48 protein-coding genes, 1 other RNA gene and 1 pseudogene (2 of these 50 running past the window's edge) are annotated in these 57671 nt (G+C 42.1%); 17 read left to right on the forward strand and 33 right to left on the reverse strand.

Going from position 1 to position 57671, the window contains the following annotated elements:
- On the reverse strand, positions 1–442 hold the start of the coding sequence (gene nasC / locus ACYH0L_RS09205) for an assimilatory nitrate reductase catalytic subunit NasC (protein ID WP_256498674.1). It extends 1697 nt beyond the left edge of the window; the window shows 442 of its 2139 coding nt (coding positions 1–442); the start codon lies at positions 440–442; its stop codon lies beyond the left edge, outside the window.
- Positions 439–2715 carry a nitrite reductase large subunit NirB gene (gene nirB, locus ACYH0L_RS09210; RefSeq protein WP_482353979.1) on the reverse strand — a complete coding sequence of 759 codons (2277 nt, stop codon included), beginning with the start codon at positions 2713–2715 and terminating at the stop codon, positions 439–441. The genes nasC and nirB overlap by 4 nt, the downstream gene beginning before the upstream one ends.
- 172 nt (positions 2716–2887) lie before the next feature.
- Between nirB and ACYH0L_RS09215 the strand changes: the two genes are divergently transcribed.
- Positions 2888–4090, forward strand: coding sequence for a nitrate/nitrite transporter (locus tag ACYH0L_RS09215; RefSeq protein ID WP_256498676.1), 1203 nt, complete (start codon positions 2888–2890; stop codon positions 4088–4090).
- A 62-nt stretch (positions 4091–4152) separates the two neighbouring features.
- Here ACYH0L_RS09215 and gltD read toward each other — a convergent pair whose 3' ends face one another.
- Entirely contained in the window at positions 4153–5637 is a 1485-nt protein-coding gene (gene gltD / locus ACYH0L_RS09220) for a glutamate synthase small subunit (RefSeq protein WP_099727854.1), read from the reverse strand.
- A 16-nt stretch (positions 5638–5653) separates the two neighbouring features.
- Entirely contained in the window at positions 5654–10225 is a 4572-nt protein-coding gene (gltB, locus tag ACYH0L_RS09225; RefSeq protein WP_482353980.1) for a glutamate synthase large subunit, read from the reverse strand.
- 153 nt (positions 10226–10378) lie between these two features.
- Between gltB and gltC the strand changes: the two genes are divergently transcribed.
- From gltC to ACYH0L_RS09240, 3 genes are all read left to right on the forward strand, one after another.
- The gene (gltC, locus tag ACYH0L_RS09230; protein WP_099727856.1) at positions 10379–11281 is read left to right on the forward strand and encodes a glutamate biosynthesis transcriptional regulator GltC; all 903 of its coding nucleotides are present in this window, start codon (positions 10379–10381) and stop codon (positions 11279–11281) included.
- Between the two features lie 94 nt (positions 11282–11375).
- Positions 11376–13109 carry an ABC transporter ATP-binding protein gene (locus tag ACYH0L_RS09235; RefSeq protein ID WP_367308217.1) on the forward strand — a complete coding sequence of 578 codons (1734 nt, stop codon included), beginning with the start codon at positions 11376–11378 and terminating at the stop codon, positions 13107–13109.
- Positions 13106–14935, forward strand: coding sequence for an ABC transporter ATP-binding protein (locus ACYH0L_RS09240; RefSeq protein ID WP_230030259.1), 1830 nt, complete (start codon positions 13106–13108; stop codon positions 14933–14935). Before ACYH0L_RS09235 ends, ACYH0L_RS09240 begins: the two co-directional genes overlap by 4 nt.
- Positions 14936–14993: 58 nt before the next feature.
- Here the strand turns inward: ACYH0L_RS09240 and ACYH0L_RS09245 are convergent, their stop codons facing one another.
- Positions 14994–15815 carry a MerR family transcriptional regulator gene (locus tag ACYH0L_RS09245; protein WP_482353981.1) on the reverse strand — a complete coding sequence of 274 codons (822 nt, stop codon included), beginning with the start codon at positions 15813–15815 and terminating at the stop codon, positions 14994–14996.
- 88 nt (positions 15816–15903) lie between these two features.
- Here ACYH0L_RS09245 and ACYH0L_RS09250 point away from each other — a divergent pair, with 88 nt between their 5' ends.
- The gene (locus tag ACYH0L_RS09250) at positions 15904–16473 is read left to right on the forward strand and encodes a GNAT family N-acetyltransferase (RefSeq protein ID WP_099727860.1); all 570 of its coding nucleotides are present in this window, start codon (positions 15904–15906) and stop codon (positions 16471–16473) included.
- A gap of 62 nt (positions 16474–16535) precedes the next feature.
- Here ACYH0L_RS09250 and ACYH0L_RS09255 read toward each other — a convergent pair whose 3' ends face one another.
- From ACYH0L_RS09255 to proC, 3 genes are read right to left on the reverse strand one after another with little or no spacing between them, the layout of a single operon-like run.
- Positions 16536–17804, reverse strand: a complete 1269-nt coding sequence (locus ACYH0L_RS09255) for a glutamate-5-semialdehyde dehydrogenase (protein ID WP_482353982.1) — start codon at positions 17802–17804, stop codon at positions 16536–16538.
- Positions 17805–17822: 18 nt separating this feature from the next.
- Positions 17823–18941, reverse strand: coding sequence for a glutamate 5-kinase (gene proB / locus ACYH0L_RS09260; RefSeq protein WP_099727862.1), 1119 nt, complete (start codon positions 18939–18941; stop codon positions 17823–17825).
- 27 nt (positions 18942–18968) lie between these two features.
- Positions 18969–19766: a pyrroline-5-carboxylate reductase gene (gene proC, locus ACYH0L_RS09265; protein ID WP_249705525.1), complete on the reverse strand. Its 798-nt coding sequence runs from the start codon at positions 19764–19766 to the stop codon at positions 18969–18971.
- 471 nt (positions 19767–20237) lie between these two features.
- On the opposite strand from proC, the gene ACYH0L_RS09270 reads away from it, so the two are divergent.
- Positions 20238–21434: a cytochrome P450 gene (locus ACYH0L_RS09270; RefSeq protein ID WP_256498681.1), complete on the forward strand. Its 1197-nt coding sequence runs from the start codon at positions 20238–20240 to the stop codon at positions 21432–21434.
- Positions 21435–21565: 131 nt separating this feature from the next.
- Complete coding sequence (locus tag ACYH0L_RS09275) at positions 21566–23608, forward strand: molybdopterin oxidoreductase family protein (protein WP_099727865.1); 2043 nt, start codon at positions 21566–21568, stop codon at positions 23606–23608.
- A 50-nt stretch (positions 23609–23658) separates the two neighbouring features.
- On the opposite strand, the gene ACYH0L_RS09280 is transcribed toward ACYH0L_RS09275, so the two are convergent.
- The 3 genes from ACYH0L_RS09280 to xylA all read right to left on the reverse strand — a co-directional run bounded on the left by ACYH0L_RS09280 (position 23659) and on the right by xylA (position 27307).
- Complete coding sequence (locus ACYH0L_RS09280; protein ID WP_230030264.1) at positions 23659–24345, reverse strand: glycoside hydrolase family 11 protein; 687 nt, start codon at positions 24343–24345, stop codon at positions 23659–23661.
- 89 nt (positions 24346–24434) lie between these two features.
- Positions 24435–25934: a xylulokinase gene (gene xylB / locus ACYH0L_RS09285; RefSeq protein WP_230030265.1), complete on the reverse strand. Its 1500-nt coding sequence runs from the start codon at positions 25932–25934 to the stop codon at positions 24435–24437.
- A 35-nt stretch (positions 25935–25969) separates the two neighbouring features.
- Positions 25970–27307, reverse strand: coding sequence for a xylose isomerase (gene xylA / locus ACYH0L_RS09290; protein ID WP_249705523.1), 1338 nt, complete (start codon positions 27305–27307; stop codon positions 25970–25972).
- Positions 27308–27519: 212 nt separating this feature from the next.
- On the opposite strand from xylA, the gene xylR reads away from it, so the two are divergent.
- Positions 27520–28680 carry a transcriptional repressor XylR gene (xylR, locus tag ACYH0L_RS09295; RefSeq protein WP_230030267.1) on the forward strand — a complete coding sequence of 387 codons (1161 nt, stop codon included), beginning with the start codon at positions 27520–27522 and terminating at the stop codon, positions 28678–28680.
- Between the two features lie 46 nt (positions 28681–28726).
- On the opposite strand, the gene ACYH0L_RS09300 is transcribed toward xylR, so the two are convergent.
- The 3 genes from ACYH0L_RS09300 to csaA form a co-directional block, all read right to left on the reverse strand.
- Positions 28727–30334 (reverse strand): glycoside hydrolase family 43 protein, encoded by a 1608-nt coding sequence (locus tag ACYH0L_RS09300; RefSeq protein ID WP_482353983.1) that lies wholly within the window; start codon positions 30332–30334, stop codon positions 28727–28729.
- A 24-nt stretch (positions 30335–30358) separates the two neighbouring features.
- Positions 30359–31750, reverse strand: coding sequence for an MFS transporter (locus ACYH0L_RS09305; RefSeq protein ID WP_099727871.1), 1392 nt, complete (start codon positions 31748–31750; stop codon positions 30359–30361).
- A 535-nt stretch (positions 31751–32285) separates the two neighbouring features.
- On the reverse strand, positions 32286–32618 hold the full coding sequence (csaA, locus tag ACYH0L_RS09310) for a chaperone CsaA (protein ID WP_099727872.1): 333 nt from the start codon (positions 32616–32618) through the stop codon (positions 32286–32288).
- 265 nt (positions 32619–32883) lie between these two features.
- On the opposite strand from csaA, the gene ACYH0L_RS09315 reads away from it, so the two are divergent.
- The gene (locus tag ACYH0L_RS09315) at positions 32884–33363 is read left to right on the forward strand and encodes a site-2 protease family protein (protein WP_099727873.1); all 480 of its coding nucleotides are present in this window, start codon (positions 32884–32886) and stop codon (positions 33361–33363) included.
- Here the strand turns inward: ACYH0L_RS09315 and ACYH0L_RS09320 are convergent.
- The 6 genes and pseudogenes from ACYH0L_RS09320 to ACYH0L_RS09345 all read right to left on the reverse strand — a co-directional run bounded on the left by ACYH0L_RS09320 (position 33360) and on the right by ACYH0L_RS09345 (position 38304).
- A pseudogene (locus ACYH0L_RS09320) lies at positions 33360–34983 on the reverse strand (YndJ family protein). The gene ACYH0L_RS09315 and the pseudogene ACYH0L_RS09320 overlap by 4 nt on opposite strands.
- Complete coding sequence (locus ACYH0L_RS09325; protein WP_099727874.1) at positions 34976–35581, reverse strand: DUF4166 domain-containing protein; 606 nt, start codon at positions 35579–35581, stop codon at positions 34976–34978. The pseudogene ACYH0L_RS09320 and the gene ACYH0L_RS09325 overlap by 8 nt, the downstream one beginning before the upstream one ends.
- Positions 35544–36425: a hypothetical protein gene (locus tag ACYH0L_RS09330; protein WP_482353984.1), complete on the reverse strand. Its 882-nt coding sequence runs from the start codon at positions 36423–36425 to the stop codon at positions 35544–35546. The genes ACYH0L_RS09325 and ACYH0L_RS09330 overlap by 38 nt, the downstream gene beginning before the upstream one ends.
- A 156-nt stretch (positions 36426–36581) precedes the next feature.
- Positions 36582–36743 (reverse strand): hypothetical protein, encoded by a 162-nt coding sequence (locus ACYH0L_RS09335; RefSeq protein WP_230030274.1) that lies wholly within the window; start codon positions 36741–36743, stop codon positions 36582–36584.
- A gap of 94 nt (positions 36744–36837) precedes the next feature.
- Positions 36838–37317 (reverse strand): GyrI-like domain-containing protein, encoded by a 480-nt coding sequence (locus tag ACYH0L_RS09340; protein WP_099727876.1) that lies wholly within the window; start codon positions 37315–37317, stop codon positions 36838–36840.
- 54 nt (positions 37318–37371) lie between these two features.
- A complete protein-coding gene (locus ACYH0L_RS09345; protein WP_099727877.1) occupies positions 37372–38304 on the reverse strand; it encodes a helix-turn-helix transcriptional regulator in 933 nt (310 codons plus the stop codon).
- 118 nt (positions 38305–38422) lie between these two features.
- On the opposite strand from ACYH0L_RS09345, the gene ACYH0L_RS09350 reads away from it, so the two are divergent.
- Entirely contained in the window at positions 38423–38947 is a 525-nt protein-coding gene (locus ACYH0L_RS09350; protein WP_099727878.1) for a CcdC protein domain-containing protein, read from the forward strand.
- Positions 38948–38981: 34 nt separating this feature from the next.
- Here the strand turns inward: ACYH0L_RS09350 and czrA are convergent, their stop codons facing one another.
- Positions 38982–39311, reverse strand: coding sequence for a Zn(II)-responsive metalloregulatory transcriptional repressor CzrA (gene czrA / locus ACYH0L_RS09355; RefSeq protein WP_007500691.1), 330 nt, complete (start codon positions 39309–39311; stop codon positions 38982–38984).
- A gap of 187 nt (positions 39312–39498) precedes the next feature.
- Here czrA and ACYH0L_RS09360 point away from each other — a divergent pair, with 187 nt between their 5' ends.
- Positions 39499–40824, forward strand: a complete 1326-nt coding sequence (locus tag ACYH0L_RS09360) for an APC family permease (RefSeq protein ID WP_482353985.1) — start codon at positions 39499–39501, stop codon at positions 40822–40824.
- 97 nt (positions 40825–40921) lie between these two features.
- Positions 40922–41584 carry a lysozyme family protein gene (locus ACYH0L_RS09365; RefSeq protein WP_034319273.1) on the forward strand — a complete coding sequence of 221 codons (663 nt, stop codon included), beginning with the start codon at positions 40922–40924 and terminating at the stop codon, positions 41582–41584.
- Between the two features lie 34 nt (positions 41585–41618).
- Here the strand turns inward: ACYH0L_RS09365 and prpB are convergent, their stop codons facing one another.
- The 4 genes from prpB to ACYH0L_RS09385 form a co-directional block, all read right to left on the reverse strand.
- The gene (gene prpB / locus ACYH0L_RS09370) at positions 41619–42536 is read right to left on the reverse strand and encodes a methylisocitrate lyase (RefSeq protein WP_099727880.1); all 918 of its coding nucleotides are present in this window, start codon (positions 42534–42536) and stop codon (positions 41619–41621) included.
- 12 nt (positions 42537–42548) lie between these two features.
- A complete protein-coding gene (locus tag ACYH0L_RS09375) occupies positions 42549–43985 on the reverse strand; it encodes a bifunctional 2-methylcitrate dehydratase/aconitate hydratase (RefSeq protein WP_099727881.1) in 1437 nt (478 codons plus the stop codon).
- Positions 43986–43987: 2 nt separating this feature from the next.
- The gene (mmgD, locus tag ACYH0L_RS09380) at positions 43988–45130 is read right to left on the reverse strand and encodes a citrate synthase (protein ID WP_099727882.1); all 1143 of its coding nucleotides are present in this window, start codon (positions 45128–45130) and stop codon (positions 43988–43990) included.
- A gap of 168 nt (positions 45131–45298) precedes the next feature.
- Positions 45299–45838, reverse strand: a complete 540-nt coding sequence (locus ACYH0L_RS09385; RefSeq protein ID WP_099727883.1) for a DUF420 domain-containing protein — start codon at positions 45836–45838, stop codon at positions 45299–45301.
- Positions 45839–46042: 204 nt separating this feature from the next.
- Between ACYH0L_RS09385 and ACYH0L_RS09390 the strand changes: the two genes are divergently transcribed.
- Positions 46043–46549 carry a GNAT family protein gene (locus ACYH0L_RS09390; RefSeq protein WP_099727884.1) on the forward strand — a complete coding sequence of 169 codons (507 nt, stop codon included), beginning with the start codon at positions 46043–46045 and terminating at the stop codon, positions 46547–46549.
- 150 nt (positions 46550–46699) lie between these two features.
- Here the strand turns inward: ACYH0L_RS09390 and ACYH0L_RS09395 are convergent, their stop codons facing one another.
- The 8 genes from ACYH0L_RS09395 to ACYH0L_RS09430 form a co-directional block, all read right to left on the reverse strand.
- The gene (locus ACYH0L_RS09395; RefSeq protein WP_327925186.1) at positions 46700–47491 is read right to left on the reverse strand and encodes a LysM peptidoglycan-binding and 3D domain-containing protein; all 792 of its coding nucleotides are present in this window, start codon (positions 47489–47491) and stop codon (positions 46700–46702) included.
- A 256-nt stretch (positions 47492–47747) separates the two neighbouring features.
- Entirely contained in the window at positions 47748–49529 is a 1782-nt protein-coding gene (gene recQ, locus ACYH0L_RS09400) for a DNA helicase RecQ (RefSeq protein WP_482353986.1), read from the reverse strand.
- Between the two features lie 133 nt (positions 49530–49662).
- A non-coding RNA gene (gene ssrS / locus ACYH0L_RS09405) (6S RNA) lies at positions 49663–49848 on the reverse strand.
- Between the two features lie 134 nt (positions 49849–49982).
- Positions 49983–50468 (reverse strand): TraR/DksA family transcriptional regulator, encoded by a 486-nt coding sequence (locus tag ACYH0L_RS09410; protein ID WP_249705112.1) that lies wholly within the window; start codon positions 50466–50468, stop codon positions 49983–49985.
- A 91-nt stretch (positions 50469–50559) separates the two neighbouring features.
- Complete coding sequence (locus ACYH0L_RS09415; protein WP_256498690.1) at positions 50560–51207, reverse strand: SDR family oxidoreductase; 648 nt, start codon at positions 51205–51207, stop codon at positions 50560–50562.
- 178 nt (positions 51208–51385) lie between these two features.
- Positions 51386–51727 (reverse strand): PH domain-containing protein, encoded by a 342-nt coding sequence (locus ACYH0L_RS09420; protein WP_008346505.1) that lies wholly within the window; start codon positions 51725–51727, stop codon positions 51386–51388.
- 278 nt (positions 51728–52005) lie between these two features.
- A complete protein-coding gene (locus tag ACYH0L_RS09425; RefSeq protein WP_099727889.1) occupies positions 52006–52143 on the reverse strand; it encodes a DUF4025 domain-containing protein in 138 nt (45 codons plus the stop codon).
- A gap of 49 nt (positions 52144–52192) precedes the next feature.
- Positions 52193–52405 (reverse strand): DUF6501 family protein, encoded by a 213-nt coding sequence (locus ACYH0L_RS09430; protein WP_024422683.1) that lies wholly within the window; start codon positions 52403–52405, stop codon positions 52193–52195.
- Positions 52406–52618: 213 nt separating this feature from the next.
- Here ACYH0L_RS09430 and ACYH0L_RS09435 point away from each other — a divergent pair, with 213 nt between their 5' ends.
- From ACYH0L_RS09435 to ACYH0L_RS09450, 4 genes are all read left to right on the forward strand, one after another.
- Positions 52619–54103 carry an aldehyde dehydrogenase family protein gene (locus ACYH0L_RS09435; protein ID WP_482353987.1) on the forward strand — a complete coding sequence of 495 codons (1485 nt, stop codon included), beginning with the start codon at positions 52619–52621 and terminating at the stop codon, positions 54101–54103.
- Between the two features lie 104 nt (positions 54104–54207).
- Positions 54208–56082: a terpene cyclase/mutase family protein gene (locus ACYH0L_RS09440; protein ID WP_482353988.1), complete on the forward strand. Its 1875-nt coding sequence runs from the start codon at positions 54208–54210 to the stop codon at positions 56080–56082.
- Positions 56075–56896 carry a superoxide dismutase gene (locus ACYH0L_RS09445; RefSeq protein ID WP_099727892.1) on the forward strand — a complete coding sequence of 274 codons (822 nt, stop codon included), beginning with the start codon at positions 56075–56077 and terminating at the stop codon, positions 56894–56896. Before ACYH0L_RS09440 ends, ACYH0L_RS09445 begins: the two co-directional genes overlap by 8 nt.
- 149 nt (positions 56897–57045) lie before the next feature.
- Positions 57046–57671, forward strand: the 5' portion of a protein-coding gene (locus tag ACYH0L_RS09450) for a bile acid:sodium symporter family protein (RefSeq protein ID WP_099727893.1). 325 nt of this gene lie beyond the right edge of the window; only the first 626 of its 951 coding nucleotides appear in the window; the start codon lies at positions 57046–57048; its stop codon lies beyond the right edge, outside the window.

Below are 57671 nucleotides of genomic sequence, written 5' to 3' on the forward strand. Positions count from 1 at the left end.
CAATGTATTTCGTTTTCAGTGCCACCCTTGCAAACTTTCCAAGTAAGTAAGCCTCCTCATTTGTAATTGATGCGCTTCCGTACACACTGATGGCATCATGGCCATGCGCGAGCTGAAGGGCTCCAATGTTTGTTTTGATTTCGTGAAGTGCCTCCTGCCATGTCGCTTTGACAAATTGTCCGTTTCTTTTGATGAGCGGGTGATTCAATCGTTCCCGGTGCAGTGCGTGCTGGTGTGCATGCTGTCCTTTCATACAAATTCTTCCGAGCGTGGTTGGATTGTGAACGCCAATCGTTTGATAACGTGTTCGACCTTCCATATGCTGCTCGACTAATTGCATTTTGCATTGCATACTGCAAAATGGACATTGGGATGGAAACACTCGCTTTCGCTCTTGCAGTTCTGATTTTTGCTGCGCATATTGTAAAAAAGACTGACTCATACCTTCACATCCTTTTGTCCTACATTCCCTTGTCTGCTTTGGTCAAATTGCTCACAGAGCTCTTCTCTCATGTCCTCATCAAGCAATTTTTCTCGAATGGAAATGTCGCCATACCGGAGAAGCCAATTCCCAATGGATTCCTCAAAGTATGCACTTTTTCTATAATCTTCGAGCAGCGCTTTTAAAAAAGGAATCAGCTCACTTGAATGAGGTAAAGCGTAAAAAAGCTGACCGGCCTTAGGATGACGCACGTCGCCTCCTAAATAAATGTTCCACTCATCCAGCTGTTTCTTGATACAGATGTCATAGATTGGGCCGAGTTTACACGTGCAGGAAGATCCGGTTACATGAATTGATGTGACTGCTGGTAAAAGCGTGTCTTCTAATTGTCTTTCCATCTCCATGACAAGTGTAGTGACAGCTGGCTCGTGACGACAATCACATGAAAGGACATGAGATAGCCTCCTTCTCTCTTTAGGTATGACCCGGTAATGTTCTTTTACGATCTGTGCGGCCTGCTCTGAAACGCCGATGAGCCGAATTCGTTTATGCTCTGTCAGCTCCGCCTGCTGAATCTGATTTTTCTCTAATAAAGAGGTGATGATGTGCAAGAACTTCAGATCAAGACGGCCTCCATATAACTGAGGAATCAATGTATACTCTTGACCGGATGCGCTGTCATTTTTCAGGTGGTCTTGAAACTGCTCGAGATAGTATGGAATGGCTGCTCGACAGGTGTCGCAGCCATTATCTGTTTTCCAATCGAAGTATTTTCTCATTTCCTCTCCATTCACCGGCTGTTGTTTTTTTATAAATGAAAAAATGGTCTGTTCATCTACATCTGTACATGGACAAAAAGAGGTCAGCACTTCCGCTTGTTCATTTGATGATAACTGACAGCAAGCACGGACAAGCTCTTGACAGCCCCCACAGCCGGTTGCTGCCCCTGTCTGTTTTTTGATCTCTTCCAGGCTTGTCAGCTGATGGACCGATATGCTTTTTAAAATGGCTCCTTTTGTAACCGTTTGACATTGGCAGACGAGGTCTTCCATTTGTAATGTATCTAGAGGGGATGGCTGCTCTTCATGAAGAAATTTCATGACCACACTTTTATCACGCCCCACTTTTACATCTTGAAAAAGCTGATCGGCTTTCTCCAGCTGACCAACTAATAAAACGCCTTTTAGGGCATCACGTTCAAACACGAATTTTTTATATACTCCTTGTTCTTCGTCTAAATAGGTCACCACCGAAGTATATGGGGAACGGTTCTCAATACATCCGGCAGAATAGATGGGCATGTCACTTGTTTTTAATGTTGTTGAGTAAATGTGATGAGGTGCATGTGTTATTTGTTCGCCTAATAGATGCTTGGCAAGCACGCTTGCTTGTTCATAAATGGGCTGAACAAGACCGTGCACCATTCCTTTGTGCTCTGCACATTCCCCAATGGCATAAATATTCGGGACATTTGTTTGCATCACGTCATTTACGACAATAGCTTTTCTAGTGTGAATGCCGTGATTTTTTGCAAGCTGTATATTAGGACGGATACCAGTAGTGAAAACAACGAGATCAGCATCCACGATGTCTCCATTTTTCAGTAGAACGCCTTCTACCCTCTCATCTCCTAAGCATGCAATTGTATGGGCATTTGTTTTCACCTGAATGCCTTTACGCGTTAATTGTTGATGTAATAGGCAGGCAGCTGTTTCATCTAATTGGCGCTGCATGAGCCACTCTGTATGATGAATGATGGTTGTCTCAAGTCCGGCAATCTGTATTCCAGCCGCCACTTCCACGCCAAGCACACCGCCTCCGATCACTGCTGCACGTTGATAACGCAAGGAATCAGCGTGAATGGCCTCATAATCATCAATCGTACGAAAAGCGTAAATCCCTTTTTTGGACACGCCCTGAATAGGCAGGAAATAAGGTGATGACCCTGCTGCGATCACCAGCTTGTCATAGGGAATATTCCGGCGCGCATCTGTCATGATGCATTGCCGATTTGTATCGATGTGCACAACTGTTTCCCCTCTGTACATCGTGATGTCATGCCTCGTGTACCATTCTTTTTCCTTTAGTTCAATTTGAGATAATGATTCGCTTTTTTGTAAAATCGACGAAAGTTTTATTCGATTGTAGGCAGGGTGCTTCTCTTTTCCAATGATTGTAATGAAATAGCGTTCTGGTTGCTTTTGAACGATCTGCTCGATACATTTCATACTCGCCATGCCGTTTCCGATAAACACGAGTTTGCGTTTTGCCAAGTGTGATCAACCTTTCTAAGCCTCTTGCTCCAAAACATTAGTATGGCTAGATTATGGCACACAGCTGTAAAAAAGTGTTTATTCATGTCAATTTTTCTAACATAATACTTTCATTACGTTAATGAACCCGCTATCTTTAAGTCAGAAAATTCAAAAATATAGGAGGCGTTTTATGAAACTCTCAGAGTTAAAATCAAGTGGTCATCCTAAGACATTGTTTGGTTCATTTTTATATTTTGATGTGAGCTTTATGATTTGGGTTTTATTAGGGGCGCTGGGGGCTTTTATTGCGCAAGATTTTGCTTTATCGACAATGGAAAAAGGAATGATTGTCGCAATTCCGATTCTATCTGGTTCTTTCTTTCGGATTATGCTGGGCTTATTAACCGATCGAATAGGCCCTAAAAAGACTGCGGTGATGGGAATGCTTTTAACCACCATTCCGCTCATTTGGGGGTTCATCGCTGGTACAACCCTTTCGGAGCTTGTGCTGATTGGTATTTTGCTAGGAGTGGCAGGGGCAAGTTTTGCTGTCGCTTTGCCAATGGCAAGCCGCTGGTATCCTCCTCATTTACAAGGAGTAGCCATGGGGATTGCGGGCGCCGGAAATAGCGGAACACTGATCTCCACGCTATTTGGGCCAAGACTTGCCGAGATTTACGGGTGGCATGCAGTGATGGGGCTCGCCCTTATCCCGTTAAGTCTTGTCTTTTTGTTTTTTATTTTCACGGCAAAGGATGCACCAAATCAGCCTGATCCTCAGCCGCTTCGGTCGTATTTTTCAGTATTTCAAGTGAAATCAACATGGTTTTTCTGTTTACTTTATGCGATTACCTTCGGAGGGTTTGTCGGGCTTTCAAGTTTTCTAAGTATTTTCTTTGTGGATCAATATGGGATCTCGAAAATACATGCCGGTGATTTTGTGACTCTTTGTGTTGCTGCGGGCAGCTTCTTTCGACCTGTTGGCGGTCTCATTGCTGATAAAATAGGTGGAATGAAGGCACTGCTTGGATTATTCGCAGTCATCGGCATTTGCTTAGGAGCAGTGAGCAGTCTTCCAGCTTTACCTGTGGTCATTGCGCTTTTATTTGTCGGGATGATGTGTCTTGGTATGGGGAATGGGGCTGTTTTTCAGCTGGTGCCGCAGGTGTTCCATAAGGAAATTGGCATTGTGACTGGGATTGTTGGTGCGGCGGGCGGCATTGGCGGATTCTTTTTACCAAATGTTCTTGGCAGTTTCAAAGAAATGACTGGCTCGTATACGTTTGGCTTTTTAACCATTTCACTTATTGTGCTTGTCGTCTTTCTTTGTTTAGTCGTATCGCAGCTTAAACGTAAAAAAGTGATCATCAATCACACCATCTCTGAATCATAAAAAGCCATGACCACCCTTTGGTCATGGCTTTTCTCTATATGTGTAAACACCCTTTGTTTGACCTATTTTGGCAGAACCGAACTCCCCATTAAATAACGGTCTACCTCGTGTGCCACTTGTCTGCCTTCGTTAATTGCCCAAACAATCAGACTTTGGCCGCGTCTTGCATCTCCCGCTGCAAATACGCCTTCTACATTTGTTGTATATTCCCCATATTTTGCGTCAATGCGATTGTTTTTGCTGTCCACGCCAAAGTGTTTCACTAGTGGCTGTTCAGTTCCCTCAAAACCAATTGCAATAAAGACAAGCTGAGCAGGCCATACCTTCTCTGTTCCTGGAATCTCATGAAATTCAAACTTCCCATGTTCGTTTTTCACCTTTTCCATTTGAATGGTATGAAGCTCTTTTAATTTCCCATTTTTATCTGCCACAATCTTTGTGGTTTGAATCGAATATTGACGCGGGTCTTCTCCGAATTTTGCTTGTGCTTCTTCATAAGCATAATCGAGCGAGAAGACATAAGGCTGCTCTGGCCACATGTTATCCCCTACACGTGTATCTGGAAGCTTTGGATGCTTTCCGAATTGAACAACACTTTTTGCTTTTTGGCGAAGCGCAGTTGCTACGCAGTCAGCACCTGTATCTCCTCCGCCAATGACAATCACGTCTTTTCCTTTTGCATCAATGAAATTTTTATCTTTAAATCCTGAATCAAGCATGCTTTTTGTTGCGAGTGTTAAATAATCCATCGCCAGGTGTATCCCTTTTGCTTCACGGCCTTCGATTAATAGGTCGCGCTGCTTTTGTGCACCTGTACAAAGGATGACCGCATCAAATTGCTCTTTTAGCTCATCGGCAGTGATATCCACACCAATTTCTGTGTTCGTGACAAAGTCAATGCCTTCTTGTCTTAAAAGTTTCACTCTGCGCTCAACGACTTCTTTGTCCAGCTTCATATTCGGAATGCCATAGGTGAGCAGTCCGCCAAGACGATCAGATCGTTCGAACACTGTTACTGCGTGTCCTGCTTGGTTTAATTGATCAGCACTTGCAAGTCCTGCTGGCCCTGAACCGACAATCGCAATCTTTTTCCCTGAACGGCTTGAAGGAATTCTTGGTGTAATCCATCCATTCTCGAAGCCTTTATCAATGATCGTGCGTTCGATATTCTTAATCGAAACAGCTGGATCATTGATGGCGACTGTACATGAGCCTTCGCAAGGCGCTGGACATACTCTCCCAGTAAATTCAGGGAAATTGTTCGTTTTTTGCAGTCTTTCAAGCGCTTCTTTCCATCTCCCGCGATAGACAAGGTCATTCCACTCTGGAATTAAATTATAGATCGGGCAGCCAGACACGCCGCCCCTGATTTCCATCCCAATTTGACAAAACGGTGTTCCGCAATCCATACATCTAGCACCCTGCTTTTTTAATACCTCATCTGTATAAGGAGCTGAATATTCTTTCCAGTCATTTTGACGAGTGAGAGGGTCACGTTCATTTGGCTTTTCTCTTTTATAATCCATAAAACCTGTTGCTTTGCCCATTGTCCTCTCCCCTTTCTTAATGAGCGAGGGCTGCTTTTTGCCCGTTTGCCGTTTCTTTATTTTTCGGTTTTGTATTTGCTTCAAAAGCGAACATCACTGCTTCTTCATGACTGAGGCCCGCTTGTTTTTGTTCTTCAATGCTTTGAAGCATCATTTTGTAATTTCTCGGAATGATCTTAATGAATTGGTGCTTTTCTTGCGTCCAGTTTTCTAGAAGTGCTGATGCTTTTGAGCTGTTTGTATAATCAAGATGCTCTTTAATCATTTGCTTCACTTCTTGTTCTTCCTCATGATCTGTAAGCTTTTCAAACATGATCATTTCCATGTTACACATTCTTTTAAACTGCTTCGCATCAGATGTATGCACGTAAGCCACACCGCCAGACATGCCTGCACCAAAGTTTTTCCCGACGTTCCCTAAAATCACAACACGTCCGCCAGTCATATACTCACAGCCGTGATCCCCGATTCCTTCAACGACCACATTGACACCTGAATTACGAACAGCAAATCGTTCACCTGCACGCCCGTTAATATAAGCTTTTCCGCTTGTCGCACCATAGAATGCGACGTTTCCGACAATCACGTTTTCATGTCCATTTTGCACAAAGTGATCAGAGGTTTTGACAGCAATTTTGCCTCCGGAGAGTCCTTTGCCGATATAGTCATTTGAGTCACCTGTTAAATATAAGGACATGCCCTTTGGCACAAATGCGCCGAAGCTTTGTCCAGCTGAACCAGTGAAACGCAGTGTAATCGTATCCTCTGGCAATCCTTCTTCCCCGTAGCGCTTAGACACTTCACTGCCAGTAATCGTTCCGGCCACACGGTTGATGTTGCGAATGTTTAGTGATAGATCAACCGGTGTTTGATGATTCAGCGCTTCCTGTACATAAGGGAGGATCTCATTCATATCAAGTGATTCATCAATTTTATGATTTTGCGGTGTTCTGAACGTTCGCGCCCCTTCTGGTTGATAAAGCAGTGTTTCAAGGTTTAGCTGCCCTGCTTTCCAGTGAGCTTTTGCTCGTTCACTGACCGCTAGAACGTCTGTGCGCCCAATTAGTTCATCCATTGATCTAAAGCCAAGTTCAGCTAAGATTTCTCTTACTTCCTCTGCAATAAACATCATGAAGTTCACAATGTGATCAGGATTACCCATGAATTTTTTACGAAGCTCTGGATTTTGTGTCGCAACACCGACCGGGCAAGTATCTAAATGACATGCTCTCATCATCACGCAGCCTAAAACGACTAGTGGAGCTGTCGCAAAGCCGTATTCTTCTGCTCCTAAAATCGCAGCCATGACAACATCGCGGCCTGTCATTAACTTTCCGTCAGTTTCAAGAACCACTCTCTCGCGAAGACCGTTTAAGACAAGGGTTTGATGCGCTTCTGCCAAACCGAGCTCCCAAGGAAGTCCTGTATGTTTAATACTTGTTTTCGGCGAAGCCCCTGTGCCGCCATCGTATCCGCTGATCACAATGACATCCGCAGTACCTTTTGCTACACCTGCTGCAATGGTGCCAACGCCAGCTTTAGACACAAGCTTGACACTAATGCGGGCATCACGGTTCGCGTTTTTCAAATCGTGGATCAGCTGAGCCAAATCCTCGATGGAATAAATATCATGATGCGGTGGTGGTGAAATCAGGCCGACACCTGGAGTAGAACCTCTTACATCTGCGACCCAAGGATATACTTTATTTCCCGGAAGCTGTCCGCCTTCTCCAGGCTTTGCTCCTTGTGCCATTTTAATTTGCAGTTCATCTGCATTGACCAAGTAATGACTCTTAACCCCAAAGCGGCCAGAAGCAATTTGTTTGATCGCACTTCTGCGATCATCGCCGCGTTCATCTACTGTAAAGCGAGCAGGATCTTCGCCGCCTTCCCCGCTGTTACTTTTACCGCCAATTCGGTTCATCGCAATGGCAAGTGCCTCATGCGCTTCCTTACTTAATGAACCAAATGACATCGCACCCGTCTTAAAGCGTCGTACAATCGATTCAGCAGATTCTACCTCTTCAAGAGAAACTCGCTTTTGTTTTGGATGAAAAGCGAATAGATTTCTAAGGAAGCCGATTCTTTCTTCATCCGCTGCCTTTGTATATTGCTTGAATAGGTCATAATCTTCGTTGCGGCATGCCCACTGAAGGGTATGAATCGTTTTTGGATTAAAGGCATGATGCTCTCCATTTTTTCTCCATTGGAATTCACTGCCTGATTCGAGTGTTTGGTCAGTAGCTGCCTGATACCCTGCTTCATGACGAAGCTTTGCCTCACTAGCAATGGTGTCAAGATCGATACCGCCAAGCTGCGAAGCTGTTCCTGTGAAATACGCCTGAATGACGTCTTCACTAATGCCGACGGCTTCAAAGATTTGCGCCCCTCTATAACTTTGCACAGTGGAAATACCCACTTTAGACATGACTTTGACTACACCCTCGGTCACGCTTTTGCCAAACTTTGTGACAGCTTCATCAAAGCTGATGGAGATCGCTTCTTCTTCAATCAGCTGTTTGTACGTTTCATAGACAAGATATGGGTGGATCGCATCTGCTCCATAGCCAATCAGTGCAGCAAAATGATGGACTTCTCTTACTTCTCCAGATTCGACGATCAGACTCACCTTTGTTCGTAAGCCTTGACGCACAAGATGCTGGTGAAGTGCACTTAACGCAAGAAGTGGTGGAATCGGCACTTTTTCTTCCGTCATTTCACGATCTGAAAGAATCAATAAAGATACGCCCGCGCGAATGGCTTTTTCCGCCTCTTCAAACATCGCATCCAGCCCGCGTTTTAGATCATCGGTGAAAAGTGTATGAATCGTTTTGCTTTTAAAGGCATTGTGAACAATCGTTTTCAAGCCGTTAAATTGCCCGCTCGTTAAGACGGGTGTATAAAGTTTAATTCTTCGGCATGAATATTCATTTGGATGTAAAATATCTCCCTCAGCACCTAACCAAGTCATGGTTGATGTAACAAGCTGCTCACGAATCGCATCAATCGGCGGATTCGTCACTTGTGCAAACAGCTGTTTGAAATAGTTAAAAAGAGACTGCGCACGATCTGATAACACAGCAAGCGGTGTGTCACTTCCCATTGAACCAATGGGGTCCTTGCCTTCCTCTAGTAAAGGAATTAAATACTTTTGAATGTCTTCATACGTATAATGGAAAGCACGCTGACGAGTCAATACATCATCCATTATACTAGAATTTTCTGAATTTTCTTCAGAGCGATTGACATGGACCATTTCTTCATCGAGCCACTTTTGATAAGGAAGCTCATTCGCAATCGTCGATTTCACTTCTTCATCAGAAATAATTCGTCCTTCTTCTAAATCGATTAACAGCATTTTGCCCGGCTCAAGACGGTCTTTATATTTGACATCTTCTTCATTGGTGTCGATCACGCCGACTTCAGAAGAGAAAATGATATGATCGTCATTTGTGACATAGTATCTTGCCGGTCTTAATCCGTTTCGGTCTAAGATGGCCCCAATTTGTTTACCGTCAGTAAAGGAAATCGCTGTTGGCCCGTCCCAAGGCTCCATGAGAGAACTATGGTATTCATAAAATGCCCGTTTCTCTTTCGACATGTGCGTATTTTCAGTCCAAGGCTCAGGTATGAGCATCATGGCTGTATGAGCAGGAGTACGGCCTGCAAGTACAAAAAATTCAAAGGCATTGTCTAAAATGGATGAATCACTTCCGTCTGCATTCAGCACTGGCAAAATCTTGTCTAAATCGTCTCCGAAGGCTTCAGACACGAATTGTTGTTCCCTTGCTCTCATCCAATTGATGTTTCCTCTTAATGTGTTGATTTCTCCGTTGTGAATTAAGTAACGGTTTGGATGCGCTCTTTCCCATGTAGGAAATGTATTTGTACTAAATCTTGAATGAACAAGTGAAAATGCAGAAACAAATGTTTCATCCTGTAGATCAAGATAAAAAGCATCGACTTGATCTGATGTTAAAAGCCCCTTGTATACAATGGTTTGACTCGACAGGCTGACAAAGTAAAATTGTTTTTCCTCTGCTGTTCCCCAGTTTTCAGCCTGCTTACGAATGACATATAATTTTCTTTCAAATGACAAACGATCTGTTACGTTGTCGTTTGCCCCGATAAAGACTTGCCTGACAACCGGACAGCTCTTCGCTGCAACAGTACCAATTTTCCCAGCATCGACAGGAACCGTTCTCCAGCCAATTAATGTTTGACCTTCTTGTTTAATGAACCCGTTGATTTTCTGTTCGATGGCTTGACGCGTTTTTTCATCATCATCTTTTGAAAAGAAGACCATCCCTACCCCGTAACGGCCCTTTTCAGGAAGTGCAAATTCTTTGCAATTCTTTCTAAAGAATGCGTCTGGCAGTTGTACCATTAAACCTGCACCATCACCTGTATACGGATCACTGCCTTGCCCGCCGCGGTGATCAAGCTGGCACAGCATTTGTAATCCCTTTTTGACGATGCTATGTGTCGCCTCCCCTTTTAAATGGGCGTACAGTCCGATTCCACATGCATCATGTTCAAATTCAGGACGGTAGAGACCTTGTGGTTGTGGTAGTTGATTATAAGTCATCGTTTCTCTCCCCCGTTTAAAAGATCCGTTTTTTCACAGTAATAAAATCTCACAAACTCTGTAACTTATTTTAAGTTTTCAAATTAATATAAACAATATATAATTTAGATCAAAACAATCTCTTTTTGAGATAGATGGGTGTGAAGTGCAAAAATGGAGCTTCGTCAGTTACGTTATTTTGTAGAAGTTGCGGACCGTGAACACGTGTCAGAAGCGGCTGAAAACTTACATGTTGCCCAATCTGCCATCAGCCGGCAGATTGCCAATTTAGAAGAAGAACTTGGAGTCGCTTTATTCGAACGAGAAGGACGAAATATTAAATTAACGAAGATTGGCAGACAATTTTTAGATCATGTCAGAACTGCACTAAAGGCCATTGATTACGCAAAAGAGCAAATTGATGAATACTTAGACCCGCACAAAGGAACGGTGAATATTGGCTTTCCTACAAGTCTAGCAAGCCAAGTACTTCCTTCTGTCATATCCGCATTTAAGCAGGAATATCCAGAGGTCGATTTTTTACTTCGTCAAGGATCCTATAAATTTCTCATTGAAGCTGTCAAAAATCGAGATATTGATCTCGCTTTTTTAGGACCTGTACCGACAAACGATCCGCAAATAGAAGGAAATATTTTGTTTTCAGAAAGCATTTATGCCCTTTTGCCTATTAGCCACCCCTTTAGCGGGCAAAGGAGTATTCATTTAAGTGATTTGAGAAAGGATCATTTCGTTTTATTTCCTGAAGGGTATGTGCTAAGACAAATTGCGGTAGATGCTTGTAAGCAGGCAGGCTATGAGCCCACCATTTCATCTGAAGGAGAAGATTTGGATGCCATTAAAGGTCTCGTGTCAGCTGATATGGGCGTTACCTTATTACCCGAAAGTGCCTTTTATGAAACAACACCACGATTTACAGTGAAAATTCCGATCGACTTTCCGCAAGTGAGAAGAACCGTTGGTATTATCGCGTCTAAGTCTCGAGAGATGTCTCCATCTGCACATGATTTCTATGTGTTTGTAAAGGATTTCTTTTCAAAAATTGAACAATATAAATAATCCATTAAAACAAGACATTTCATTTGTAGAAATAATCCCTCTTTGTATATGATGGGTTACAGAACAACAGACTATATGGAAGAAAGGTATTCGTATGAAATCAATTTTATCGTTTTTAAAGCCATACCGGCTATCCGTTGTGTTCATTGTCATCCTCACCTTTTTAAGCAGTATGCTCCAGCTGTATTTACCGACTTTAACGGCAGATATCGTAGATGTCGGGATCGTACAAGGAGATATCGCTTACATATGGAAGGTTGGCGGCTGGATGGTTGCCTGTTCTTTACTTGCCATCCTGCTCACGATTTGGAAGTCTTACCTGTCATCAAAGACTGCGCTTGGCTTCGGCCGTGATATGAGAAGACAGCTGTTCGTTCATGTCGAACAATTTTCACTAGAAGAATTTCAAAAGATCGGGACGTCTTCCTTTATTACAAGGTCAACAAATGATGTGAAGCAAGTCCAAGATGTCACGATCATGATTTTACAAATGATGACGAGAGCTCCTCTCATGCTTGTAGGCGGAATTATTTTAGCAGTCTCTCGAGATGCTGTCCTGTCTCTTATTTTTTTAGCAGCCCTTCCCCTGCTTGGCGGGTTTATCTATTTGGTTTCAAGAAAAGCCATACCGCTATTCGGACAGCTTCAGAAAAAAACGGACCGTCTGAATTTAATTATGAGAGAATCTCTTTCAGGCATCCGGGTCATTCGAGCTTTTAACCGGGTCGATGATGAAAAGGCACGTTTTCAAGAAGCCAACACATCCTATAAGGATACTGGGCTCAAGGTCAACAGATTAATGGCATACTTGTTTCCATTTATGCTCATCATTATGAACTTCACGAATATTGGCATTGTCTGGCTTGGTGCAAACCGGATTGATGCCGGAGAGATGGAAGTCGGGAATCTCATTGCCTTCATTCAATATGCCATGATGATTTTAATGGCACTCATTATGCTGTCAATGAGCTTTATTATGGTCCCAAGAGCACAGGCATCAGCTAAACGCATGAACGAAGTGTTAAACATGGAACCGAAGATTAAAGACAAAGAACAGTCTGTTACCAAGCTTCATCAACCCGCACAATCCATTCGCTTTGAGGATGTCTCATTTTATTACTCAAATGCTGAAAAACCGGTCGTTCAAAACATTACGTTTGAAGCCAAAACTGGCGAAACGACTGCCATAATCGGCAGTACGGGTTCCGGGAAAACGACTCTCCTACAGCTGATGACGCGCTTTTACGAAGCGACAGAAGGACGGATAACACTAGATGGTGTAGATATCAGAGAGCTGCCCCAAGAGAAACTGAGAAGTCAGATGGGCTATGTCGCTCAAAAAGCTGTTTTATTCAGCGGAAGTATTGCCGATAATGTGCGCTTTGGCCGGCAGGATGCAAGCGATGAAGACATTTGGAAAGCGCTGCGAACCGCACAGGCTGAGGAATTTGTTTTGCAGAAAGATGGCGGAATCGATGCTGAGATAGACCAAGGTGGATCAAATCTTTCTGGTGGTCAAAAGCAGCGGCTTTCCATTGCAAGAGCACTTGTCAGAAAGCCCTCATTCTATCTGTTTGACGATAGCTTCTCTGCACTTGATTACAAAACGGATGCGAAGCTTCGTGCATCATTAGAAGCCGAAAAAGAGCATGCAGCCCTTATCATTGTCGCCCAAAGAATCAGTACAGTGAAGCATAGCGATAAAATCATTGTGCTAGATGATGGGAAAATTGCAGGTATCGGAACACATGAACAATTAATAAAGGACAATCTTGTGTATCAAGAGATTGTCGCATCACAGGAAGGTCAGGAGGTGGACCAAGGATGAGTAAGAAAATGTCTTCTGGAATGGGACATAAAGGCGGTCACCCTAGGGGAACGGTCGCAAAACCGAAGGAATTTAAGAAAACACTTCTTCGTTTGACTGGCTATTTAAAACCGAGGAAATTTCAGCTGATACTTGTACTGATTGCAGCGATCGGTTCAACCGTCTTTAGCGTGATTAGTCCTAAACTACTCGGGGATGCCACCTCTTCCCTGTTTGAAAGCTTTACACAAGGAACAGCCGTTCAATTTGATGTCATTTCACGCATTTTATTGCTGCTTGTCCTGTTATACGTCGTTGCCTCTCTCTTTTCATTCGTCCAGCAATACGTGATGGCAGGTGTTTCCCAACAGACCATTGCTGAATTACGGCAAGAAGCAAATGACAAGCTCACACGTCTCCCCCTTCGTTATTTTGATAAAACAACCCACGGGGACACGCTGAGCCGTGTGATGAACGATATCGATAATATTAATACATCGCTTCAGCAGGCACTCACCCAAGTGATTACATCTGTGATTACGGTCATTGGGATTGTCGTCATGATGCTTTTCATTAGTCCGTTACTCACCTTGCTTGTTTGTTTGACGCTGCCACTTAGTCTATTTGCGATTCGCGGCATCACGTCATTTTCTCAAAAGCATTTTAAGGCGCAGCAAAAAGAGCTCGGTATGATCAATGGGCATATTAATGAAATGTTCACAGGACATCAGACCGTTCGTGCGTATGGCTATGAAAAGAAAGCGATTGATACATTTGATCAATTAAACGAAAAGCTGTATGAATCTTCTAGGAAAGCACAGTTTATTTCCGGTTTAATGATGCCAATAATGACCTTTATCGGGAACCTTGGCTATGTGGCAGTCAGTGTAGCCGGCGGTATTCTTGTCATTAACGGGAATATTCGTGTTGGGGATGTGCAGGCGTTTATCCAATACACGCAGCAAATGTCTCAGCCGCTTGTGCAAGCATCAAGTGTCGCAAACTTAGTTCAATCTGCGATCGCTTCTGCTGAAAGGGTCTTTGAAATCCTGGATGAGGAAGAAGAAAGTGCCGAAGAGGATGCGGTGATTGATCTTGAATCACTTTCAGGAGATGTGACCTTTGAACAAGTTCAATTCGGATATGAGAAAGATCATCCAATTATTAAAGATTTGAATTTACATGTAGAGGAAGGACAAACGGTTGCCATTGTCGGGCCTACAGGCGCGGGAAAAACAACCATCATCAATTTATTAATGCGTTTTTATGAATTAGATCAAGGCTCCATTCGCATTGGCGGTGTCAAAACAACCGATCTCAGCCGTCAGCAAGTACGGGACTTATTTGCGATGGTTCTTCAGGATACGTGGCTTTTTGAAGGGACGATTTACGACAATATTGCATATGGCAGGCAGCATGTCTCAAAAGAGGATGTCATCAAAGCCGCCAAACATGCCTATGCAGATGATTTCATCCGCACGCTTCCAGACGGATATGACACGCTCTTAACAGAAGATGCAGGTAACCTTTCACAAGGTCAGCGTCAGCTGTTAACCATCGCCCGTGCGATTTTATCTGATCCGAAGATTTTGATACTAGATGAAGCGACGAGCAGTGTGGATACGCGGACAGAGATGCACATTCAAAAAGCGATGAATGACCTGATGAAAGGCAGAACGAGCTTCGTCATTGCACACAGACTTTCAACGATCAAGGATGCCGACCTCATTTTAGTTATGAAAGATGGCACCATCATTGAAAAAGGAACTCACAGTGAACTTTTGAAAGAAAAAGGCTTTTATGCTGACTTATATATGAGTCAATTTGCAGAACATCAAGTAGGTTAAAATCAAAAAAAGAGGATAGTCAGCATGGAAAATGCGTGTCTATCCTCTTTTTCATTTCTTAATCTGCTCGTTTTTTCACTTTTACACTGAGTTTTGTCATATACTCTGCTTCATTTTTAGACATGAGCGAATGAAGCAAATATTCCTCAAATACATCTCCATCCAGCACCATGTCCTCTTTCTCGATGTCAGCTAACAGACGTGAATAGGCTGATTCGAGCTCTTCATATGTTCCTTGATCATACATGACCGCATAGAGGCCGGCAGGTTTTTGGACTGCACCTGGTCCTTCCATTCGGCAAAACAGCACATCTGACTGATGAAAGTGACGCTGAAGAAACTGCTCCTTTTTTAAAACGGAACCATTCGCCGCAGCGCCTTTAATGCCAATTTCCTTTAGAAATTCTCCTGCAATTCGAGATATTTCTTCTACGGGCGTGTTCAAATCAATCGGATGTGATGCACTTAGTATGACCGGTTCTTCTGGCAGTTCTTGAAACAAGACCTCCCCTGTCTTCACAGATGATAATTCATTCGTCGTCTCAATCACGCGCAAAAGAAAAGACTGGATATCCTGAAGTTTTTCAATCTCCTGCTTGACCTTTTCAACTTGTTCGGTCGCAAGGCTTTGAAGTCTGTCCCGGGAAGGCTCTGTGAAGTATTGTTTTAATTCTTTAATAGGAAATTGAACAGCTCGAAGGGACTGAATGGCAATGAATTGATCAAATTGCTCGAGAGTATAGTAACGGTACCCATTTTCATGGACCCCAGCCGGCTTAAACAAATCGATTTTATCATAATAAAGCAGCGTATCTTTCTTCACATCGAATAACTTTGCAAATTCCCCAGTGAAAAATGTTTTTTGCACATCATTGATCATCTGCATGTCTCCTCTCTTGACTATGGAGTTACTCCATCCTTTATCATAACATGTAGCAACACCACATACGTGGAGAAAGGATATAAAAATGAACAAAACATCTCGACATCAAGTCACATTATCACTTGCAAATAAAGAGGATTTCCCTTCTATGAAAAAAGAATTACAGGAGGCTTTTACAGCTGGCGTGATCGAGGCATTTGGCGATGCACAAGGTGGACCGATTCCTCCAGATGAAGCAATTGATGAATCCTTTCATGCGGCCGGGGCCCTTGTTTATCATATTTTGCTAAATGGTGAAAAGGCTGGAGGCGTTGTATTAAAAATCAACCCACAAACAGATCACAATTCGGTTGACTTACTTTACATCTCTTCATCATCACACAGCCGCGGCATTGGTCAGGCTGCATGGAAAGCTATTGAGGCTCAATATCCAGAAACCAAAGTATGGGAGGTTGTGACTCCTTATTTTGAAAAGCGGAACATTCATTTTTATGTCAATAAATGCGGGTTTCAAATTGTAGAGTTTTATCACTTACATCATCCAGACCCGAACTTTCCTCATACCAGTGATAAAGAAAATGACTCGTTAGCACCTGAGACATTTGAGTTCTTTAAATTTGAGAAAGTCATGAAGAAAGACTGTTCAAACGAATGAAAGTATTGAACTTATTAAAAAACACTACCTCATGAAGAAGGTAGTGTTTTTAACATTTATTCTCAGCTTCTAATCTGACCATCACCAGACAGAAGCAGCTTAGTTGTTGTAAGCGCAGGAAGCCCCATTGGCCCTCTTGCGTGCAGCTTTTGAGTGGAGATGCCTATTTCAGCCCCATATCCAAGTGCGCCGCCGTCTGTAAAGCGGGTGGATGCGTTATGATAAACCGCAGCCGTATCGACTTCGTTTAGAAACGTCAGTGCATTTTTTTCATCTTCTGTCACGATGGCTTCTGAATGTTTTGTGCCGTACTGGTCAATATGGTCAATCGCTTCCTCAATTGAATCGACTACTTTTACCGCAAGATCAAGACTTAAATACTCATCTGTCCAATCCACTTCCTCAGCAGAAACCGCATTTGAAAAGTAAGATTGTGCTTCCTGATCGCCATGTACAGTGACTTGATGGTGAAGCAGTGCTTCATTCAATGCTGCGCCATTCTCTTTCAGCCAATCACGATGAATGATTAGTGTCTCAAGTGCATTACACACAGCTGGACGATTCGTTTTCGCATTGATAACAATCTCAATGGCCTTATCGATATTCGCTGTTTGATCAATAAAAACATGGCAGTTCCCTGTTCCTGTTTCAAGGACTGGGATGGTTGATTCTTCAACAACTGTTTTGATTAAAGAAGCCCCGCCTCTTGGAATTAACACATCGATCCATTCCTTTAGATGAAACATCGCTTGAACAGATGAACGGTCTGTTTGTTCAATAAATTGGACCGCATCACGAGGGATCTTTGTATGATCTAATGCTTCATGAATGACGCTGACGATGGCTTTGTTGGAAGAAATAGCGGAGGAACCGCCTTTTAAAATCACTGAATTACCCGCCTTCAAGGCAAGTCCTGCTGCATCGACAGTGACATTCGGTCTCGCTTCATAGATCATACCGATCACGCCGAGCGGTACTCTTCGGCTTTTCACATGTAAGCCGTTTTCAAGAGTCCATTCATCCAATATTTCTCCAACAGGATCTGTTAATCTCGTCACAAGCCGCAAACTTTCAGCAAACTCATGAATTCTCTCCTCATTTAACATTAATCGATCCATCAATGCCTCAGAGAAGCCCTTTTCTTTTCCTGCGTCTAAATCCTTTTGATTCTCCTGTAAAATGAAGGTACTTTGCTTTTCTAACGCTTCAGCTATTTTAAGCAGCGCCTCATTCTTTTCCTCTGTTTGAAGTAAACCTAGTTTTTTTGATGCGTGCTTTGCTTTTTTCGCTTTTTCTTTGACCGATGTGACAACTTCAGCTGTCAGTGTCATGAAATTCCTCCCTTTTGGTTAGCAAACTGGTATAGATAAATCTAAATGACAAACAAATGCTTCAAGATCGACGACATGAACAACTTCATCTTGTAACAAGCCACTGTTTAGCGCGAGTTCGTCAGACGTATAATTCACAATGCCAAGCCCTATTTCTCCTCTATCTTGATCTAAAATACGGACGACATCGCCTTTTTTAAACGAACCCTTCACATCTACTATGCCATCAGAATCAAGGCTTTTCTCACGGTGCATGAGGTGCTCCTGTGATTTCTCTTGAACAACGATCTCGCCTTTTGGTCCAGAATGAAATGCGATCCACTGCTTCTTATAATTCAGCGGCGCTAAATTTTCATCAGCTGTAAAATAAGTGCCGTCCTCTGTGCCATTGATCGCTTTGTCTAAAATGTGCGGCGTATCCGCTTTTCCTAGAAAGCCATTGATGCCTGCGGCCATTGAAATTTTAAAGGCGTCGAGCTTCGATTTCATTCCGCCTGTTCCAACGCTGCTTCCTGCATCTCCAGCAGCTGCTTCGATGTCTTCAGTGATTTCTGTGACTTCGAGAATTCTCTTCGCATTCGGGTTTGTATGCGGGTTATCTTCATACAAGCCATCAATATCAGATAAAATGGCAAGGAAATCCGCATCAATTAGTCCAGCTACTTTTGCAGACAATGTATCATTATCTCCGAACCTCAGCCGATTGATCGTCACTGTATCATTTTCATTGATAATCGGGATGATGCCTCTATCTAATAACACATTCATGGTGTTTCGCACATTTTGATAGCGCGTTTCATCTGAAAAATCACTTCTTGTAATGAGAAGCTGTGAGGCAATATAACCGTGCGATAAAAATAAAGTGGAATATGATTCCATTAAAAGCCCTTGCCCAATTGAGGCAGATGCCTGCTTTTCTGGCAGTGTTTTGGGTCTATCGATAAATCCTAGTTTTCGGTAACCAGCTGCAACCGCACCTGATGAAACCAAAATGACTTCGTGTCCTTCATCTTTCAGTTTCACAATTTGATTGACGAGGTTTTCTAGTTTTTTTATACTAATCTCACCTTGAAAGCTAGTAAGAGAGCTGCTTCCGATTTTCACAACAATTCGTTTTCTCTCTTTATCTGCGTACACCTTATCACTCCTGTATTGAGGCTCTATTTATATCGTTACTTTTTGTTTTTGCTGTTCACTTATCTCTTTTGATCGATTGGCGGCATGTTTGACGGCCTGCTTGATTGCTTCTCCCCCGCCAAAATCGTCTAATGCATTCAGTCCTGCAGCAGTTGTTCCATTCGGTGACGTGATTTTTTCTCTTAGGACAGAAGGATTTTCAGCTGTTTCTTGAAGCATTTTCGCTGCACCGAGAAGTGTCTGTGCACCGATTTGGCGAGACATTTCCTTTGATAAACCTGCTTCTTCTCCTGCTTCTTCGATTCTTTCCATTAAGAAATAAAAATAGGCTGGCCCGCTTCCGGCAATTCCTGTGAAAATATCCATTTGCTCTTCCTGAATGGTATAGACTTCTCCCATTTCAGATAAAAGGGCCTGACTCATGCTCACATGTTCTTTTTTCACATAACGTCCAGCAGATAGAGCGGTCGCTGACGCCCCAATCGTACTTGACGTATTTGGCATCACCCTCATGACGGGCTGACCCCCATGCAGCATGCCTTCAATATACGATTGCTTAACACCTGCAAGTACAGACAAGATGAGCTGATCTGACTGAATATGAGGTTTTAATGATTCAAGTGCTGTTTCAGCATCCTTTGGCTTCATTGCCAGGATCAAGATGTCCATTTCTTCAAAAGGAAATGAGTCCATTGCGGCTGTTTGAATCCCGTATCGTTTCGTTAGTTCATTCAATCGAACTTGACTTTTTCTGTTTGTTGCGTAAATATGGTTGAGCGGCAGCTGTCCTGATCGCACAATACCTGCAATCATTCCTTCCGCCATAGAACCTGCTCCAATGAAAGCAACTTTCTTTTGATCAATGATATTGATCCTCTCCCTCGTTCGCTTTTTGTTCGTGTTTTTCCCACGTTAGTTATCGTAACATGATGAGAAATCGTGTCAAGAAAGAGCCGGCGCTTTTCAAAAGTCCCGAATGCATGGTGAACAGCTTGCTGTATGTATGTTAACCGTGTTTTTTCAAATCAGCAATTTAGATCAAAAGAACTATATGGATTTGATTCATAGTACCCTTTCGTTCGACTGAATTCACCATTTTATTTTTGGTTTCGGTGACTTCAATTCTATTTTTTAGAAAACGCTATCATTTTTGATGACTTTCTATTTTCCTATACGATGAATGTGCTTGAATATTTCGATTAGACTATTGACATATTTTAGAAAACATGTCCGTTGAAATGCAATTGTACTGGTGATACCGTGTAGGGGAAATCAAGTGAAAAAGGAGCGTTCATAATGAAAGTGAAAGAAAACTACGTCAATGTCATTCCAATGAAAGAAATCCGATCCACTGATGACCTTCTTTTCCCGTTCCCTATTTACAATGATTTACGTGCGCAGGGTGATATTAGATACGATGAGACTAGAAAGTGCTGGGATCTCTTTCGATATGCTGATATCCAGTCCGTTCTGAGGCAGCCAAAAGTGTTCTCATCACAGCGAGGAAGAAGCACGTCTAAAACGAGTATTTTAACAATGGACCCTCCAAAACATACAAAGATGAGAGCCCTCGTGAATAAAGCATTCACGCCAAAAGCGATCAAGCAATTAGAAGAAAAGATCAAAGACCTGACAAATGATCTATTAAAACAGGTCAAGGATCAACGTACATTTGATATGGTTCAAGATCTAGCAGCTCCCCTGCCTGTAATGATCATCGCTGAGCTACTCGGTGCAGAGGTAAAAGACAGAGAGCTGATTAAGAAACATTCTGATGCTCTTGTGGCAGGGGCTAAGGATGAATCAGAAGAAGCCATTCAGGCGGTTGTAGACATGCAGAAACGCGCAGAAGAAGAGCTGTCCGTTTATTTTGCTCATTTGATCCAAAAACGAAAAGAAACACCTGCTGATGATTTGATCTCTCTTCTCATTCAAGCGGAAATTGATGGTGAGCGTTTAACGGAAAATGAACTACTTGGCTTTTGTATTCTATTACTCGTTGCTGGCAATGAGACAACGACCAATTTAATCACAAATGCAGTACGACTGCTTACAGAGCAGCCTCATATCGCCGAATCAGTGCGGCAAGATCCTTCTCTTATTCCTCAATTAACAGAGGAAACATTACGCTATTATCCGCCTGTTCAAGCAATTGGGCGAATTGCAGCAGAGGATGTTGAGATCGCAGGCTCACGTATTGAAAAAGGAGACTACCTCATCAGCTGGGTTGCTTCTGCGAATCGTGATGAACGGAAATTCGAAGATCCTGATACGTTCCGCCTTGACCGGAAATCAAACCCTCATATGAGCTTTGGTTTTGGTATTCACTTTTGTCTTGGTGCACCTCTTGCCCGGCTTGAGTGTAATATTGCGCTTGATATTTTACTCCATACGTTTCAGGAGATCACCTGTGCAGCAGATAGGCTAAACCCAATTCAAAGCACGTTTGTTTTTGGGGTGAAAGAATTCCCAGTACAGGTTACCCGATGTTAAAAGTCCCTTTTAGGGGGGCTTTTTTTCATTTTCTTCAATTCATCATCTCTTTCTTACCTTCCATCTCCGAACATGCTAAAATATAGTCCATACAAAGCGATAACGGAATGCAGAAAGGAAGCCAAAAACTCATGACCGATTATACAGCAATGAAAGACGGAATTTTCAAATCAGTTTGTTCGTTAGATTGCCCGGATCAGTGCGGTCTTTTAATACATAAAGAAAACGGGAAGATCGTGAAAGTTCAGGGAGATCCAGACCATCCTGTGACACAAGGAAACATATGCAACAAAGTGCGAAATGTCACAGCCCGCTTATATGATGAAAAACGACTGACGACTCCTTTAAAACGTGTTGGCCGAAAAGGAGACGGTCAGTTTGCGCCTATTACGTGGGAAGAAGCCATTGAAACCATTCGGCAAAAATGGACAAAGCTGATCGAAGAAAAAGGTGCAGAAAGTATTTTACCTTACAGCTTCTATGGAAACATGGGCAATCTTAATGCAGAGGGAATGGACCGCCGCTTTTTCTATCGTCTTGGTTCAAGTCAGTTGGATCGAACCATCTGTCAGTCAGCTGGAACGACTGGCTATAAATATACAATGGGCGCAAGCATTGGGACAGATCCAGAAGACACCATTCATACAAAACTATTTATCTTTTGGGGCATCAATGCTGTGTCGACCAATATGCACCAAATTACCTTGGCTCAAAAAGCTCGAAAGCAAGGGGCAAAGATTGTTGTCATTGATGTTCACAAAAATCAAACCGGCCGGATGGCAGATTGGTTCATCCCGCTTCGACCTGGTACTGACAGTGCGCTTGCCCTTGGCATCATGCATGTCCTTTTTGAAGAGGAGCGTACAGATGCTTCATTTTTAGAGACATACACGGTCGGCCACAAGGAGCTTCGCGAGCATGTGAAGCAGTATGATCCAGAAACTGTTGAGCATATCACGGGTGTCCCTAAAAACGATATCATCGCACTTGCAAGAATGTATGCAGAGACATCACCATCTCTAATTCGCATTGGCAATGGTTTGCAGCATCATGATAATGGCGGAATGAGTATTCGAACCATCGCCTGCCTCCCTGCCCTGACTGGTCAATGGCTGCACAAAGGCGGCGGTGCGATGAAATCGAACTCTTCTTTTCTCAGCTATAATGAAACAGCTCTTCAGCGGCCGGATCTATTAAAGGAACGCTCGCCTAGAACATTTAATATGAATCAGCTAGGCAGTGTGCTGACGAATGCAAAGCCTTCCGTAGATTCACTTTTCGTCTACTCTTGCAACCCAGCCGTCGTAACACCTGAAGCAAATAAAGTAAGAGAAGGTTTGCTGAGAGAGGACTTATTTACAGTTGTTCATGACTTGTTCCTTACAGAGACAGCCGCATATGCAGACATTATTCTGCCGGCGACATCTGCCTTTGAAAACGAGGATTTCTATACATCGTACTGGCATCATTATATTCAAATTCAAGAGCCGGTCATTGAACGCTATGGAGAAAGCAAATCCAACACTGAAGTATTTCGCCTTTTGGCTCATGCCATGGGCTTTGAAGATGACGCCTTCCGCGAGACAGATGCGGAACTCATGGAACAAGCCCTTCATCACCCGGAAAACCCGCATTATGAAGACATTTCATATGAAGCATTAAAAGAGAAAACGTGGATCAAAGCAAAACGAGGGGCTTTCCAGGACTTAAAGCTTCCTACCCCAAGCGGGAAAATTGAGCTTTACTCTGAACAAATGAAGCAAGACGGATATCCAGCACTTCCAACCTATGTACCCCTTTATCAGGAAAGTGATTATCCGCTTACCTTTATACCGGGGCCGAACCATAATTTTCTTAATTCCACCTTCTCACTTCATGAAAAGCACCAAAAGCTCGAGAAATTTCCGAAGCTTCATATGAATGAACAAGATGCAAAAGAGAGAAAGATTGAAGATGGTGACATGGTGCGTGTGCTGAATGATCGGGGAGAATGTGAGCTTGTCGTTTCAGTCGGTCACAATGTATTATCTGGCGTTGTGGTCAGTCAAGGATTATGGGCGGATCAAAAAGGCAAAAAGCATTTGGTCAATGGATTAACACCTGATCGTTTGGCAGATATGGGCGGCGGTGCCACGTTCTTTTCCGGCAGAGTCGAGGTTGAAAAATTATCATAGAAAGGGGAAAAGCCAGCAATGAGACTGCTGGCTTTTCATTATGATCTTTTTTATCGTCCAATAAACAGTTGATTGGTCATCACATTCGCACTTCCATTGCTTCGGTAGCCTTCTACAGTTAATGCTGTTTCATACATTTTTCCCATTGGCATCCCTAAGCTTTCCCATTTTTTAAAATGCTGACTGACGGATACAGTCCCGCTTGTACGTTTTGTTTGACGTACACTCCAATATTGCTTGAAGGTCGCAATCCCAATAATGGAAGGCTGATTGACACGGGTTGTTTCATAAATGTCATATGTGCCTCCATCTACAGTAAATGTTCCTTTATGTGTTCCTGTTGGACGATACGTGCCCCATGAATCAACAATGTAGTATTCAGCTAGTGGAGATTGTGTCCAGCCATAGACACATAAATACGAATTTCCGCCTGGGTTAAAGCTTGCGTTGTAATTGATGGAGATGTTGCCAAGCTGATGATGAGTTTTAGTGGAATCAAACTTCTTTCCTTTTCGGAACAAAGCATTTCCGATATTGTTCCATTGCGCGCTAAATGCCCCGCCATTATTAAGCGTCATCGATGTATTTCCATAATCCTTCCATAATTCATAATCGTAGCCACTATGGTTACCCATTTGATTATTGGTAATCGTCATTGCATGAGCTGGTACAGCAGTCAGTATAAGCGTCAGTCCAATGCACATCACAAACAATAGCCTCAATCTTTTGAAATTCATTCTTTATTCCTCCCTTTTTTCATCCTTATTGTTCTGTCATCCCTAAGATGAAACGAGCCCATCACCTCCTTTCATGTAAAGACTCTCTGCTAGATGGAACGATACTGCTTTAAACCGACCTGTATGTCTCTTGTTTTTGTATAAATGCTTTGATACAAACGAAATAGATGGGCATAGACATCAACACGCTGCTGATTTGGCTCATATACGGCCGCTTGATGAATAAACTGATCAGCGCATGCTTCAAGTGATGGATACCATCCGGAGCCAACCCCTGCAAGCATCGCTGCACCTAAAGCGGGCCCTTGTTCATTTTCTAACTGGATGACCTCCGCCTGAAAAATATCTGCCTGCATTTGAAGCCATGTTTGACTTCTCGCACCGCCGCCAATGGACACAATAGACTCTATTCTTTTTCCTGCCTGCCGGAATAAAGCAATTGATTCATTTAACGAGAAGGTGATCCCCTCTAGCACAGCTCTGACCATATGCGCCCTTTCATGCCTGCTGTCTAATCCAATCAAGCTTCCGCGAATGATTGAATCCGCATATGGCGTTCTTTCCCCAACTAAATAAGGGGTAAAGAGCAATCCATTCGCTCCTGGCGCTACATCAGCCACACCCTCTAACAGCGCTTGGAACGATTTTTCTGGAGCCAGTAAGGATTTTGTCCATTCAAGGCTATATCCTGCTGAAAGAGTGACACCCATTGTATAAAAAGCGTCTTTTTTTGCATGATGAAACAAATGCAAGTTTCCTTGCAGCTCTCTTTCATGGTCCTCTTCGTAGGAGAGAATGACACCGGATGTGCCAATGCTGCATAACGTGTGACCGGATGACAAAATGCCAGCACCGATTGCCCCGCATGCATTATCTGCTCCCCCTGCAAAGACTTTCGCACCTTCTTTGATCCCAGTCTCCCGTGCAACTTGAGGCAAAAGTGTACCGACCTCCGCCTCTGATAAGACAAGCGGCGGGCAAACATGAGGAGGAATATCAAATGCCTGACAAATCTCCTTACTCCACGTCTGTTCTCCGATATCTAACAGTAAAGTGCCAGCCGCATCGGAATAATCAATATGAATAGCGCCGGTTAATCGAAATCTGACATAATCTTTTGGAAGTAAAAACATGTCTATTTGTTGATCAATATCTGGTTCATGCTCCTTTACCCATAATAATTTTGGCAGTGTGAATCCTTCTAACGCCTGGTTTTTAGTGATCTTTTGCAGCCGGTCCCCTAGCTTTTTTGTGATGCGTGTACATTGTTCTGTCGTTCTTGTATCATTCCACAAGATTGCGGGGCGGAGCACTTGGCGTGATTCATCTAATAAAACTAAACCATGCATCTGTCCAGAAAAGCTGATCCCTTCTACTCGCCTTGAATGAGCAGGCTGCCTCGCCATGAGTTCTCTCATTGCGGCAATCGTCTGCTCTACCCAATCCTCAGGATGCTGCTCACAATATCCTGGTTTATCTTGAATGAGGCGGTAAGGCTTAGAAGCTTCGCAGCACACCTTTCCGCTCTCATCTACTAATATCGCTTTGACTCCGCTCGTTCCAAGATCAATTCCCATCACATACTTCATGTTTTCACTCCTTCAAAACAGGTCCGCCTATTCAATTAATCTTCTAACAAGTATTGATTCAATCGTGCTTTCAGCTGTTCCTCTCTTCCCGATTCGTTTCTGATGAAAGGATGCGTCAAAGCATATTCTTCTAATGTATGAAAGTTTGCTTTCCCTTCTGAAATGTCGCGTCCAATTCCTTCAGAAAAGCTGCGGTACCGGTGCTTGATTACATCTTCAAACACACGATCTTCGATGAGTCTATGAGCCACCCGCAGCCCTTTTGCGAACGCATCCATTCCCGCAATATGGGCATACAAAATATCTTCAAGTTCAAAGGAGGCTCTTCTGACCTTTGCATCAAAATTGAGACCCCCAGTTCCAAGTCCACCATTTTGCAGAATTTCATACATGGCCAGTGTTGTGGCATATAAATCGGTTGGGAATTCATCAGTGTCCCAGCCTAGAAGCGAATTGCCTTGGTTCGCATCAACAGAGCCGAGCAGTCCATGAATTCTTGCTACACGTAATTCATGTTCAAATGTATGACCAGCTAGCGTTGCATGATTGGCCTCGATATTTAATTTAAAATGTGAATCTAATCCGTATTGCTTTAAAAAGGCGATAGATGTCGCTGCATCTGAGTCATATTGATGGGTTGTCGGCTCCTTTGGCTTTGGCTCAATTAAAAATTGACCGGTGTACCCAATTTCTTTTGCATAATCAACAGCCATGTGCAAAAAGGTCGCCATGTGGTCAAGCTCTCTTTTCATATCTGTATTCAGCAGTGTGTCGTAACCTTCTCGTCCTCCCCAGAAAACGTAATTTTCTGCACCGAGTTCTTTTGCGGTTTCAATTCCTTTCTTGACTTGCGCAGCCGCATAGGCAAATACATCTGCATGACAAGATGTAGCAGCGCCATGTACAAACCGGGGATGCTTGAACATGTTGGCAGTGTTCCACAGCAGCTTCACCCCGCTTTGCTGCATGTAATCTTTCATCCTTTCTAAAATGATGTCTAACTGTTGGTTCGTCTCTTGAAGCGTGTCTCCCTCTGGTGCAATATCACGGTCATGGAATGAAAAATACGGAACCTCCAATAGGTCAAAAAGCTGAAAAGCCACTTCTAATCTAGCTTTCGCCAAATCCATTCCGCTATAAGAGTCCCAGGCTCTCTGCATGGTGCCCGTTCCAAACATGTCTGTTCCATCAGCAGTCAATGTGTGCCAATAAGCGACTGAGAAACGCAGGTGGTCTTTCATTGTTTTTCCACCAATCATTTCGTTCGGATCATAATATTTAAAAGCAAGTGGGTTTTTTGATTGTTTTCCTTCATATTGAATTTTGCCAACCGCCTCTAAACTGCGTAAGGATTTCATATTTGATTTGACCATTCTTCATTCCTCCTATGAATACACTTTGTAAGTTTAACCAACAAACTAATTATGAATTTGTCATCAAATCTCTTTGAATTTTCCATATTTTTTAGTTTTTTAGAAATATTTTCGTTATAATAAAGTTAAATTCATACTTCTCATGAAATACATTCGTAAAAAAGCACCTTTTTTCAACTTAATCTAAAGACGAAACAAATGGAGTGGATAACGTGAATATCGCTGATCAGAACTTTGTGAAAAAAATAAATCAAAAGCTATTGCTAAAAGAAATCCTCCATCATGCGCCAATCTCTAGAGCGAAATTATCTGAACGCACTGGTTTAAATAAATCGACTGTTTCATCTCAAGTGAGTACGTTAATGAAAGAACATCTCGTCTATGAAATCGGCCAAGGTGAATCTAGCGGCGGGAGAAGACCTGTTTTACTCATGTTTAATAAACGCGCAGGATACTCAATTGGCATTGATGTCGGTGTTGATTATGTAAACGGCATTTTAACAGACCTTGAAGGGTCTATTATCCATGAAGAGCAGCTCAAGCTCCCATCAAGCTCTCCTGATGTAACCATACGCATATTAATTGAATTGATTCATCAGTTGATCGCACAAATCCCCTCTTCCCCATACGGGCTTATTGGCATTGGCCTTTGTATACCTGGGTTAGTGGATGCAGATGAACTAATCGTGTTTACACCTCATTCAAAATGGAAAAATGTTGACCTGAAAACAACGCTCCAAGATACCTTCCAAGTACCCGTCTTCATTGAAAATGAAGCAAATGCCGGTGCATATGGCGAAAAAATCTTTGGTGCCGCTAAACACTATGACCACCTGATTTATGCAAGTATCGGCACTGGAATTGGAATCGGTATCATTCTCAATCATCATTTATATAGAGGCGCATACGGTTTTTCTGGTGAAATGGGACATATGACGATCGACTTTAATGGACCAACATGCAGCTGTGGAAACCGTGGATGCTGGGAGCTGTATGCATCTGAGAAAGCATTGTTTCAGTCACTTCAAACAAATGGCCAGCACGTATCCTATCAAGACATTGAGCAGCTGGCAAAGTTAAATGATATGAAAACACTCAATGCCTTGCGCAACTTTGGCTTTTATCTTGGCTTGGGTCTCACAAACGTCCTGCACACCTTTAACCCGCAAGCCGTTATTTTACGAAATAAGGTCATTGAATCACAGCCAACGGTTCTGAGTGTCATTCAAGATGAGGTATCCTCTAGAATGAATGCACAATTCAGTTCACGTGTTGAGCTGCTCCCTTCATCATTAGGGCACAACGCACCGGCGTTAGGGATGACATCTCTTGTCACTGAAGCTTTCCTGCATGATGCTACCCTTTCACAATGAACCGCTAACTGATAAAAAGAGACAACTTTTAGAGCGTTGTCTTTTTTTATTCACCTGTTTCCTCATAGCGAAAATAGTTGAAATCAGCTGGCAGACGCTCGCCGCTTGTATCTTGGCACTGCATGCCGACAAATGCCCCTGTAAAAAATCCCCCTCCGCGAATGAAATCATCGGATAAATGGCTTGATTCAAACGGCACATCAATCTCCTCCCACTCTTGCTGGTCAAAAGAATAAGAATATTTGTACGTCTCTTTCTGAACGGTCACTTTTAAATACACATACGTGACCTCGTCTGGAATGACGATTTTATTTGTCAACGGCTGAGAAAAGGTCAGATTTTCGCAGACGGATAATTCAAGGATACGGCCAAGCTCCTCGTCATATGTTACCTGAAGCGCTGTCCAGTTTTCCGTATTATAATAATTCACAAGACCAGCGGCTTGCTGAAAATTTTTTGGAAAGAATGAAACAGCTGTCTCAGCTTCAAAATAAAAGCTTTGCCAGCGCCTTGCAACAAACGCTTGGGTAAATTTAGACGTAAGAGACTCCTGACCGTATAGCCTTAAATGATGAGGGTTCTCCGTCAATGAACCTATCTGATCAGTAAAAGGGATTCTTAATGTTTGGAAATGTCTATTTAACGCCGATACTTTAAATTCATCGACTGTATGGTGCGTTGGAGAGAAGACTTTTTCACTTATTGCTGGCGCTTCAACTTCCATTGCTCCTTCTTTTCCGCCTACCACATAAGGCCAGCCATCTTTCCATTCGAGCTTTTGAATCGCTGTCTCTCTTCCTAAAGGACACCAACCTCTTTGTTGAAAAATAGATTCCTTATTTGATTGAATCGGACGGCCCGTGAGATGAGCCAAGTACCATTCATTTGTATGCGTATGAACAATTGAGGCATGCCCGCATTTTTGAAGCGGATGGCTAGGCTCATGGAAAGCACTTAAGATCGGGTTATCAGGATGAACCTCATAAGGCCCTTCAATATGCGAGGACCGGGCAATCGTGGCCGCATGCTCGTACCGAGTGCCCCCTTCTGCCGTTAATAAATAATAGTAATCACCAAAGTGATAAAGATGCGGGGCTTCTGTCAGTTTAATAGACGTGCCTTTAAAAATGATCTTCCTCTGACCGATCAGTTTCTTTTCAGGCACACTGTATTCCTGCAAGGCAATACCTGCAAAGGAATGGTGCTTTTCTCTATGATCCCACAGCATATTTAATACGTATTTCTTCCCGTTTTGATCATGGAATAAAGATGGATCAAATCCAGAGCTATTGAGCCGAATCGGTTCGCTCCACTCGCCATCGACTTCGCTTGCCGTGACCAAATAATTATGACCATCCTTAAACGGGCCATCCACTACCTTAATATCTGAATAGATGAGCCAAAACTGGCCATCGGCATAGCTTAAGCACGGTGCCCATACCCCTCCTGAATCGGGATTTCCTTTCATGTCTAGTTGAGATGTTTTTTGCAAAGGGCGCGCGGCGAGACGCCAATGGACAAGATCCTTCGAATGATAAATTTGAACCCCTGGAAACCATTCAAATGTAGAGACCGCAATGTAATAATCGTCTCCTACACGGCAAATACTCGGGTCCGGGTTAAACCCTTTTAGCACTGGGTTGGTAATCTTCATTGATCTCCCTCCTCTTTCAATGATTTACATTTTAAAATCGTCAATATGATCGACATACACCTGATCCCTATTCTCTAGCTCCCTCACGACTTTTTGATGTTTTTCTTCATCCAGGTTATAAAAATTAATATCAATCATCGCTAAAATCAGTAAGCATACAGGAATAACCGTTGTAGTGATTAAAATGCCAAGTAATGCTTCTGGTGTTTGCATTTGGTTCGCTACATAGCCAAACCGATCGAGTACAAGGCCTGGAACGATCCCGCCTAATGCCATGCCAAATTTAAAGAAGAATCCAATCACTGCGTAGATGAGCCCGCCCATCCTTTTCCCTGTTTTATATTCGCCATATTCAACCGTTTCAGGAATGAGCGCCCACATGTAAGCACCTGCTGTAATACTCCCAGCAGCAGCGACGAGTCTGAAAATAAGAATCAGAACAATTTGACTCGGCGGTATCACAAGTAGAGCAAGAAGACCTACGATATTCAGCAATAATGAATAATTCAGCAGTTTTTTCTTTCCTAGCAGCTTGTGTAGCCGCGGAATAAACGGCAGCACCATTAAAGCTGGCAGGCTGCCAATGAGTCCGTACCACTTCACTAAATCTTCTCTGCCAAGGTTATATGTCACATAATAAATCCCTACTGAGTTGCTGATCGAGTTCACGCCAAAAATAATGATAAAGAAAATACTTAACACAACAAGCGGACGATTCACTCGTAACTGGACAAAGATATCGCTGAATTTAATCTTTTCCTCAGGCCTTTGAAGCGTGACGCGTTCATTTGTGCTTTTAAAACAGAAAATAAGTAATGCGCCGCCAAGAACGCCGAGAAATGCCATCGTCATCTGCCAGCCAAGTGCTGTATTTCCTGTTGTATCGCCTAATAAAGTCGCAAGAAAAGGAACAAAAAAAGCAACAACCAAACCGCCGAGATTTGCAAAAACCATACGAACAGACGTAATGCTGACAACCTCTTGGTTATTTCTTGTCATTGCGGATGTTAAAGCCCCATAAGGAACGTTGATGAACGTGTATGTAAGCGATAAACCGACATACGTGATGTAGGCATAAATAAGTTTGCCCATAGCGGAAAAGTCAGGTGTCGTAAAGCAAAGGATTGCGAGTACCACAAAGGGAAACGCACCGAATAACAAGTAAGGTCTGAACCGGCCAAAACGGCTGTTCGTTCGATCAACCATTGCCCCAATAAAAGGATCTGCAAGCGCATCGATGGCGCGAACAACCAAAAACATCGTCCCTGCTGCTGCCGCTGATAAACCATATACATCTGTATAAAAAAATAATAGATACGTAGAGACAGTTGCATAAATTAAATTACATGCGAAATCTCCTGAAGCATATCCCACTTTTTCAGACATACGAATCTTCTTTAAATTCTCACTAACCATGAGCTTTCTCCCTTCTTTACTTAGCCTCTTCTAAAGAACAGATGGTGCAGGGCAGCAGCAATCAATGCATAAAATATAAAGCGCTTTCAATTCGTTGCAAAAATGAAGCTGAATCTCTCAATCATTCAGCTTAGCCCACATACACAGTCAATCATTTGAATGATGGAATCATCTCCTTTAGTGAACGGATAAACTGGTGATCCTTATCTTAGTTTATTGATTAAACAAACTAAGTTGAATTCATTTTATAAAATCTGATCTGACTTTTCAATATTTTTTGAAAAAATAATCCAAATAATCGATATCTTGTCATTATTTCTTTCATATGAGGTTCAATATCCTCTAAAATGACGACAAATGAAGAGAGAAAATATTTAATGGTTGCATTCAAGCTCATCCCATGCTATATTAATCAAGCGATGAGCTGAATTGTGTAAGTCGGGTAACACGTCTCTTTGAGACACACACGAATGTGGCGTGTGGTTATTCCGCCTCAATACGCAAAAGACATCTTCTATTGAAGATGTCTTTTTTCTTATCCTATTTTCGTCCCATTTTCAACCGGCTCATCTGTGGCAAGCAAGACAACGTCTTCTTTCGACGGCATGCCTCCTAAGACAAGCACTTCTGATTTGAATCCTGCAATTCTTCTTGGCGGGAAATTGACGACTGCCACGATTTGTTTGCCGATCAGATTCTCAGCGGTATAACGTTTTGTCAGCTGTGCACTAGATTGCTTTAGACCAATTTCGGCACCAAAATCAATCTTTAGTTTCAGTGCAGGTACTCTGGCTTCTGCAAAAAATTCTGCTTCTATTATTGTCCCAACACGCATATCTAACGCTAAAAACTGTTCAATATCTGCCATATGAATCTCTCCTCTTCCTTTAAAGGTACAAGCACTCAATTCCTCATCTGCTAGATGACCGCTAGTCTCTCGTTGATTTCCTCATTGTAGCACATCCAATTTTTAAAAAAACGGGTTCAAAAGCCGATTCAGCACCAACATCACTCACTAGTTTACATAATGAATTTATTGCAGTCTATTAAATGTTTGCATCTTGAAAATGAATTCTGTAAAATGGCAAATAATCCTACTGCTTCCTCTCGAATATTTCAGGGAGGGTTAACACTTGTTTACATTGTCAGATATGTGGACGTTTTGCTGGTCGTTTTTCGTCATTCTTCCTATCGTTGCCATCCTGCATCAGCTAGGCCATATTGTGGTCGCATGGATGTTTGGGGCAAAGGTTTCTTTTGCGCTTGGCAGAGGCAAACAAGTGCTGAAAATAGGTGTAGTTGAAATTAGACGAATCTATTTTCTAGATGCATTTTGCCATTATGAAGAAATGAGGAAAAATAACCGTTTGTCGCACATTCTTGTCTACTTAGGCGGATCATTATGCAACCTGCTCAGTGTTCTCATACTGAATACAATGATCGCCAATGATTTCCTGCCAGAACATCAATTTTTCTATCAATTTGCTTACTTCTCAGTCTACTATGTATTTTTTGCGCTGCTGCCAGTACAATATGCAGATCATCATCCGAGTGACGGGCAAGCGATTGTGAACATCATTCGGCACGGTGAACCATGTGACATCATTGACTAAAATAGATGACTTTTGCTGTCAATATGATACTGAATCGTTAAAAAAGGAATACCGAACAGCTTCATTTGATGAACCGCTGTGAGACTTTCTTCTGTCTCCGGTTTCATATGAAAGCTCTCTTCCATTGGCAGTTTCATGGTGATAAAAGGCGTATTCAAATACAATCCTTCGTCACCGCTACTGCCTTTTGGACATTTGCTTTTTAATAGAAAGTCTTCCTGCTCATTAAAAGGTTTTAAAATGGCGGTAAGCTGTGAATACGGAAGCGGCAGAGCAATATTCATATAACCCGCATCTGCATTGTGATGATGAGCATAAAGCGCAAAAAAGACTTGCTCACCTTTCTCGTTGTGACGAATCCACGCACGCACATTCTCTCTTTCTTCCTTAGGGTGTTGAAATCTGCAAAGGCTTCCCGGCATTTCATACGGAATACGAGATGACCCCAAATATAGCTGACCTATTTTTTTGAAAACTGGTTGAAATATATAGACAAAAGGCCTCACCCACCAATGAAAATTGACCGCTGCTTTTAACGTAAATTGCATGGGGTCCTCATAAAACCTGCGAATAACAGGTGACACCCTTTCAGCTGAAAACGTCTTTCCATTTAATTCTTCAAGCGAATCTACTAAACCGATCTTCTCGCTATCATGTATTCTTTCATTTTGAAAAGACAGCAACTGAAAACGACCATGAACCCTCGAAATCGGAAAATCCTTCTTGTTCAATCGATCGGCCGGCTTTTCGATCAGCCATCCAATCAGACCCGGTAAAATAACAAAACATGCGTTGATACTGCCATGAAACCAAAGCATTTGATCAATGCTTATGTAGGTCACACGCATGAGCATGCCAGCAGAATATAGAAGAGATAACACAATGGTCCCCATTAACATACTGCTAGAAAACACAATCAGCCCTTTTGCCACAGCTGAACGAAACCTTGTTTTCATACAAAGGATTCCATACACGTAGAGTGCGATCACATAAACGATGACGCTAAACGTATCAAATAGACGGGAGAAGCTAATCCCAACAGCAATCATCACGGGTGACAGCAAAATGACCCAGCCACTTGCTTTGTATAAAAGCGTCTCTGATTTGCGCTGCCTCCCTAATTCCATAAAAAAGCGGGATAAAAAAAGCGGAGTAATGAAAATGAATAGCAGTCAAAAGAACAATAAGCGGCGAAAATGTCATCACTTGTATATTTGCCGTGTACAGCCAAAACCAAAGCCCACCTAAAACGATATACATAAACGCACCATCTATCATGAGCTCATGGAGCGGAAAGAGTCCTCTTTTCAGCAAACGAGTCAAACCAAAAAAAGCTAGAACCACTGTATAGACAAGCCATCCCGATGCAAACCAAGCGGAATGATACATGAATGCACCAGTTGCACAGAGAGCAGCAAATGGAAAGGCTTTCATTAAAAAGCCGATAAGCAACCCCTTCTTCCGCTTTTTCCCTTCCTGTTCGAAAAAGTGTAATACAACGGGAAGAAAAAACAAAATTGCAAGGAGAACAAAGAATTCTGCAATCGGACCTGTCAACAAACGGGTGGCGAGAAAACAAGACATGAAGATGATGCTAGACGTCAAATGCCATTTATTCATCATGAGACACCCTTTCAGTAAACCGGCCTTTATAAGTAAAAAGAGTTCCAAAAAGGCGATTCTTCACATGCACATCAATTGTATACTTACCTGCATGCTCGTCGTAGCCTTCCGTGACATCCGACACACCATATAGCCATGAAGGCAGCGGCAATTCCCGCCCTAACATCAGACATTTTTGCTTACCGGATTGAATGTGCAGGCACCCATTTTCCGTTACTGTAAAATGAAGCTCTGACATAAGAAGTCTAGGTTTTCCAAAGTAGTCTAGTACTTTATGACTCTCCTGATCAATGATCATATCTGCATCAAAATGTCTTTCCCTCTCAGGGAAATAGAACGTACGAAACCAGTGCATTCCTTCCTCTCCCTTGTTTGTCATAAAGGGTTCGTTCACAATTCGAAAGGGAATGTTTTTCCCTCTCTCAGGGAAAAAACAGCGAAAAAATGGACCTATTCTGAAGAAAAATCGTATGAGCCTCGTCCCGCCGCCTATTTCCTCCATGATCCCTTCGGCAGTAAACGCGCGGTTGTACCGCTCTTTCAATTTCGGGTGCAGCTTATCGTAATCCTTTACTTGATGACGATGAACGACCATGTCTACCTCCCCTTTTTCGTTTGATCGAAAACACATCTACACAATCTTTTAAATTAATCATTCCTGCAATGGATAAAATGAAAAATGCACTCACCACAAGCGGCTCATGAAGGCTCGCCTCAGGGGATAGGATTCCTATACAAAGCATCATAAGCAGAAAAATGCTTTGCAGAATAAAGAGATATTTCTTTGATAGCTTAGGAATCAAAAATGATACGCCTAAAAGGGCATAAAGCAAGCGAAACCCGGTGCTATGATCAAAAGCAGAATGTGAAAAAGGAATGATCGCTTGGCATAGCCAGACGATGGCAAACAGCAAACAAATCCCGTAATGAGCAAGTGTTCTCTCTAGCAGCAAACGGGGATGTGTTCCCTTTTCAAGCCACGTCTTTAATGCGCCAAAACTAAAGGCGGTCATAAAGCCCATCATCGGCCGAAAAAAGAATCGGTCTGCCCATTTCCACCCTTTTCCTTCTTTCGTTTCATAATCAAATTGAGTTTGAAACACAATGTGATCGTTCGTTTTCATGTACTTCCAATAGCCGCTGCCTTCTTTAATGAAAGATAAAGGATGTGACGATTTGAATTTGAGCGAGGACGCTCTTTCATCGCGCTCATCCATCATTCTTGTTCGATACGCTCCTGTCCCTGTCACACTTATACCGAATCCAAGATGTTTTTCATACAAGAAGGATTGAGGCTGTTCATCTCTAGGTCCATTTAATGAAATGGTTGAAAATCGCAAATCCCATTGTTCATGAAGCTTTGGATTTTGCGTATATTCCCATACTTTCTCTATAGGTGCATGAATGGTTGTTTCCACATAAACAGGCTTTCTTTTCATCTGCCTCTACTCCTCTATGTGAATTATTTCACATAATAAGCATACCATGTTTCACAGAACTGTCAAATCTTTATTGGTTTTCTGTCAAAAAAATTTATATTCACGAAGCACTATAGCCCTTTTCATGATATCGGTTCGATACATAAAAAAGACCTGTCAATGAGACAGATCTTCTTTTTGCTGTACGCCTGAGATATAAAGCCGGACCGCATAACTCACACTATCTTCAAGCTGTTCTTTTCGTTGAAATCCCTTTTTATTTGAAATATCTCCAAAGCCATGCAGTAAGCTTCTGAGTCCTCTTACTACATGCGTCATTTCCTCTCATCGTATAAAGAAATATCTTTTCGATCGGTTTGTCTTTTTGTGCGCAAATTCAATGATCGAGCTTGCTGCCATTTTTAAAGCAGCATCAATGTGAGCTAATATCATTAGTTTCAGCAACTATTTTTTTATCAACCGCAATATAAATATCAATTTGCGCTTCTTTTGGATCAATTGATCTTTCGTCGTACCATTCAAAATCGCCTGTATATGTGCGAAAATAACGCTGATCCCAATTCCAAATCTGCTGCCATGTTTCAAGCACAACTTCTTCAATCGGTCCCTTTCTCGTTCGAAATCTTGCATAGGTGGACGCGGGAATCTCTTTTGCATGTTCCACATGATGATCCACAAATTGTCCCGCTGTAAATAAATATGAGCCATTTTCATCTGTTTCATAATCTGAATATAGCCCGATGACAGGCGCTTTTCCGCCATGAAGCTGCTGCGCGAAAAATTGCTGCCAAAGAGGTGCAATTTTCCGGTCTTCCGTCCGTTCCATTTCATTCGTTGTTCGGATAGACAACCCTTTGATCAAATATTTCTCTAATGTCACGATATCGTACATACATTCTCATCTCCTTTTTTACCATCTTATAAAAAGAAACCTGACAACACTGTGTCAAGTTCCTTTAGGTAAAAGAAATTGTTTCAACTGGAGATCAAATGCTTCCTGGACATGCTGCGGTGAGATAATGTCGACATCTGGTCCTAAATGGAATAGGAAGCTATATAACCAATCATCTTGAGGCAGGCTGATTGCTGCAAGATAGGTTCCGTCTGAACATACGATTAATTCGCTCTCATCCACCCACTCCTTCACTCTGCCAACTGATGCTTCTGTTACTCTTAGCATAAGTGTGCTTACTGAAGATGCTTCGTGCCAAGAGTCATTCCAGGGCTTCTCTTCGTTTTTGATCCTTTTCGGTTGGAAAAACCCTGAAATCGTGATGAGGTCTGTCATTCTTGTGAGCTTGAACAGACGAAAGGCTTTTTTCACACAACAAAACGCATACAAATACCAATGCCTTCCTTTTAAGACGAGCGTGTAAGGCTCCACTTTCCGAGGAAGTGTTTCTCCTTTCGCATTGCGATAGGTGAACTGAATATATTGGTGCTCTGAGGCAGCTGTATGAATGAGCTGGAGCTTCTTCTCTAAGTGGCTGTCTTTTCCCCAGGAGCTTAAATCAATGAAGATATGGTGCTGTTTTTCGCTTTCATCTGTTTGAGACGGAATCAAGGATTTGATTTTTTTCAGTACATGCTCACTTTCTTTAAAGGAGTATGCACTCGTCATGCTTTCAAGGGCTGTTAAAATGAGCTCGATGTCATCATCGGTGAATAATTTTTTCTCTAAACGATAGTCGTCAACAAGTGAAATGCCTCCGCCTGCTCCTTGCGTTGTCACAACAGGAATCCCGGCTTGATTGATAGTATCAATATCACGATAAATGGTCCTCACGCTCACTTCATGAAGTTCTGCAAGCTCTTTCGCTTGTACTTGCTTTTTGCTAATGAGCAGCATCACAATAGACAAAATGCGATCAATTTTCATGACTTTTCCTCTTTTTCATAAATGTAGGTTTTGATTTGATAAAAAAAGAAAGAATGGTAAAGATAAGTAACAGCCAGCATTCGTTTACATCCCTGCACGTGCAGGAGGAGGTTGCATCATGACACATAACGTGTGGCAGTTGTTCATTGTCGGGTTCGTCATATTGATCTGCATGATCATTCGAATGAATCGAATGAGACGCTATCAGCTCGTACGCCCGGTAAGTCTTTTGATAAGAATGTATGTATTTGGTTTCACTGCCCTTATTCTTATGACAGAAGGATGGCAAAATCACAGTATTTTCATCTATGCCGCCATTGGTATGATCTTCGGTAGCAGTCTGGCCGTTCACGCCTATCAGACGATTCGCATGAAAGAAGAAAATGGCCGTCTTTATGTCAAAACAAGTAAATGGATTGAAAGCTTCATTTTATGCTTGTTTTTATCGAGATTTGCCTTTAAATTAGTCGAGCTGACAAAACATTCACTGACGAAGATCGATGTCATTGAATTGTATCAGCGTATTGTGAGCGATGATGCCTTGACCATGCTCAGCTTTTTTCTACTAGCTGCTTACTATATTGTTTTTTCTTATCACATGATGAAAGCAAATAAAAGATCGAGTCATGTGCATCATGCATAAAAACCTTCCTATAAGAAAGTAGGAAGGTTTTTTATCAATCATGCTGTGCATGGTGAATCATTTGTTCAAGCACTTCCATCACATGCTGATCTTCAGGACTGTAGAAAATCGACGTCCCTGCTCGTCTAGATTTCACAAGACGAAGGTTTTTTAAAAAGCGCAGCTGATGAGAAACGGTTGATTGCATAAGATTCAGTGTTTCCGCTATATCATTTACCGAGTGTTCACCTTGAGACAGCAGGTGCAGGATACGAATACGTGTCGGATCAGATAAGGCTTTAAATGTTTGTGAGACAAGAAATAGACTTTCTTCGTCCAACTCCATCCGCTCCTGCTCTTGATTTGTATTCAGTTCTTCCTTCATTTCGCTTCACCTTTCTTGTCAGTCAAATCACGACTTATTCTATGTATCATCATATACCAAAACGTGCGGCGTGCAAAGCTTACACACCTTTAGAAAAAAGATTTATCCAAATAGCATTGACACTTGGTAGCATTCTTTTTAAAATGAGCATTATTTATTCATTTTTTTAGAGGAGCTGATAGGCAAATTGACTGAAGAGCCAAGACTAAAACGCAGCCTGACTGTCTTTCCACTTGTTGTGATCGGGCTTGCTTATATGGATCCACTTGTCGTATTTGATTCATACGGCATTGTTGCTCAGCTGACGAAAGGACACGTCGCTGCAGCTTATATATTTACTTTACTAGCATTACTATTGACAGCGCTTAGCTATGGGAATATGGTGAAAGCTTTTCCAAAAGCAGGATCTGCATATACATATGCGCAAAAAAGTATTCATCCTCACGTCGGCTTCCTTGTGGGCTGGACGCTTTTGCTTGATTATTTATTTTTGCCTATGGTGAATTTCGCTATCGGAAGTGCTTATTTAACCGCAGCCTTTCCTGATGTACCTCATTACATTTGGATCATCATACTTGCTATCGCCATAACGACTGTCAATGTAATCGGTATTCGGCTTACAGCCAACATTACGGCACTATTTGTTACCTTTCAGGTCATTGTCGCCGTCACCTTTGTTGTGTTTATTATTTATGGACTCACGCAAAACGCAGGCAGTGGGGAATTATTGTCAGCCCGGCCTTTTTATTCAGCTAGCTTAGACCCGGCTCTTATTTTTTCAGGGGCGACCATTTTATGTTTTTCTTTTCTAGGATTTGATGCGATTTCGACCATGTCTGAGGAAACCATTAAGCCAAAAAAGACGATTCCTCTTGCGATTTTCTTAACGGTCGCCATTGGAGGCGTGCTGTTTACCCTCACCTCATATTTTTTGCAGCAGGTGTTTCCAAATTTCCAGCAGTTCAAGCATCCAGATGCGGCCTCACTTGAAATTGCGGAATTTGTGGGTGGCGCATTTCTGCACTCGTTCTTTTTAGCTGGCACGATGGTCGCTGTCATCTCTTCCTCATTATCGTCACACGCGAGTGCAGCAAGGCTGTTATATGCAATGGGAAGAGATCAATCGTTACCGAAGCGTTTCTTCGGTTATATTCATCCAACATTGAAAACCCCTGTTTTTAATATTTTATTAATCGGTGTTTTCTCTTTAACCGCAGTTATTGGCGAGCTTGAAGTCATTTATTCATTTATCAGCTTCGGCGCATTGATTGGCTTCACTTTTGTGAACTTGTCTGTGTTTGCGTACTATTTCGTCAGACATAAACAAAGAGGTGTACTGAACACATTGAGATATGCAATGATCCCTCTTTGCGGTACGGCCTTTTGTATTTGGCTGTTAACAAGCATCAGTACAAATGCATTGATCATTGGAATGGTCTGGCTCATTACCGGTTTCCTTTATTTCTGCTACAGGCTGAAAACAAGACCTGAATTTACGTTTGGGTATGATTGATCATAAGGTTTTCACTTGGTATCCGGTGCAGGATGTGGCATAATAAAAAGGCTGTACTTCCCTTTTAAAAGCGGGGCAAAACAGGGGTGAACTGACCTTGAAAAAGAAAAAAACAGGATGTTTTGCCATTTCAGGCTGTTTCACGATTTTTCTGTTTGTTTTCGTATTAGCAGCCATTGTCATTTCCTTTAATCAAAAGGAGTTAAAAAAGCTGCCGATTGATACGGAATCAATTGTTTTGTCGAGATTGGATGATTACAAACCGCTTGTAGAAACAGAGTTAAGAGATCAAGATTTAGATCAATATACCGCGTTAATCCTCGGTATGATGTATCAAGAATCAAAAGGCAGAGGCGGAGATCCAATGCAATCCTCTGAATCTCTTGGTTTGAAAAGAAATGAAATCAATGACCCTCAGAAAAGCATTAGACAAGGAGTCCATCATTTTTCGACCATGTACAAGCATGGGAAGAAAAAAGGCGTTGATTTGGAAACCATTATTCAAAGCTATAACATGGGAATCGGCTATATTGATTTTGTTGCAAAAAACGGGGGAAAACATTCTGAGAAATTGGCAAAGCAATACTCCAAAAAGCAAGTGAAACGAAACCCCGAAGTTTATACGTGCGGGGGCAACAAAGATAACTTCCGCTATCCTTATTGCTATGGTGATTTCACTTATGCTGAAAAAGTAAAAGAAAAAACGAAAACAGTTGAAGAAAAGATGAAATTGGCTTCATCATCCACACCATCATCGTAAAAAAAGCACTTCCATGTAGGAAGTGCTTTTCAATTTATTGATGCTCTTTTCCGATTTCCGGCAGAATCGTTTTCGCTAAATGCTGATCCATTTCCTCATATTCATCATAATGAATCGTTTCATACAGCTCTTTTCTCGTTTGCATGTCCTTCAGTATTCCTTGCTGCGTTCCCTTTTCCATGATCTCTGTAAATAAGCGCTCATACGCCTTTGCAGCGACTCTGAGTGATGATACAGGATAAATAACCATTTGAAAGCCAAACATGGAAAATTCGTCTGCATGATAATAAGGTGTCTTGCCAAACTCCGTCATGTTTGCAAGGAGCGGTCCTTTGATATGGTTTGAAGCATGCGTGAAGTCTTCTGCAGTGATGAGCGCCTCAGGAAAAATGGCATCAGCACCTGCTTCTACATAGAGATTGGCCCGGCGGATGACATCCTCCATCCCGTTAACGGACTTTGCATCGGTTCTAGCAATGACCAAAAGCGATGGTGCCGCTTGTTTGATGGCTTTGATTTTTGCGATCATCTCTTCTACTGGAACAAGTGACTTCCCGTTTAAATGCCCGCATTTTTTCGGCATTTGCTGATCTTCGATTTGAACAGCCGCCACCTTGCTCTCAACCATTTCTTTTGCTGCCCTTGCTGCATTTAATACACCGCCATAGCCTGTGTCCAGATCCACCAAAAGAGGCAATTGAGAAGCTCGAATGATTTCCTTCGCTTTTTCCGCCATTTCTGTTGAATGGATCATGCCGAGGTCAGGCAGTCCTTTGCTCGCACAAAAAGCTGCACCTGATAAATAGAGCCCTTGAAAGCCCGTTTTTTTCGCATAAAGCGCAGACATTCCATCGTGAACGCCTGGAATTTGAAATAAAGCTGATTTGTTCATTTTCTCTTTAAAGGCTGCGGCTAAATCAGCTTGACTCGTTTCATCATTCACGATCCACACGCTAGTTCCCCCTTATATCACGAATAAGTCCATAAATGCTGGTACTGTCGTTGTTTTTAATTGATTTGGATTTTGGCAAAGAGACTCAATTTGATCGACTTGTTTTTGAGGAAATCTTGTCTTCAAATGATACGCCCATTTCTTTTCAAGCAGCGGAATGCCTTCCTGTCTTCTTCTGCGATGACCTAGCGGATATTCAATTTCGATTCGGTCTGTCATCGTTCCGTCTTTAAAGAAAATTTGAACACAGTTTGCAATCGATCTCTTTTTCGGATCTAAATAGTCAGCTGTATAACGTTTATCTTCCTTCACAACCATTTGATCCCGTAAACGATCAATGACCGGATTTTGCGCAGTTTCTTCTTCATAATGATCAGCTGTCAGTTCACCATAGATCAGCCCAATGGCGGTAATATATTGCAAGCAGTGATCGCGGTCTGCTGGATTGTATAGCGGCCCTTTCTTGTCAATAATTCGAATCGCTGACTCATGTGTCGTAATTTCCACCCGGTCAATCTCATCTAATCGATCTTTCACAGCGTCGTGCAGCATCACAGCAGCCTCTGCAGCAGTCTGCGCATGAAATTCAGCAGGATAAGCAATTTTGAAAAGCACATTTTCTATGACGTATGAGCCAAGCGGCTGAGCGAGTGTGAGTGGTTTTCCTTTCATGAGAACATCTTCAAATCCCCACTTCTCTGCACTGAGCGGCATTTGATAGCCCATTTCCCCTTTCAGTGTCATCATCGCCAGTCTCACCCCGCGGCTTGTTGCATCTCCTGCTGCCCACGATTTCCTTGATCCTGTGTTCGGGGCGTGGCGGTACGTTCTAAGCGGAGAGTTGTCAACAAAGGCTTGTGATAAAACATGCTGCACTTCCTCCTTCGTTCCGCCAAGCATCGCACAAACGACGGCACTTGTTGCCACCTTGACAAATAAAACATGATCCAAGCCATTTCGATTCAGGCAATTTTCTAAAGCAAGCACACCTTGTATTTCATGTGCCTTTACAATCGCATGCAGTACGTCATTCATCGTGAGCGGTTCTTCTCCGTTTGCAAGCCGCGTTCTGCTGATATAATCACTTACAGCTAATATCCCGCCTAGGTTATCAGACGGATGGCCCCACTCCTGTGCAAGCCACGTGTCATTATAATCTAACCAGCGAATCATACATCCTATATCAAAAGCCGCTTGGACTGGATCTAACACAAACGAAGTGCCAGGCACCCTTGCTCCGTTAGGCACAACTGTTCCAGGTACAATCGGCCCGAGGTGCTTCGTGCATTCAGGAAAATGGAGCGCCAGCATTCCGCAACCGAGCGTGTCCATGAGCACATACCGTGCTGTTTCAATTGCCTCTTTGCTCGTAATTTCTCCGTCCACTGCATAGGCTGCGATTTCTTCTAATAGCTGATCTGTTTGATTGGCGACTGCTGTTTTATTCATGTTCATTCCTCCGTTTTTCCATCATCATTTGAGACTTTTAATCCTCTTGGCCCTAAATACCGGACCCTCGGTCTAAAAATACGATTATGCAAATGCTGTTCAATGACATGGGCAGCTAATCCGCTTGCTCTTGCCGCAAAGAAAATCGGTGTGTAAAGGGAAATAGGAATTCCAAGCACGTAATAAATAGGTGCTGCGTAATAATCAAGGTTCGGATAGAGGTTTTTCTTCTCTTTCATGTATGCCTCACCTGCTACACACATGTCATATAGCGTCGTATCTCCCTTTGACTCCGTAAGCGTTTTCAGCGATCGTTTTAAAAGAGCGGCTCTCGGGTCCATTTTTCTCATGTATACCCTGTGGCCAAAGCCCATCATTTTTTCTTTTGCGGCTAATTTTCGTTCAATGAGCGCAAGGAAACCTTCTGTTGTTTTCCCTTCGAGTAACATGTGCATGACTGCTTCATTCGCTCCTCCGTGTAGGTCACCTTTTAATGAGGAGATCGCTCCAGTAAAAGCGCCATACATGTCAGAATGAGTAGATGCAATGACTCTGGCAGCAAATGTTGAATTTGGCAGCTCATGTTCGCTATAAAGCGTGAGCGTTTGGTCAAAAGCGGTGATTTCGTCTTCTGTTGGAGTCCGGCCAGTTAACATGGCTAAAAAGGTTTCAGTATAGGATTTGGTCTGATCTGGAGAAATAGTGGCGTCTTTTGTGAGAATGTGATAACTTCCAGCAACAATGGCTGGCAGCTGGCCTAGTAATCGAACTGCACGCGCTTGTTGGCACGCTTCTGATCGATCATGTAATGCTTCATCGTACCCTGCAAGAGCAGATAAGCAAGTTCTCATGGCATCCATGGGGTGAGTGGTTTTTGGCAGCTTTGTCAAAATGGTTTGAATGGTTGGATGTAAGTTTGTTTGTGAGGAAATGTCTTGCTGAAATTGGTGATGTTCCATAGCATCTGGTAATCTTCCATAAATGAGCAGATAGGCTGTTTCTAAGTATGTCTTGTTTTGTGCCAACTCGATGAGGTCATAACCGCGAATGACAATTTCTTCTTGCTTCACATCTAAGTATGAAATGGACGTTTCGCTTGCCACAATGTCTTCAAGCCCCGGTTTATACTGCAATTGTTCAGTCATCATATAACCCCCGTTTCGTTCAATTGTTGTTCTCCAAACGAGCAAACGGCCAGAAATGATGTGATTCTATCGATGGGAAGATACCGTGCAAGCCGGATACCCAATTCCCATTTTATCCAAAGCGCTTCATCTTGTAAATAAAAGAACGTATGTCCAGTTGGACATACGTTAGCTGTAGTAAGGTGAAATCATGATATACACAATGACGCCAGTTAGACTGACATAGAGCCAAAGCGGCATTGTCCATCGGGCAATTTTACGGTGACGCTCGACTTGCATCTGTGCGCCTCTAAATAGTGTAATCAGTGCAAGCGGTACAATGACGGCAGATAACACGATATGTGTGATTAAAATAAAGAAGTAGATCGGGCGAATAATCCCTTCTCCCCCAAAGTGTGTATCAGCTGCCATTGAATGATACGTCACATACGAAATTAAGAAGACAAGTGTTGTTGAAAAAGCGGCAAAGATAAATCGTCTATGCGCTTTAATGTTCTTTTGTTTAATCATGATAAGCGCTGAAAGTAAAAAGATAAACGTAAAGCTATTCATCACGGCATTGAGTAGCGGCAGAAATGTAATATCCAGATGACTAAATTTATCTGTTTTTGGCATTAAAAATAATAAAGCAATTAATCCGTTTATGGCAATTGTTAAGAAAACAACAATGCCGGTGAAATTTTTTGGTTTTTGATTCTGTTCTTTCATGTTTGAAAACCTCTCTTTATTAGTTCCGACTAAGAGTATGTTATTTAACTTTCTCTATAAAGTCAATGAATTCGCTATCTTCGTCGAATTTTAGACAAACTTGCCGACCGCCCGCATTCTAGCAGCTTGAAAGATTCATCCAATTCCTTTAGAATGGGAATTTATGCGGTTTTTATGATCTCTTATAGGAAAGGAGCAATGGACTTGTCAATCTTACAGGAAACAACCAAAGATGTGAAGACGTTAGAGAAAGAATTACAGCAATTGCAGTTCCAAATGTATCGAATGCAAGAAAATATGAAAGATATTTCGAAAAAAGCAAAGATCATTGGAATTGATCAAGCCAAAGAAGATGAGTGGATGATCGTCTCTGCCATTGAAAGTGCTGATACTTGTAAAATCATGTTAAGCGATTGTGAAAAAGCTTTTCGCGGACAATCTGATTTTTCCTTAATAGCAGAATATCCTGAAGAAGGAAAGATTCATATTGCCGATATTAAAGGCCCTCCAGACAATGGTTACGGCTCAATATGTATGAAGCATTTAAAAGAAATCGCAAGAGAACAGAACATTCCAGTGATTACTGGTGATCTCGTTAAAAGAGACTGGAATCATGTGGACCGCTTAATTCATTTTTATGAAAAACACCATTTTGAAGTCCAAATCAATTGGAAAGAACAAAGCGGAGGAATTTATTGGGTGGACAGCTAACGACAAAAACCAGCGTATATCTCATCATAAACGCTGGTTTTTGTCGAAAATGCAAATTTTTCAGAAAAATATGTGTGTTTTGACCAAAAAAAGGGTATAATAAAAGCATCAGGCCGCCACCTGATGCTTTTTTCCAAAAACAATAGACTACTAGTTAAGTACTTTTATTTTGACTGATTTTACGCCCCAATTTTTTGCTTGGGATTTGCTTGGTACATGTACATCGATTTTGTTACCTTTAATTGCGCCGCCAGTATCTGCTGCGATGGCTTCACCGTAGCCTTCAACATAAACCTTACTTCCTAATGGAATGACATTAGGGTCTACTGCAATGACTTTTGCATTCGGGTTTTTGTTTAAGTTTACCCCTGTTGCAGTGATACCTGAAATGCCACCATCATTTGCTGTATAAGCCGTAGCTGTTACAGTCATTGCTTTTTGAACACTTTGACTAGCAGAAGATGATTCTGCTTTAGCTGTTTCCTTTTTAGGAGCAGCTTTTTTCGTTGTTTGCTCTTTTTGGACAGGTGCCTGTTTTTGAACAGGTTCTGAGCTTACCGGAGCTGAGCTTTGACCAGCAACACTTAGTGTTGAACCAATCATAATTATATCTGAGTTTAAGTTATTCCAAGACTTAATATCGCTAATTGACACATTGAATTTTTGAGCGATTTTCCAGAGGCTGTCCCCCTTCTGGACTTTGTACTGCTCCTGAGTTTTCTCTTTTGAAGAGATTGTCAATTTATCTCCTACATAGATCATGTCTGTAGATAAATTGTTCCAACCCTTTAGGTCCTTTAGAGACACATCATTTTTTTGAGAGATTCCCCAAAGTGTATCACCTTTCTTCACAGTGATTTCCTTTGCAGAAGCTTGCTGCGCTCCAAATGCTGTTGTTGAGATTGCTGCAACAGCAACCAAGGACATAATAGTCTTCTTCATAAAGTAAATCCTCCCTTGTTAGCTTTTTATGGCGGCTAACGAGTGCTATCGTAACATATGTAAATGTCATTTCAATAACAAAACGATATGTTTTAGATTACAGTTCCTTTACATGAAACATCTCTCTCCATTGGTAAATCAGACCACAAAATGGCTCGGTCCCGCACCATATCAAGGTTTTGAAAGGATAGAAAACGTTCTGATGAAAACGTGTCCAATCTCAGCGAAAAAAATTTATTTTTCTTCTTCAAACTCTTTATTTTTTCTCTTTTTCGATAAATAAACGAATTTCTTCTAAAAAAACATCCCCGTATTTCTCTCTTTTTTGAGCACCGATACCCTTAATATGGAGAAGTTCTTCTTCCGTTTTAGGCTCCACTGCTGACATTTCCTTCAAAGTTTGATCTGAAAATACAACAAATGGCGGGACGCCCTGCTCTCTCGCTAACTTCATTCTCACAGCTCTCAATCGCTCAAATAATGCGTCGTTTTCTTGAATGGCCTCTGCTTTGATCGCCTGCTTTTTATATACAGCTTCTTGTCCTACTAACACTTTCTTTCCTTTATGTGTCACCTTTAGCGTTGGATAAGCCCCTTCAGACATGTGCAAATACTCTTCTGTAATTAAAAATTCGATGAAGTCACTAATTTGCTGGGCTGAATGTCGTTTCATTAAAGCATATGTAGGAAGCCGGTCGAAACCAAGGTCAAGCACTTTTTTGTTTTTAGAGCCTGCCAGTACTTGGGCAATCATCATTTTTCCGAATCGTTCATTCATTCTAACCGTACACGATAAAACCATTTGCGCTTCTCTTGTAACCTCTACACGCTCTCTCTCGTCTAGGCAATTGCCGCATTTTTGGCAAGGGGCGCTTGTTGATTGATCAAAGTAGTCCATGACAAATTGCTGTAGACACTGCTCGGTATGACAGTAATCCACCATTTGTCTTAGTTTAAGCAGTTCATGCTGATACCGCACTTCATCTTCTGTCGACTGTTCAATGAGAAAACGCTGCACTCGTACGCCTTGGGGTGAAAACAGTAAAATACATTCACTTTCAAGACCATCTCTGCCGGCGCGCCCAGCTTCTTGATAATAACTTTCAATATCTCTTGGAATTTGATGATGAATTACAAAACGTACATTCGACTTATTAATCCCCATGCCAAATGCAGACGTGGCGACCATCACCTGGATGTGATCATTTAAAAAAAGGTTTTGCTGCTCTTCCCTCACATCGTCATCTAATCCACCGTGATAAACACCAGCTTTGATCTTTTGTTTTTTTAGGCGATTGTAAATGTTATCTGCTTCTTTTCTTGTAGCTGTATAAATAATGCCAGACTCACGGCTGTTTTTCTTCATATATTGTGTGATAAAACGGTCACTATTTTCTCCTTTGATCACTTGAAAAGACAAATTTTCTCTAGCAAACCCAGTAAAGATGGTTTCTTGCTCGTTCATGCCAAGCTGTTCACATATATCTTGGTGGACCTTCTTCGTGGCCGTAGCTGTTAATGCGATAATCACTGGCCTTTTTGACAGTTTGTTTAAGCATTCTTGAATATAGCGATAGCTTGGCCTAAAGTCATGCCCCCACTCAGATATACAGTGCGCTTCATCAATAGCGATGAAGGGGATCGTCAACCGATTAAGCAGCTGAAAGAAGCGCTCATTTTGTAAGCGTTCAGGCGTGATATAAAGCAGCTCATATTCCCCATTTTCGCATTTTTTCAGCCTTTCATTCATTTCACGTGCTGACAGTGTGCTGTTTAAAAAGGACGATCGTATCCCCATCTCGTTTAACGCATCAACCTGATCTTTCATTAAAGAAATGAGCGGAGAAACAACGATCGTCGTTCCTTCCATCATAAGGGCAGGAATCTGGTAGCAAACCGATTTTCCCCCGCCTGTCGGCATGATGCAGACGGTATCCTTCTGTTTGCTCACAATCGATTCAATGGCCTGTTTCTGTCCCTGCCTAAAGGCGTCGAAGCCATAGTATTGTTTAAGAAGTGCTTCTGCTTGTTCTAACATCCAATTCCCTCTCCGTCATTTGTTTTGTCTATTTTAACATACATTCATGCTTCTACATGCCGTCTGTTGAATTTCGTCTTTTCACAAAATAAAAAGCCATTTTCCAAAATGGAAAATGGCTTGAATCATCCTAGGAAAAGCTGCGGATGCCGTAATCTAAGTAAGAAAGTTTTAAACCACCACTCCTCAAAGTGGGTGTTTGCAGAAACGTTCCTGTCTTCCTCTCTAAGGAGGCATGACATTCCGGCTTCAATATAAAACTCCCTATTACAGCTTAAAGGTTAAAACTTAATTAACATTACGCGCATCGCAGCCTTTAAACTATACTACACGAAAGTTTATTAAATTTCAAGAGATCTTTTTTCTATTAAATACTCATGTATACAAGACATTTGTGCTTGCGTATACAAGAAAACATTATTCTGAAAAAATTTAACTTCTTCCTATTTTTCCTCAATCAACATCTTGCTCTTCCTCTAATCTTTCATACGTGTCTGAATGCATCTGATCCATTGTTTCTCTATTTGTTAAATCACGCATTTGATCGGAAAACGACCGATCAAACTCATTCGGATCTTGATTGGTTTCTTCGTTCTTCTTTGCATCGATTGAATAACGTGTATATGGTACTGCTTTTAACCGTTCGTATGGAATGTCTTTTCCTGTTTTCTCACATATCCCATATGTCCCGTCTTCCATTCGTTTCAGTGCTGCATCAATTTCACCTTCAAGCTGACCATCGACTTGATCCAGCGTTTGTTCTGTCATGCGGTCTAAATAGATGCTGCCATGATCAGCGATGTGATTCCCAACACCATTTGAAATCTCATTTGATTCCGCCAGCATGGATTCTTCTTTCTTTTTTGATCCTTTCACATCCTCTTGTAATTGAATCAGTCTTTCGTATAAATCAGCTTTTTGTTCTTTCGTTAAGCCCACGGTCAATCACTCCTTTCTCATTACCTTCCCGCTACAAGGTAAATAAAAACATCAAAAAAGCTACCGCCTCTTTGGCAGCAGCTTTTTCCTTTTAAAGCGTGCGAAGTGCTTCTTCTATTGGTTTGTCCCCTTTAATTAAGTCAAAGGACTTATTTTTCACATTGGATTCTGTTAAGCTTTCCACAAGAACAATGGCTACATCTTCTCTTGAGATCTCAATGGTTTGATCATCTGGGATATGCACGGCAGCTTCGATTTTTCCTGTCTTTTCCTCATGCAGCAAGGCACCTGGACGGACAATGGTATAGGAAAGGCCAGACTGTTTTAAATGTTTATCTGCTTTTCTTTTCGCTTCATAATAAATTTCCATACTTCCTTGCCCTTTTCCTTGGTTAGGGTTATCGGCATTATAGGAACTCAGCATAACAAAATGCTGAATGTTTTCTTTTTTGGCTGTATCAACGAGGCGTTTGGCACCTTCTTGATCCACCGCAATGGTCTTATCTGCACCTGTTTTTGAGCCTGAACCAGCTGCAAAGATGACAGCTTCTGCTTGTTTCACAGCAGATGTAACATCCTTTTCAAGATCACCGATAACAGGTGTTGCACCAAGTTCTTTTAGTGCATCCGCTTGTTTTTCATCTCGAATGAGAGCAAGCGGCTCATGTCCTTTTTCTTTTAAATAACGAATGACGAGTCTGCCTGTATGTCCATTTGCTCCAGCAACTAATACTTTCATTGTTCATTCTCCTTTCTGTATCTGTTTCATCTTTATCCTTTTTTGCTATCATTCAAACACCTAAACAAAAAAAGCCCTTCCCAGCAAATATGGGTAAGGGCTCAGACAATGTGCGATCTATTAAAATAAGAACAAAGAATGAGAAAAGTGCATGTGATCTATGTAATCGCAACGTTGATCAGCAAAGATGTTTTGTTAAAATGGCTTGCACATCACTCAAATCTGTGTCTTTAGAAAAATCGAGTTCAAATACTTTTGAGCTTGTGACGAGCAGCATACCTGTGTCCTGATCAAACACGCCAGCTTCTTGAATGGCAAAACTTTCAATTGATCGATACGGCAAGGAGACCCTGACTTTCTTCTTAGAAAATACGCGGTTATCGCCAAAGATCAGTCGTTTATTGGTGAAACAAATTTGGTCGTGACGCAGTCTGTAAACAGCCTCAATTCTTTCCCCTTCAATCAATAAGGATTCGAATTTTTTATGATCATTTTGTTTACTGACAGAAAAAATACCCACGTAAACCCCCTCTTCCTGCATCAAATTCCTTTATGACAAAACGGCCACACGGCTCTGTGGGTACGTTTTATTCTCATTTATAGAATACGCTATAAATGGTCGTTATTCCATTACGAATAGATTAAATTTCATTTAACTTTTTCTTTTTGATCCGATGCTCTTTCCTCTACTTATTTAGACTGTTAAAGCAGGAAAAAAGTTTCAGTTCTTTTCTAGAAAAAAATGCTTCATCATCCCATAAAAAAACAGTGATTGTTCAAAATCACTGTTTTAGATGGCTATTCATCTTTTGGTGTATCAATGGTTCCCTCGGCATACACATCAGAAATCTGTTCAAGCGTAATCGCCATATTAGCATCCTCGTTATCGTGCCAAGCATGTTGGTTTTTCTGCTCGTCTGTTTGCTGCTTTTTCATCATCATCACCCTTTACTGTTTTTCTTAGTATGAGTGATGATCCTCAAAATCATTCAGCAGAAATATCTTCGAAATACTCCTTGTAATACCCGCCTACTTTACCCGTATTATCAACAACAAAGAGGAATTCCTCTGTTTCATTTTTCACTTCATATGTGCTTCCAACCGTTAATGCCCGGTCGACCATATATTTTTTCGCATTCGTATGTACACATTTTACTTGTTTTAACGTTTGAGCCGTTTGCCAGTTTTGATGGATCATGATTAAAAACTCCTTTTTTCATCTATACATTTATTGTAGCCAATTTTTCGTGAAATGCAATGAGTGTTATGGATTGCATTCAAACATGTCGTGTAATATGATGAATGTATACGTTTACATATGTGTGCGTATACATGTTCAGTTGCTTCATGTCCGCTTTTTCCACCTAGAACTCGCAGAACAACCCATATCTTTAAGGAGGTTTGTTTATTTATGAGCTCTACAACACTTCAAATTAGTTTAAAACTCGAATCTTTTCTCCAAGGGACAAAAAAACTCTACATCAACGGCCAGTTTGTCACAAGTCACGATCATAAAACCTTTTCTACTCCTAACCCAGCCACAGGCGAAACCCTTATTGATGTATATGAAGCAGGTGCGATTGATATTGATGAGGCAGTGAAAGCTGCTAAAAAAGCCTTTCATGGTCCTTGGCGCTCAATGTCTGCCGCTGAACGCGCTCGGCTTATGTTTAAGCTTGCAGATTTAATGGAAGAAAATCAAGAAGAGCTTGCTCAGCTTGAAACACTTGATAACGGAAAGCCAATTAATGAAACAACAAATGCGGATGTCCCTCTCGCCATTGAGCACATGCGCTATTACGCAGGCTGGACCACAAAAATGACTGGACAAACCATTCCTGTCAGTCAGGGTTATTTTAATTATACCCGCCATGAGCCTGTTGGTGTTGTGGGACAAATCATTCCTTGGAACTTCCCGCTGCTGATGGCCATGTGGAAAATGGGTGCTGCCCTCGCAACAGGCTGCACTATCGTTTTAAAACCAGCAGAACAAACACCACTTTCTGCTCTTTATTTAGCTGAATTAGTGGATAAAGCCGGTTTCCCAGAAGGCGTAATTAACATCGTTCCTGGATTCGGTGAAACAGCCGGGAATGCACTTACCGATCACCCTGATGTCAACAAGCTAGCCTTCACAGGATCAACAAGTGTTGGGAAATTAATCATGGAGAAAGCCGCTAAATCCATTAAGCGCGTCACATTAGAACTTGGCGGAAAATCGCCAAACATTATTTTACCAGATGCAGATTTAAAGAAAGCCATTCCAGGTGCTTTAAACGGCGTCATGTTTAACCAAGGCCAGGTATGCTGTGCAGGTTCACGGGTCTTTGTTCACCGGAGCCAATACGATGAAGTGGTCGATCAAATGGCCAAATATGCGACATCACTTAAGCAAGGCGCCGGTCTCCATCAAGATACGCAAATCGGACCTCTTGTGAGTAAAGAGCAGCACGAACGCGTATTAGGCTATATCGAAAAAGGTAAATCAGAAGGTGCAACAGCCGTTGTCGGTGGTGATTGCCCTTATGAAGCAGGCTACTTCGTCTCTCCTACTGTTTTTAAGGATGTAGAAGATGACATGACCATCGCTAAGGAAGAAATTTTCGGACCTGTTTTATCCGCAATTCCTTATGATTCCATTGATGAAGTGGTCGAACGGGCCAATCAATCTGACTATGGATTAGCCGCAGGACTTTGGACAGAAAACTTAAAGCATGCCCATGATATTGCTGCACGTCTTGAAGCAGGAACAATTTGGGTCAACTGCTATAATGTCTTTGATGCCGCCTCCCCGTTTGGAGGATATAAGCAGTCAGGTTTAGGCAGAGAAATGGGTTCGTATGCGTTGAATAATTACACTGAAGTGAAAAGTGTATGGATTAACCTCCAAGATTAATAGACAAGCAGCAAAGCCGATGGCAATGTCATCGGCTTTTTTGTGATTGCATGTGACAGGCAGGCTCCTGAATATAGTAGTAAAGGAAAGGAGCATAGCCGAATATGCAAGGTTTCAAAACGAGAGTAAACGAGTATATTGAGGAACTGCACAAACAAGTAGAACGCAGACAACGAGAAGATGGCGCTTTTGTTTTCTGCTTTGAAGGCTCCATGATGACAAATGCTTTTTTAATTATGCTGTTAAAGGCTGTCGGCGATCCAGATCAGGCATTCATTCGTCAATTGGCAGAAGCGATACGCGCGAAGCAAAATGAGGATGGTTCCTTTTCTCTCTATCATGATCAAACGGGACATTTAACAGCCACAGTGCAAGGCTATTGCGGAATGCTCGTTTCAGGCAGGTTTCAACAAGATGAGCCTCATATGGAAAAAGCAGCACAATATATTCGATCAAAAGGTGGTTTAAAGAACGTTCATTTTATGACAAAGTGGATGCTCGCCGTAAACGGAATGCACCCTTGGCCCTACTTCTATGCACCACTTTCTTTTTTACTCATCCCTACATACTTTCCGCTGCACTTCTACCATCTTAGTGCATATGCAAGAATTCATTTTGTGCCGATGATGATTGCACTGAATAAGCGGTATACCTCTCATGCAAAGTTTCCATCCTTAGCACACCTTGATGAGAGCATGTCTAAAAATCCATTTGACTGGTTTATGGCAAGAGAAGAACGTTCAACTCACCACTTTTTGACGTATATGCGATCATATGTAGCCTTAGACAGCCGGTTGGACTTTTTCGGGTATGAAGCGGCTAAACGATATATGTTTGACCGTCTTGAAAAGGATGGCACGCTGTACAGCTACTTAAGTGCGACCATCTTTATGGTCTATGCGCTCATGAGCCTTGGGTACTCTCCGGGATATCATCTTATCCAAAAAGCGGTGAAAGGCATGAAAAAGCTTGTCAGCTCCTGTGAAGGCGAGCTGTATGCTGAGAATTCTACATCCACAGTTTGGGATACTGCGCTTGTCAGTTTTGCTTCTCAAAAAGCAGGCAGAAAACGAGAAGAGCCCCTTATCACAAAGTCTTTTACATACTTGCTGAATCGGCAGCAAATGAAGAAAGCAGATTGGGCGTTTCATAACCGCCATGCCGCTCCGGGGGGCTTTGGTTTCTCAGATATCAATACGAATAACCCTGATTGTGATGACACCCAAATTGTGTTAAAAGCCATTCCTAAAGCATGCGCACCTGTTCAATGGAGACGAGGTTTTGATTGGCTCCTTTCCATGCAAAACCGTGATGGCGGCTTTTCTGCTTTCGAAAAAAATCAAGATCACTTCTTGCTTCGTCATCTCCCGCTCGAATCTGCGGAGGATGCGGCCATTGATCCATCTACTCCCGATATTACAGGCCGCGTGCTTCATCTTATTGGTCTCGAGGAGAAAAACATTTCTCCATCAATTCTTAGACAGAAAGATCAATGTGTAAAATGGCTCTTTGAACATCAAGAGAAAAACGGATCATGGTTTGGCAGGTGGGGCGTTTGCTATATTTATGGAACCTGGGCAGCGTTAACAGGACTTAAAGCTGCGGGCATCCCCTACTCACACCCTGCCGTTCAAAAAGCGTGCCGTTTCTTAAAACAGATTCAACTAGAAGATGGCAGCTTCGGAGAATCGTGCAAAAGTGCAGAGGTAAAAACGTTTGTCCCGCTCCCATTTGGCACAGTGGTTCAAACTGCTTGGGCCGCAGAGGCTCTTTTGCAATATGAGAAGCCAGATGACAAATCGATTTTAAAAGCCATTTCATTTTTGGTGAATCATCAGCATTCCAATGAAGCCTTGTACTATCCAGTGGGCATTGGCCTTCCAAAGCAGTTTTATATCACCTATCATAGCTATCCTTTTGTATTTCCAATGATAGCTTGTTCGACATTTTTAGAAGAAATGGGGCGTATCAATGAATAAGGAAGAATATCGAATGCAGCTCAAAGAGTGGCTTAGCTCTTTTCAAAACGTGGTTCAAGATGAAAAAATCCGTCAGAAAACAGAAAATTTATTGTTAAAAATGAATGATGAGCGCTCAAGTGAACAAGAGTGGTATGAACTTGCTGAAAGTATTGCAGTTGACATGAACCAGCCCGAAGCACTGCGAGATGTAGCAGCTGGAGGTCACCAATTACCACCTCTCCCTTATCGGTATGAAGCACTAGAACCCTATATTTCAAAAGAGATTATGTATTTGCACCACCAGAAGCATCACCAATCATATGTCGATGGCCTGAACAAAGCTGAGCTTGCGTTAAAAAAAGCAAGAAGAACAAATGATTTTACGATGATCAAGCACTGGGAACGTGAGCTTGCCTTTCATGGGGCGGGACATTATTTACATTGTATTTTTTGGTTTTCCATGAGTCCTTCAGGAAAAAGAAAGCCTACTGGTCAAATGCTCCGCCTCATTGAGCATTCGTTTGACAGCTATGACGCATTCAAATCCCAATTTTCAGCAGCTGCTAAACAAGTAGAAGGTGTTGGCTGGGCTATTCTCGTATGGGTGCCCCGAACACAGCGTTTAGAAATTTTACAGGCAGAACGTCATCAGCTTTTATCGCAATGGGATGTCATCCCTCTTCTGACCCTTGATGTATGGGAGCATGCCTACTACCTTCAATATCGGAATGAAAAGGCGCAATACGTAGACAGGTGGTGGAATGTAGTTGACTGGCGTGAGCCAGAAGCAAGACTTAAACAAGCGCAACAAGTCAAATGGACACCATTTTGAGATTTTACTCTATGTAGGCACAAGCCTATGTGGAGTATTTTCAGTTTACATAATTTTATTATTGAAACCCATCTAAAGAATGGGTTGTTTTTTCAGAAAATTCATTTAAAATAAGAAAGATATGTGAGGAAAGAGAGCTGAAGCAATGAATGAAGATTTTATTAACTATTAGTCACTTTGCAGGAAGAACCTTTGCGATTTGGGTCATTGTATTTGCGTGTCTTGGGTTTGCCTTTCCTGCCGAATTTTCTAAGATTGGACCTTATATTCCTTTTTTACTCGGTATCATTATGTTTGGGATGGGGCTTACCCTGTCTGCTGAAGATTTTAAAGAGCTGTTTCGAAAACCTCTCTATGTGCTGATCGGGGTTCTGACGCAGTACACACTTATGCCGCTTATTGCCTTTTTGTTAGCTTATGGATTACGGCTGCCTTCTGAAATCGCTGTAGGCGTTATTCTCGTAGGCTGCTGTCCAGGTGGTACAGCATCCAATGTCATGACCTTTTTGGCGAAAGGAAATACGGCATTATCTGTAGCCGTCACCACCATATCGACGCTCCTTGCTCCCTTTTTGACCCCTGTCTTTATTTTAATCTTTGCAAGATCTTGGTTACCAGTATCGCCGGGTGCTCTATTTTTGTCGATTGTACAAGTTGTGCTGATTCCAATTATTTTGGGCGTCATCGTTCAGTTGTTTTTTAAAAAACAAGTGACATATGCGGTTCAAGCACTCCCGCTTGTATCTGTTGCCGGAATTGTGGTGATCATTGCAGC

Source organism: Bacillus sp. MC1252 (assembly GCF_056838025.1).

What these genes read in the sequence shown, in the direction of transcription:
- xylA (WP_249705523.1), bottom strand. Translation starts at nt 27,307, where the DNA reads ATGGTCAAATCAAATATGAAATCCTTACGCAGTTTAGAGGCGGTTGGC.
- ACYH0L_RS09330 (WP_482353984.1), bottom strand. Translation starts at nt 36,425, where the DNA reads ATGAAAAGAAAGCCTGTTTATGTGGAAACAACCATTCATGCACCTATA.
- ACYH0L_RS09235 (WP_367308217.1), top strand. Translation starts at nt 11,376, where the DNA reads ATGAAATCAATTTTATCGTTTTTAAAGCCATACCGGCTATCCGTTGTG.
- ACYH0L_RS09425 (WP_099727889.1), bottom strand. Translation starts at nt 52,143, where the DNA reads ATGAAAAAGCAGCAAACAGACGAGCAGAAAAACCAACATGCTTGGCAC.
- xylB (WP_230030265.1), bottom strand. Translation starts at nt 25,934, where the DNA reads ATGAAGTATGTGATGGGAATTGATCTTGGAACGAGCGGAGTCAAAGCG.
- ACYH0L_RS09340 (WP_099727876.1), bottom strand. Translation starts at nt 37,317, where the DNA reads ATGTACGATATCGTGACATTAGAGAAATATTTGATCAAAGGGTTGTCT.
- ACYH0L_RS09445 (WP_099727892.1), top strand. Translation starts at nt 56,075, where the DNA reads ATGAATAAGGAAGAATATCGAATGCAGCTCAAAGAGTGGCTTAGCTCT.
- ACYH0L_RS09305 (WP_099727871.1), bottom strand. Translation starts at nt 31,750, where the DNA reads ATGGTTAGTGAGAATTTAAAGAAGATTCGTATGTCTGAAAAAGTGGGA.
- ACYH0L_RS09415 (WP_256498690.1), bottom strand. Translation starts at nt 51,207, where the DNA reads ATGAAAGTATTAGTTGCTGGAGCAAATGGACATACAGGCAGACTCGTC.
- proC (WP_249705525.1), bottom strand. Translation starts at nt 19,766, where the DNA reads ATGGCGGAAGGAATGATTGCAGGTATTGTGCGATCAGGACAGCTGCCG.
- ACYH0L_RS09245 (WP_482353981.1), bottom strand. Translation starts at nt 15,815, where the DNA reads ATGATCAATGATGTGCAAAAAACATTTTTCACTGGGGAATTTGCAAAG.
- gltD (WP_099727854.1), bottom strand. Translation starts at nt 5,637, where the DNA reads ATGGGCAAAGCAACAGGTTTTATGGATTATAAAAGAGAAAAGCCAAAT.
- mmgD (WP_099727882.1), bottom strand. Translation starts at nt 45,130, where the DNA reads ATGACTGAACAATTGCAGTATAAACCGGGGCTTGAAGACATTGTGGCA.
- ACYH0L_RS09240 (WP_230030259.1), top strand. Translation starts at nt 13,106, where the DNA reads ATGAGTAAGAAAATGTCTTCTGGAATGGGACATAAAGGCGGTCACCCT.
- ACYH0L_RS09325 (WP_099727874.1), bottom strand. Translation starts at nt 35,581, where the DNA reads ATGGTCGTTCATCGTCATCAAGTAAAGGATTACGATAAGCTGCACCCG.
- ACYH0L_RS09435 (WP_482353987.1), top strand. Translation starts at nt 52,619, where the DNA reads ATGAGCTCTACAACACTTCAAATTAGTTTAAAACTCGAATCTTTTCTC.
- ACYH0L_RS09350 (WP_099727878.1), top strand. Translation starts at nt 38,423, where the DNA reads ATGACACATAACGTGTGGCAGTTGTTCATTGTCGGGTTCGTCATATTG.
- ACYH0L_RS09275 (WP_099727865.1), top strand. Translation starts at nt 21,566, where the DNA reads ATGACCGATTATACAGCAATGAAAGACGGAATTTTCAAATCAGTTTGT.
- ACYH0L_RS09440 (WP_482353988.1), top strand. Translation starts at nt 54,208, where the DNA reads ATGCAAGGTTTCAAAACGAGAGTAAACGAGTATATTGAGGAACTGCAC.
- czrA (WP_007500691.1), bottom strand. Translation starts at nt 39,311, where the DNA reads ATGAAGGAAGAACTGAATACAAATCAAGAGCAGGAGCGGATGGAGTTG.
- ACYH0L_RS09255 (WP_482353982.1), bottom strand. Translation starts at nt 17,804, where the DNA reads ATGACACTGACAGCTGAAGTTGTCACATCGGTCAAAGAAAAAGCGAAA.
- csaA (WP_099727872.1), bottom strand. Translation starts at nt 32,618, where the DNA reads ATGGCAGATATTGAACAGTTTTTAGCGTTAGATATGCGTGTTGGGACA.
- ACYH0L_RS09375 (WP_099727881.1), bottom strand. Translation starts at nt 43,985, where the DNA reads ATGAATAAAACAGCAGTCGCCAATCAAACAGATCAGCTATTAGAAGAA.
- ACYH0L_RS09385 (WP_099727883.1), bottom strand. Translation starts at nt 45,838, where the DNA reads ATGAAAGAACAGAATCAAAAACCAAAAAATTTCACCGGCATTGTTGTT.
- gltB (WP_482353980.1), bottom strand. Translation starts at nt 10,225, where the DNA reads ATGACTTATAATCAACTACCACAACCACAAGGTCTCTACCGTCCTGAA.
- ACYH0L_RS09335 (WP_230030274.1), bottom strand. Translation starts at nt 36,743, where the DNA reads ATGACGCATGTAGTAAGAGGACTCAGAAGCTTACTGCATGGCTTTGGA.
- ACYH0L_RS09345 (WP_099727877.1), bottom strand. Translation starts at nt 38,304, where the DNA reads ATGAAAATTGATCGCATTTTGTCTATTGTGATGCTGCTCATTAGCAAA.
- recQ (WP_482353986.1), bottom strand. Translation starts at nt 49,529, where the DNA reads ATGTTAGAACAAGCAGAAGCACTTCTTAAACAATACTATGGCTTCGAC.
- ACYH0L_RS09300 (WP_482353983.1), bottom strand. Translation starts at nt 30,334, where the DNA reads ATGAAGATTACCAACCCAGTGCTAAAAGGGTTTAACCCGGACCCGAGT.
- ACYH0L_RS09280 (WP_230030264.1), bottom strand. Translation starts at nt 24,345, where the DNA reads ATGAATTTCAAAAGATTGAGGCTATTGTTTGTGATGTGCATTGGACTG.
- ACYH0L_RS09250 (WP_099727860.1), top strand. Translation starts at nt 15,904, where the DNA reads ATGAACAAAACATCTCGACATCAAGTCACATTATCACTTGCAAATAAA.
- ACYH0L_RS09430 (WP_024422683.1), bottom strand. Translation starts at nt 52,405, where the DNA reads ATGATCCATCAAAACTGGCAAACGGCTCAAACGTTAAAACAAGTAAAA.
- ACYH0L_RS09395 (WP_327925186.1), bottom strand. Translation starts at nt 47,491, where the DNA reads ATGAAGAAGACTATTATGTCCTTGGTTGCTGTTGCAGCAATCTCAACA.
- gltC (WP_099727856.1), top strand. Translation starts at nt 10,379, where the DNA reads ATGGAGCTTCGTCAGTTACGTTATTTTGTAGAAGTTGCGGACCGTGAA.
- ACYH0L_RS09270 (WP_256498681.1), top strand. Translation starts at nt 20,238, where the DNA reads ATGAAAGTGAAAGAAAACTACGTCAATGTCATTCCAATGAAAGAAATC.
- ACYH0L_RS09215 (WP_256498676.1), top strand. Translation starts at nt 2,888, where the DNA reads ATGAAACTCTCAGAGTTAAAATCAAGTGGTCATCCTAAGACATTGTTT.